Annotated in this window: 52 protein-coding genes, 1 tRNA gene and 1 pseudogene; 43 read left to right on the plus strand and 11 right to left on the minus strand. The window is 70.7% G+C overall.

Features of this window, described 5'->3' with window-relative positions:
* Positions 1-99: 99 nt before the first annotated feature.
* Together D5S19_RS23380 and D5S19_RS23385 are read right to left on the minus strand one after the other, a co-directional pair.
* Positions 100-173, minus strand: a tRNA-Pro gene (locus D5S19_RS23380).
* A 150-nt stretch (positions 174-323) separates the two neighbouring features.
* Positions 324-1229, minus strand: a complete 906-nt coding sequence (locus D5S19_RS23385; protein WP_120025549.1) for a PaaX family transcriptional regulator — start codon at positions 1227-1229, stop codon at positions 324-326.
* Between the two features lie 142 nt (positions 1230-1371).
* Here D5S19_RS23385 and D5S19_RS23390 point away from each other — a divergent pair, with 142 nt between their 5' ends.
* Positions 1372-3009 (plus strand): ABC-F family ATP-binding cassette domain-containing protein, encoded by a 1638-nt coding sequence (locus tag D5S19_RS23390; protein WP_120025550.1) that lies wholly within the window; start codon positions 1372-1374, stop codon positions 3007-3009.
* Positions 3010-3957: 948 nt separating this feature from the next.
* Here D5S19_RS23390 and bldD read toward each other — a convergent pair.
* Entirely contained in the window at positions 3958-4446 is a 489-nt protein-coding gene (gene bldD / locus D5S19_RS23395; RefSeq protein ID WP_003096372.1) for a transcriptional regulator BldD, read from the minus strand.
* A gap of 260 nt (positions 4447-4706) precedes the next feature.
* On the opposite strand from bldD, the gene pyrR reads away from it, so the two are divergent.
* The 17 genes and pseudogenes from pyrR to D5S19_RS23475 all read left to right on the plus strand — a co-directional run bounded on the left by pyrR (position 4707) and on the right by D5S19_RS23475 (position 22544).
* The gene (pyrR, locus tag D5S19_RS23400) at positions 4707-5303 is read left to right on the plus strand and encodes a bifunctional pyr operon transcriptional regulator/uracil phosphoribosyltransferase PyrR (protein ID WP_120025551.1); all 597 of its coding nucleotides are present in this window, start codon (positions 4707-4709) and stop codon (positions 5301-5303) included.
* Positions 5300-6247 carry an aspartate carbamoyltransferase catalytic subunit gene (locus tag D5S19_RS23405; RefSeq protein WP_120025552.1) on the plus strand — a complete coding sequence of 316 codons (948 nt, stop codon included), beginning with the start codon at positions 5300-5302 and terminating at the stop codon, positions 6245-6247. The genes pyrR and D5S19_RS23405 overlap by 4 nt, the downstream gene beginning before the upstream one ends.
* Complete coding sequence (locus tag D5S19_RS23410; protein ID WP_120025553.1) at positions 6244-7563, plus strand: dihydroorotase; 1320 nt, start codon at positions 6244-6246, stop codon at positions 7561-7563. The genes D5S19_RS23405 and D5S19_RS23410 overlap by 4 nt, the downstream gene beginning before the upstream one ends.
* A complete protein-coding gene (locus D5S19_RS23415) occupies positions 7563-8066 on the plus strand; it encodes a PH-like domain-containing protein (RefSeq protein WP_120025554.1) in 504 nt (167 codons plus the stop codon). Before D5S19_RS23410 ends, D5S19_RS23415 begins: the two co-directional genes overlap by 1 nt.
* Positions 8063-9193: pseudogene (gene carA / locus D5S19_RS23420) on the plus strand (glutamine-hydrolyzing carbamoyl-phosphate synthase small subunit); the annotation flags it as partial. The gene D5S19_RS23415 and the pseudogene carA, both read left to right, overlap by 4 nt.
* An 80-nt stretch (positions 9194-9273) precedes the next feature.
* On the plus strand, positions 9274-10452 hold the full coding sequence (locus D5S19_RS23425) for an AAA family ATPase (protein ID WP_120025555.1): 1179 nt from the start codon (positions 9274-9276) through the stop codon (positions 10450-10452).
* Positions 10449-11060 (plus strand): DUF4276 family protein, encoded by a 612-nt coding sequence (locus tag D5S19_RS23430; RefSeq protein WP_233574111.1) that lies wholly within the window; start codon positions 10449-10451, stop codon positions 11058-11060. Before D5S19_RS23425 ends, D5S19_RS23430 begins: the two co-directional genes overlap by 4 nt.
* A complete protein-coding gene (carB, locus tag D5S19_RS23435) occupies positions 11060-14389 on the plus strand; it encodes a carbamoyl-phosphate synthase large subunit (RefSeq protein ID WP_120025556.1) in 3330 nt (1109 codons plus the stop codon). The genes D5S19_RS23430 and carB overlap by 1 nt, the downstream gene beginning before the upstream one ends.
* Positions 14386-15228, plus strand: a complete 843-nt coding sequence (pyrF, locus tag D5S19_RS23440) for an orotidine-5'-phosphate decarboxylase (protein WP_120025557.1) — start codon at positions 14386-14388, stop codon at positions 15226-15228. The genes carB and pyrF overlap by 4 nt, the downstream gene beginning before the upstream one ends.
* A 107-nt stretch (positions 15229-15335) precedes the next feature.
* Positions 15336-15653: an integration host factor, actinobacterial type gene (mihF, locus tag D5S19_RS23445; RefSeq protein WP_003096398.1), complete on the plus strand. Its 318-nt coding sequence runs from the start codon at positions 15336-15338 to the stop codon at positions 15651-15653.
* Positions 15650-16312: a guanylate kinase gene (gmk, locus tag D5S19_RS23450; protein ID WP_120025558.1), complete on the plus strand. Its 663-nt coding sequence runs from the start codon at positions 15650-15652 to the stop codon at positions 16310-16312. The genes mihF and gmk overlap by 4 nt, the downstream gene beginning before the upstream one ends.
* Before the next feature lie 5 nt (positions 16313-16317).
* On the plus strand, positions 16318-16587 hold the full coding sequence (gene rpoZ / locus D5S19_RS23455) for a DNA-directed RNA polymerase subunit omega (protein ID WP_098509382.1): 270 nt from the start codon (positions 16318-16320) through the stop codon (positions 16585-16587).
* Positions 16580-17806 carry a bifunctional phosphopantothenoylcysteine decarboxylase/phosphopantothenate--cysteine ligase CoaBC gene (gene coaBC, locus D5S19_RS23460; protein WP_199730657.1) on the plus strand — a complete coding sequence of 409 codons (1227 nt, stop codon included), beginning with the start codon at positions 16580-16582 and terminating at the stop codon, positions 17804-17806. Before rpoZ ends, coaBC begins: the two co-directional genes overlap by 8 nt.
* Positions 17807-17900: 94 nt before the next feature.
* Positions 17901-19103, plus strand: coding sequence for a methionine adenosyltransferase (metK, locus tag D5S19_RS23465; RefSeq protein WP_199730658.1), 1203 nt, complete (start codon positions 17901-17903; stop codon positions 19101-19103).
* Positions 19104-19218: 115 nt separating this feature from the next.
* Positions 19219-21312 (plus strand): primosomal protein N', encoded by a 2094-nt coding sequence (locus tag D5S19_RS23470; RefSeq protein WP_120025560.1) that lies wholly within the window; start codon positions 19219-19221, stop codon positions 21310-21312.
* 21 nt (positions 21313-21333) lie between these two features.
* Positions 21334-21516 carry a hypothetical protein gene (locus tag D5S19_RS31810; RefSeq protein ID WP_147397498.1) on the plus strand — a complete coding sequence of 61 codons (183 nt, stop codon included), beginning with the start codon at positions 21334-21336 and terminating at the stop codon, positions 21514-21516.
* Positions 21517-22001: 485 nt separating this feature from the next.
* Positions 22002-22544 (plus strand): GNAT family N-acetyltransferase, encoded by a 543-nt coding sequence (locus D5S19_RS23475; protein WP_120025561.1) that lies wholly within the window; start codon positions 22002-22004, stop codon positions 22542-22544.
* A 1-nt stretch (position 22545) separates the two neighbouring features.
* Here D5S19_RS23475 and D5S19_RS23480 read toward each other — a convergent pair whose 3' ends face one another.
* Complete coding sequence (locus D5S19_RS23480) at positions 22546-23688, minus strand: hypothetical protein (protein WP_120025562.1); 1143 nt, start codon at positions 23686-23688, stop codon at positions 22546-22548.
* A complete protein-coding gene (locus D5S19_RS23485; RefSeq protein WP_120025563.1) occupies positions 23670-24737 on the minus strand; it encodes a helix-turn-helix domain-containing protein in 1068 nt (355 codons plus the stop codon). Before D5S19_RS23485 ends, D5S19_RS23480 begins: the two co-directional genes overlap by 19 nt.
* A 251-nt stretch (positions 24738-24988) precedes the next feature.
* Here D5S19_RS23485 and D5S19_RS23490 point away from each other — a divergent pair, with 251 nt between their 5' ends.
* The 4 genes from D5S19_RS23490 (at position 24989) to D5S19_RS23505 (ending at position 26945) form a co-directional block, all read left to right on the plus strand.
* On the plus strand, positions 24989-25627 hold the full coding sequence (locus D5S19_RS23490; RefSeq protein ID WP_120025564.1) for a nucleotidyl cyclase domain-containing protein: 639 nt from the start codon (positions 24989-24991) through the stop codon (positions 25625-25627).
* A gap of 19 nt (positions 25628-25646) precedes the next feature.
* Entirely contained in the window at positions 25647-26309 is a 663-nt protein-coding gene (locus D5S19_RS23495; protein ID WP_098509388.1) for a Crp/Fnr family transcriptional regulator, read from the plus strand.
* Positions 26310-26391: 82 nt separating this feature from the next.
* Complete coding sequence (locus tag D5S19_RS23500; protein ID WP_233574112.1) at positions 26392-26739, plus strand: hypothetical protein; 348 nt, start codon at positions 26392-26394, stop codon at positions 26737-26739.
* A complete protein-coding gene (locus tag D5S19_RS23505) occupies positions 26736-26945 on the plus strand; it encodes a hypothetical protein (protein WP_120025565.1) in 210 nt (69 codons plus the stop codon). Before D5S19_RS23500 ends, D5S19_RS23505 begins: the two co-directional genes overlap by 4 nt.
* Positions 26946-27060: 115 nt before the next feature.
* Here D5S19_RS23505 and D5S19_RS23510 read toward each other — a convergent pair whose 3' ends face one another.
* Positions 27061-27516, minus strand: coding sequence for a GatB/YqeY domain-containing protein (locus tag D5S19_RS23510; RefSeq protein WP_120025566.1), 456 nt, complete (start codon positions 27514-27516; stop codon positions 27061-27063).
* Positions 27517-27674: 158 nt separating this feature from the next.
* On the opposite strand from D5S19_RS23510, the gene fmt reads away from it, so the two are divergent.
* The 3 genes from fmt to D5S19_RS23525 are packed head-to-tail and all read left to right on the plus strand — an operon-like array spanning position 27675 to position 30525.
* On the plus strand, positions 27675-28601 hold the full coding sequence (fmt, locus tag D5S19_RS23515; protein ID WP_120025567.1) for a methionyl-tRNA formyltransferase: 927 nt from the start codon (positions 27675-27677) through the stop codon (positions 28599-28601).
* Positions 28598-30022: an RsmB/NOP family class I SAM-dependent RNA methyltransferase gene (locus D5S19_RS23520; protein WP_120025568.1), complete on the plus strand. Its 1425-nt coding sequence runs from the start codon at positions 28598-28600 to the stop codon at positions 30020-30022. The genes fmt and D5S19_RS23520 overlap by 4 nt, the downstream gene beginning before the upstream one ends.
* Positions 30019-30525, plus strand: a complete 507-nt coding sequence (locus D5S19_RS23525; RefSeq protein WP_120025569.1) for a flavoprotein — start codon at positions 30019-30021, stop codon at positions 30523-30525. The genes D5S19_RS23520 and D5S19_RS23525 overlap by 4 nt, the downstream gene beginning before the upstream one ends.
* A gap of 16 nt (positions 30526-30541) precedes the next feature.
* Here the strand turns inward: D5S19_RS23525 and phoA are convergent, their stop codons facing one another.
* A complete protein-coding gene (gene phoA, locus D5S19_RS23530; RefSeq protein ID WP_120025570.1) occupies positions 30542-31927 on the minus strand; it encodes an alkaline phosphatase in 1386 nt (461 codons plus the stop codon).
* 165 nt (positions 31928-32092) lie between these two features.
* On the opposite strand from phoA, the gene rpe reads away from it, so the two are divergent.
* The 5 genes from rpe (at position 32093) to D5S19_RS23555 (ending at position 35781) form a co-directional block, all read left to right on the plus strand.
* Positions 32093-32776, plus strand: a complete 684-nt coding sequence (rpe, locus tag D5S19_RS23535) for a ribulose-phosphate 3-epimerase (protein ID WP_120025571.1) — start codon at positions 32093-32095, stop codon at positions 32774-32776.
* Positions 32777-32848: 72 nt separating this feature from the next.
* Entirely contained in the window at positions 32849-33454 is a 606-nt protein-coding gene (locus D5S19_RS23540) for a riboflavin synthase (protein WP_120025572.1), read from the plus strand.
* 31 nt (positions 33455-33485) lie between these two features.
* Positions 33486-34820, plus strand: coding sequence for a bifunctional 3,4-dihydroxy-2-butanone-4-phosphate synthase/GTP cyclohydrolase II (locus tag D5S19_RS23545; protein WP_120025573.1), 1335 nt, complete (start codon positions 33486-33488; stop codon positions 34818-34820).
* Positions 34817-35323, plus strand: a complete 507-nt coding sequence (gene ribH, locus D5S19_RS23550; protein WP_120025574.1) for a 6,7-dimethyl-8-ribityllumazine synthase — start codon at positions 34817-34819, stop codon at positions 35321-35323. Before D5S19_RS23545 ends, ribH begins: the two co-directional genes overlap by 4 nt.
* A gap of 23 nt (positions 35324-35346) precedes the next feature.
* Entirely contained in the window at positions 35347-35781 is a 435-nt protein-coding gene (locus D5S19_RS23555) for a PH domain-containing protein (protein WP_120025646.1), read from the plus strand.
* Positions 35782-35793: 12 nt separating this feature from the next.
* On the opposite strand, the gene D5S19_RS23560 is transcribed toward D5S19_RS23555, so the two are convergent.
* Together D5S19_RS23560 and D5S19_RS23565 are read right to left on the minus strand one after the other, a co-directional pair.
* Positions 35794-36573: an exodeoxyribonuclease III gene (locus D5S19_RS23560; protein ID WP_120025647.1), complete on the minus strand. Its 780-nt coding sequence runs from the start codon at positions 36571-36573 to the stop codon at positions 35794-35796.
* 64 nt (positions 36574-36637) lie between these two features.
* Positions 36638-37354 (minus strand): S1 family peptidase, encoded by a 717-nt coding sequence (locus tag D5S19_RS23565; protein WP_120025575.1) that lies wholly within the window; start codon positions 37352-37354, stop codon positions 36638-36640.
* A 252-nt stretch (positions 37355-37606) separates the two neighbouring features.
* On the opposite strand from D5S19_RS23565, the gene uvrC reads away from it, so the two are divergent.
* From uvrC to whiA, 4 genes are read left to right on the plus strand one after another with little or no spacing between them, the layout of a single operon-like run.
* Complete coding sequence (gene uvrC / locus D5S19_RS23570; protein ID WP_120025576.1) at positions 37607-39595, plus strand: excinuclease ABC subunit UvrC; 1989 nt, start codon at positions 37607-37609, stop codon at positions 39593-39595.
* A gap of 50 nt (positions 39596-39645) precedes the next feature.
* Entirely contained in the window at positions 39646-40503 is an 858-nt protein-coding gene (gene rapZ, locus D5S19_RS23575; protein ID WP_120025577.1) for an RNase adapter RapZ, read from the plus strand.
* 1 nt (position 40504) lies between these two features.
* Positions 40505-41458, plus strand: coding sequence for a gluconeogenesis factor YvcK family protein (locus D5S19_RS23580; protein WP_120025648.1), 954 nt, complete (start codon positions 40505-40507; stop codon positions 41456-41458).
* A 36-nt stretch (positions 41459-41494) separates the two neighbouring features.
* Positions 41495-42484, plus strand: a complete 990-nt coding sequence (gene whiA, locus D5S19_RS23585) for a DNA-binding protein WhiA (RefSeq protein ID WP_120025578.1) — start codon at positions 41495-41497, stop codon at positions 42482-42484.
* Between the two features lie 167 nt (positions 42485-42651).
* Here whiA and D5S19_RS23590 read toward each other — a convergent pair whose 3' ends face one another.
* Entirely contained in the window at positions 42652-43089 is a 438-nt protein-coding gene (locus D5S19_RS23590; RefSeq protein ID WP_120025579.1) for a PPOX class F420-dependent oxidoreductase, read from the minus strand.
* A gap of 77 nt (positions 43090-43166) precedes the next feature.
* On the opposite strand from D5S19_RS23590, the gene D5S19_RS23595 reads away from it, so the two are divergent.
* From D5S19_RS23595 to D5S19_RS23635, 9 genes are all read left to right on the plus strand, one after another.
* Positions 43167-44630 carry a hypothetical protein gene (locus tag D5S19_RS23595; protein ID WP_098509401.1) on the plus strand — a complete coding sequence of 488 codons (1464 nt, stop codon included), beginning with the start codon at positions 43167-43169 and terminating at the stop codon, positions 44628-44630.
* Positions 44630-45433, plus strand: a complete 804-nt coding sequence (locus tag D5S19_RS23600) for a hypothetical protein (RefSeq protein WP_120025580.1) — start codon at positions 44630-44632, stop codon at positions 45431-45433. The genes D5S19_RS23595 and D5S19_RS23600 overlap by 1 nt, the downstream gene beginning before the upstream one ends.
* Before the next feature lie 17 nt (positions 45434-45450).
* Positions 45451-49896, plus strand: a complete 4446-nt coding sequence (locus D5S19_RS23605) for a coiled-coil domain-containing protein (protein WP_120025581.1) — start codon at positions 45451-45453, stop codon at positions 49894-49896.
* A 146-nt stretch (positions 49897-50042) separates the two neighbouring features.
* Complete coding sequence (locus tag D5S19_RS23610) at positions 50043-51218, plus strand: winged helix DNA-binding domain-containing protein (protein WP_120025582.1); 1176 nt, start codon at positions 50043-50045, stop codon at positions 51216-51218.
* Positions 51219-52161: 943 nt separating this feature from the next.
* Positions 52162-53163 (plus strand): type I glyceraldehyde-3-phosphate dehydrogenase, encoded by a 1002-nt coding sequence (gene gap, locus D5S19_RS23615; protein ID WP_098509405.1) that lies wholly within the window; start codon positions 52162-52164, stop codon positions 53161-53163.
* A 4-nt stretch (positions 53164-53167) separates the two neighbouring features.
* Complete coding sequence (locus D5S19_RS23620; protein WP_120025583.1) at positions 53168-54382, plus strand: phosphoglycerate kinase; 1215 nt, start codon at positions 53168-53170, stop codon at positions 54380-54382.
* Entirely contained in the window at positions 54382-55167 is a 786-nt protein-coding gene (tpiA, locus tag D5S19_RS23625) for a triose-phosphate isomerase (RefSeq protein WP_120025584.1), read from the plus strand. Before D5S19_RS23620 ends, tpiA begins: the two co-directional genes overlap by 1 nt.
* 134 nt (positions 55168-55301) lie before the next feature.
* The gene (gene secG / locus D5S19_RS23630) at positions 55302-55532 is read left to right on the plus strand and encodes a preprotein translocase subunit SecG (protein WP_098509408.1); all 231 of its coding nucleotides are present in this window, start codon (positions 55302-55304) and stop codon (positions 55530-55532) included.
* A gap of 74 nt (positions 55533-55606) precedes the next feature.
* Positions 55607-55951, plus strand: a complete 345-nt coding sequence (locus D5S19_RS23635; protein WP_120025585.1) for an RNA polymerase-binding protein RbpA — start codon at positions 55607-55609, stop codon at positions 55949-55951.
* Positions 55952-56199: 248 nt separating this feature from the next.
* On the opposite strand, the gene D5S19_RS23640 is transcribed toward D5S19_RS23635, so the two are convergent.
* Entirely contained in the window at positions 56200-57459 is a 1260-nt protein-coding gene (locus tag D5S19_RS23640) for a sensor histidine kinase (RefSeq protein ID WP_199730659.1), read from the minus strand.
* Between the last annotated feature and the right edge of the window lie 212 nt (positions 57460-57671).

Consider the following 57671-nt stretch of genomic DNA (forward strand, 5'->3'; position numbering starts at 1 on the left):
GCCCCGGGGCATGTGGGCAAAATGTGGGCAGCCCCGGGGCTGAGTCATGCCCAGACATGAAGAAAGCCACGTCCACCTGCGTGAACGTGGCCGATCCGGTCGGGCTGACAGGATTTGAACCTGCGACCCCTTGACCCCCAGTCAAGTGCGCTACCAAACTGCGCCACAGCCCGGACTCAACACCCCGCCGGAACCCCGTCGCCGGACTCCCGTGAAGTGCGTACTGAGTACTCTAGCGGGTCCCTCCACCTCGCTCGCAGGGAGGTCGTCCTACCGCCCCCACCTGCGCGAACGTGCCACAACAGCGCAGGTGGGGGTCAGGCTCAGACCCCGCGTTCCTCGGTCTCGATCAGGTCGTCCCAGTACGCCTGTGCGCCGGGGCGCCACTCGACGTGCTTGCGGTGGAACAGTTCGGCGGCCTTCGTGCCGCTCCAGCCGGCGGGGAGCAGGGCGCCGGGGAGTTGCGGGTCGAGGAACGGGAAGCGGCGCCATTCGTGCACCAGCTCGGTTTGGGCGCGCAGCACGGGGCGGCCGCCGGACGGGCTCAGGCCGGTGAACCGGTCGATGAAGTCCTCGTACCGGTCGGTCAGCTCCGACAGGTCCCACGAACGCGCGACCATGCCCTCCTCGCCGCCGATTTCGCCGTAGGCGGCGGTGAACGACATCGCCTGGGCATCGAGGCCGAGTTCGGCGACGATCTGCTGGGCCTCGCGTTCGCGGCGGGGGTCCGGGCTGACCCAGACGCCTGCCACGGGGGAGCCGAAGCCGGCCCAGGTGAGGCGGGTGCGCAGGCGGTGCCGCAGATCCCGTTTCGCCTCGGGGACCGAGACGATCAGCATCAGCCAGCGGCCTTGCCAGCCGAGCGCGTCGCGGCCGAAGGCGTAGATCCGGTCGGCGCCCTCAGTGAGGAGCCTGCGGCCGGGTGGGGTCAGGGACCAGCGCACGCGGCGGCCGACCCGTTCGGACACCAGCCAGCCCTCGGCCGACGATCGGGCCAGGGCCTGCCGGGCGGACTTCTCTTCGACCTCCAGCAGGCCCAGCGCCTCCACCAGGATCGAAGTCCACACCGGACGGTCGCGGGGCAGCACGTACTCACCGAGCACGGTCATCAGCAACGACCGGGCGCTGGCGTGGCTCACCTCCCGGCGCCTGCTCACCTTCGGGCGGGGCGCCGCGCCGCGCGGCTTCCTCCGCTCACCGAGAGTGACCGGAGGGGCGGGATCCGCCATTGCTCTTCACCGACCTCACTGCTGTATACGACTGCTTTCTGCCCCGACAACCCGCCCAGAGTACCCACTGGGAGTGACCATCACGCCACTCGACACACACGCTGCGGCCGCTCGCGGCGGTGCCCGTAGACTCGGCCGCGACATGAGCGCCACACTCGTCGCGAAGGACCTGGCCGCGGGCCACGGTGATCGCGTTCTCTTCGCCGGACTCGATCTGGTCGTCGCCCCGGGTGACGTGATCGGGCTGGTCGGGGTCAACGGAGCGGGCAAGTCCACGCTGCTGCGCACGCTGGCGGGGTTGGCCCGGCCGGAGTCGGGGGAGATCCGCCTGAACCCGCCGGCCGCCACGGTCGGCCACCTCCCGCAGGAACCGGAACGGCGCGCGGGCGAAGCGGTGCGCGAGTTCCTCGCTCGCCGGACCGGGGTGGCAGAGGCGCAGGCCGCGCTCGACGCCGCCACCGAAGCGCTCACGGCGGGGGCGGAAGGCGCCGACGACGCGTACGGCACCGCGCTCGACCGCTGGCTCTCGCTGGGCGGCGCCGACCTCGACGACCGGGCCGCCGAGGTGGCCGCGGACCTCGGCCTGACCGTCGATCTCGACCAGCCGATGACGTCGCTGTCCGGTGGGCAGGCTGCCCGCGCCGGGCTGGCGTCGCTGCTGCTGAGCCGGTACGACGTGTTCCTGCTCGACGAGCCCACGAACGATCTCGACCTGGACGGGCTGGCCCGGCTGGAGCGGTTCGTCACCGGGCTGCGCGCCGGGACCGTGCTGGTGAGTCACGACCGGGAGTTCCTTGCCCGCACGGTGGATCGCGTGGTGGAGCTGGACTTGGCCCAGCGTCAGGTGCGGGCGTACGGCGGCGGGTACGAGTCCTATTTGGAGGAACGAGCGGTCGCGCGGCGGCATGCGCGGGAGGAGTACGAGGAGTATGCGAACACCCGCGCCGCGCTGGAATCCCGGGCGAGCACGCAGCGGGCGTGGATGGAGAAGGGCGTGAAGAACGCCCGGCGCAAGGCCCCCGACAACGACAAGGTGGGCCGCAAGTTCCGCAGTGAGGCCACCGAGAAACAGGCGTCGAAGGCCCGGCAGACCGACCGGATGATCGAGCGGCTGGAGGTGGTCGAGGAGCCGCGGAAGGAATGGGAGCTGCGGATGGAGATCGCCGCGGCCCCGCGTGCCGGTGCGGTCGTCGCCACGCTGCGCGGAGCGGTCGTGCGCCGTGGCGGGTTCACGCTCGGTCCGGTGGATCTCCAGGTGGACTGGGCGGACAAGGTCGCGATCACCGGGGCGAACGGCGCGGGCAAGACCACGCTGCTGGCCGCGTTGCTCGGCCGGGTGCCGCTCGACGAGGGCAATGCCGCGCTCGGTCCCGGCGTCGTGGTCGGCGAGGTCGACCAGGCTCGACGGTTGTTCCTGGGGGAGGTGCCGCTGGCCGAGGCATTCGCGCGTGAGGTCCCTGCTTTCGCGGACGCGGAAGTGCGCACCCTGCTGGCGAAATTCGGCCTCAAGGCGGCGCACGTGCTGCGCCCGGCCGGCACGCTCTCGCCCGGCGAGCGCACCCGGGCCGCGCTGGCCCTGCTGCAGGCCCGCGGGGTCAACCTGCTGGTGCTGGACGAGCCCACCAACCACCTCGACCTGCCCGCGATCGAACAGCTCGAGTCCGCTTTGGACGATTACCCGGGCACCCTGCTGCTGGTCACCCACGACCGCCGGATGCTGGACGCCGTCTCGGTCACCCGCCGCCTCGCCGTCGACCGCGGCCACGTCACCGAGCACTAACCCCGGCGGCAAGGCTGTGAAGGGACCCTTTACAGCCCTAGGGTCCAGGGTGTCGGCAAAGTCGGTGTGGAGGTCCGTGAAGGACCTCCTTCACGGACTCTGAGTCTGTGAAGGGTCCCTTCACGGACCCGAAACCGGTCCGGCGCACGCCACGAGGTGGTCGCACACACACCTCCGCATCGCCCGCTGCCGGGCCCCCGACCAACTTTGCCGGGGCCCTGGCCTCAGAGTCCGTGAAGGGACCCTTCACCGCCTTCGGGGTAGGCGCCGGTCGGCTCGCGCCGCTCGGAAGCGGTGCCGCACTGGTGAGGTTTGTTCTGTGGGCTGTAGGTGTGCCGTAGGCGGCATCTGCGTCTGCCCGGTCACCAAAGCGCTTGCGGCGATGATCGTTCGTTCTCCTGGCCGCTGAGGGCGAGTTCGGGAGCGATCGTGTGAACCCGCTCGCTGCCGGCAGGTTCGGAAGGCCGCGTTCTCCTGGTTTCCGCCGGACGCGGCCTTCGTCGCGTCCGGGGGTCGCCGTCGTACCCGGCGGTGAGCAAAAGCCCCTTGCCATCACCTGATCGAGTGAAAATCGATTCCGAACGCTGGTGATCATGGTGGAGCGCCTGGTCGGCGAGTTGATCACCGTGCGCAGCGGTAACCCGGCAAAAGGGACGTTCATCGGGTGTTGATCACGGTGTGGAGCCGGATGACCGGCATCTTTCACCCGTCTCGACGGACCTGGCGAGCGTGCGAACGGATCCGTTCGCACGGGCGGAGGGGCTGAGCCCGGCGCAAACTCGGTTGCCGTGAGCGGGCCGGTGAACGGCCGGGCTCACCACCCGGCGCGGTGCCACCGCACCCTGCCGACGAGCACTGACCCCTGGGCGGTCCGTCGCGTGGTGGGCGTTCCCGGCTTCCCCCTGCCGGGGACGCCCACCACGTCGCGCGCGATCCGCCTGCGGGGGATCAGTCCTCTTTGGACGGCCGGGCTTCCGGTGGCAGGACGCCCCAGTCGATGAGCTGCTCGGTGAGCTCGCCCGGGGTCATGTCGTAGATGATCGCCAGGGAGCGCAGGTCCTCGGTGCGGATGGAGAGCACCTTGCCGTTGTAGTCCCCGCGCTGGCTCTGGATGGTGGCCGCGTACCGGGCGAGCGGGCCGACCTTCTCCGCGGGCAGCTGTTGCAGCCGCTCGAGGTTGATCACGATCTTGGTGGCGGGCTCGGCACCCGAGGGCACCCGGCCCTCCGGCAGCAGTTCGACCACCGGGACCCCGTAGAAGTCGGCCAGCTCGGCCAGTTTCTGCACGGTGACGGCGCGATCCCCGCGCTCGTACGAGCCGACGACGACGGCCTTCCAGCGGCCGCCGGACTTCTGCTCGACCCCGTGCAGGGACAGGCCCTGCTGCTGGCGGATCCCGCGGAGCTTGGCCCCGAGCGCCTTGGCGTAATCGCCCATCTGGTGGTTCTCCGTTTCCTCACCCCACACCGGCCGGAACGACCGGGACGGGGACTCCTCGAGTCGAATACTCAGAGTAATGGTTACGCATAGTTGTCACCAGGTCAAGCGGAACGTCCGTCCGCGCAGGTGACGGGCCTGTTCGGACCACTCGGAAGGATGATTGACCGGCCCTGCTACTGTCGGTGCGGTTTCCGGCGCCGGCCGGAAGCCGACGTCCTTTAAGGACCCGTCCGGAGAGGCGGGGAAGGAGGTCCGCCTTGTCGTCACGTCCGCGTGGCGCGGCGGAGCCGGCGGGGCAGCGGGAGCTGCTCTCGGCCGGTGATGTCGCGCGCACGATAGCCCGGATGGCCCACCAGGTCATCGAGAAGACCGCCCTCGGGGCCGGTCCGCCCGAGCAGCACCCGGTGCTGCTCGGCATTCCCACCCGCGGCACCCCGCTGGCCGCCCGCCTGGCCGCCCGCATCGGCGAGTTCGCCGGTGCCGAGCCGCCGCACGGCGCCCTCGACATCACCCTGTACCGCGACGATCTGCGCCGCCGTCCGCCGCGCGCCCTTGAGCAGACGCAGCTGCCCGCGGGCGGCATCGACGACCGGGTGGTGATCCTCGTCGACGACGTCCTGTTCTCCGGCCGCACGATCGGCGCCGCTCTCGACGCGTTGCGCGATCACGGCCGCCCGCGTGCGGTGCAGCTGGCGGTGCTGGTCGACCGCGGGCACCGCGAGCTGCCGATCCGTGCCGACTACGTCGGGAAGAACGTGCCCACCGCGCGAGCCGAAGGCGTCTCCGTGCTGCTGTCCGAAACGGACGGCCGGGACGCGGTGCTGCTTCGCGCGCCGGAAGGAGAAACCCGGTGAAGCATCTGCTCGCCACCGACGGGCTGGACGCGGCCACCGCCACGGCCGTGCTCGACACCGCCGACGAGCTGAAGCACACGCTGCTCGGGCGTGAGGTGAAGAAGCTGCCGACGCTGCGCGGCCGCACCGTGATCACGTTGTTCTACGAGAACTCCACGCGCACCCGGGTGTCCTTCGAGATCGCGGGGAAGTGGATGAGCGCGGACGTGATCAACGTGTCCGCGTCCAGCTCCTCGGTGAACAAGGGCGAGTCGCTGCGGGACACCGCGCTCACCCTCGCCGCCGCGGGGGCCGACTGCATGATCGTCCGGCACCCCGCATCCGGCGCCGCGCACCGGTTGTCCGGCTGGCTCGCCGAGGCCGGTACTTCGGTGGTCAACGCGGGCGACGGCACGCACGAGCATCCGACGCAGGCGCTCCTTGACGCTGCCACGCTTCGAGAGCGTCTCGGCAGCCTGCAGGACCGCCGGATCGCGATCGTCGGCGACGTGCTGCACAGCCGCGTCGCGCGGTCCAACATCCACCTGCTGACCACGCTCGGCGCCGAAGTAGTGCTCGTCGCCCCGCCGACGCTGCTTCCGGTCGGCGTCGACAAGCTGCCCGTCACGGTGTCGCACGACCTCGACGCCGAGCTGCCCGCGGTCGACGCCGTGATGATGCTTCGCGTACAGGCTGAGCGCATGACTGGCGGGGGCCCAGGGCAGAGCTTCTTCCCTTCGGCGCGCGAATACTCGATCTCCTACGGCCTCTCCGAGCGGCGTCAAGCACTGCTCGCGGAGCACGCCGTGGTGCTGCACCCCGGTCCGATGCTGCGCGGGATGGAGATCGCGCACGCGGTCGCCGATTCTCCCGCTTCGGCGGTGACTGAACAGGTCCGCAACGGCGTACACGTGCGCATGGCGGTCCTGTACCACCTCTTGGCCAGTGAAGGAGCCGCTGCATGACCGCCGAACGTCCTCCCTCGGAGGCGGCGAACGCCTTGGTGATCAAGGGCGCCCGTCCGTACGGCGAGGGGGAGCCGGTCGACGTTCTCGTGCGGGACGGGGTGATCGCCGAGATCGGTTCGATTACCGTTCCCGAAGGCGCGGAGGTGATCGAGGCCGCGGGGCAGGTGCTGCTGCCGGGGTTCGTCGACCTCCACACTCACCTGCGCGAGCCGGGCCGGGAAGACACCGAGACCGTCGAAAGCGGTTCCGCCGCGGCCGCGCTCGGCGGCTACACCGCGGTGTTCGCCATGGCCAACACCGACCCGGTGGCGGACAACGCGCTGGTGACCGATCACGTGTGGCGGCGCGGGCAGGAAGCCGGGCTGGTCGACGTACACCCGGTCGGCGCGGTCACTGTCGGGCTCAAGGGCGAGAAGCTCGCCGAGCTGGGCACGATGGCGAAGGGCGTCGCGGGCGTACGGGTGTTCTCGGACGACGGCGTGTGCGTCGCCGACCCCCTGCTGATGCGGCGCGCGCTGGAGTACTCCACGGCGCTCGACGCGGTGATCGCGCAGCACGCCGAGGAGCCGCGGCTCACTGTCGGCGCGCAGGCGCACGAAGGTGAACAGGCGTCCCGTCTCGGCTACCCGGGTTGGCCCGCGTCGGCGGAAGAGTCGATCGTCGCGCGCGACTGCCTGCTTGCGCTGCACGCGAACGCGCGGCTGCATGTCTGCCACGTCTCCACCTCGGGCACGGTCGATGTGCTTCGCTGGGCGAAGGAGCGCGGTACCAAGGTGTCCGCCGAAGTGACGCCGCACCACCTGTTGCTCACCGACGATCGTCTCGAAACCTACGACCCGGTCAACAAAGTCAACCCGCCACTGCGCACCGGCAGCGACGCGGAGCGGCTTCGCGCGGCGTTGGCCGAGGGCGTCGTCGATTGCGTCGCCACGGATCACGCGCCGCACGCCCCGCAGGACAAGGACACCGAGTGGAACGCGGCGCGGCCCGGCATGCTCGGCCTGCAGACCGCGCTGTCGGTGGTCGTGGAGACCATGGTGAAGCCCGGCCTGCTCGACTGGCGCGGCGTGGCCCGGGTGATGAGCGAGCGTCCCGCCGAGATCGGCAACCTGCCCGATCACGGCCGCCCGCTCGCCACCGGGGAGCCCGCCAACCTGACGCTGGTCGACCCGGCGGGGGAGTGGACCGTGCGCGGCGCCGAGCTGGCCAGCATCGCGGCCAACACTCCGTACGAGGGCATGCGGCTGCCCGGCGTGGTGACAGCGACCCTGCTGCGCGGGCGGATCACTGCGCGGGAAGGGAAGATCCGCTGATGGAGCGCTTCTGGCTCGTGCTGGCGATCGTGGTTTTCTTCCTGCTCTGCCTGTACGGCATGTGGCTGGGCTGGCGGCGCAAGTCCCGGTCGCAGAGCGCCTGGGTGCCCCCGTTCCCGGAGGTTCCCGCGGAGCCGGGCGAGACCGTGCTGGAGTCCGCGGGGCTCTACCTCAGCACTACCATCGCGGGCAATTGGCAGGACCGGGTGGTGACCCGCGGCGCCGGGCTGCGCACCGGCGCGGTGTGGCGGCTGCACCCCGAAGGCGTCGCCGTGGAACGCGGCGGCGCACCCGACTTCTGGATCCCGCGCGCTGCGATCACCGGCGCGCGCCGCGATTCCCGGATCGCGGGCAAGGTGATGGGCACCGACGCGCTGCTCGTGCTCACCTGGCGGCTCGGCGAGCTGGAGCTGGACACCGGGTTCCGCGGCGACGATCTCGACGACTATCCACAATGGATTGACAAGCTTTCCCCCCACGACATCAAGGGAGGTGCCCAGTGAGCACCGCGAACGGCACCCGCGGCCCGGCCGCGCTGGTTCTGGAAGACGGCCGGATCTTCCGTGGCGCGGCCTACGGCGCCCGCGGGCGGACGCTCGGCGAGGCGGTGTTCTGCACCGGGATGACCGGCTATCAGGAGACCCTCACCGATCCGTCCTACCACCGGCAGATCGTGGTGCAGACCGCACCGCAGATCGGCAACACCGGCTGGAACGACGAGGACGACGAGTCGGCCCGGATCTGGGTCTCGGGGTACGTGGTCCGCGATCCCGCGCGCACGCCGTCGAACTGGCGCGCCACCCGCGGCCTGGACGACGAGCTGGTCCGCCAGGGCGTGGTCGGGATCTCCGAAGTGGACACTCGCACGCTGACCCGCCACCTGCGCGAGCGCGGGGCCATGCGGGCCGGAGTGTTCTCCGGCGAGGCGCTGGACACCGACGAGAACATGGTCGAGCAGGTGCTGGCGAGCCCGCAGATGAAGGGCGCCGACCTGGCCGGCGAGGTCTCCACCGATCGGCCGTACGTGGTCGAAGCCCGCGGCGAACGACGGTTCCGGGTGGCCGCTCTCGACCTCGGCATCAAGGCGAACACCCCGCGGCTGATGAGCCGGCGCGGCATCGAGGTGCACGTGCTGCCCAGCCGTACCACCGCGGAGGAACTGCTCGCCCTGGCCCCGGACGGCGTCTTCCTGTCCAACGGCCCCGGCGACCCGGCCACCACCGAACACGCCACCGCGCTGACGAAAACCGTGCTGGAACAACAAATCCCGCTGTTCGGCATCTGCTTCGGCAACCAGATCCTCGGCCGTGCCCTGGGCCTGACCACGTACAAGATGCGCTATGGCCACCGCGGCATCAACATCCCGGTGATCGACGTGGCCACCGGCCGCGTGGCGATCACCGCGCAGAACCACGGCTTCGCCCTCGAAGGCGAGCCGGGGCAACGCTTCGATTCGCCGTACGGCGCCGCGCAGATCAGCCACTACTGCCCGAACGACGACACGGTCGAGGGTGTGCGCGCCTTCGACGTGCCGGCGTTCTCGGTGCAGTACCACCCCGAGGCGGCGGCCGGTCCGCACGACGCTGCTCCGCTGTTCGACGAGTTCGTGAATCTCATGGAGTCCCGCGCGCGCCACACTGGCGGAGCCCCGCGGGCGGGGGACGACTGGGCGCGGGTATCCCGCAAGACACCGGAGAAGAAGGCCGGGTCATGACGGTCGGTTCCGGGCTGGTGACGGGGATCGAGCGTGTCCGGATCCGGAACTACCGGGTACTCCGGGATCTGGAACTCGGCGACCTCACCCCGGTGACCGTGCTGGTCGGGCCGAACGGCAGCGGCAAGTCCACGGTCTTCGACGTGCTGAGGTTCGTCGCCGAATCGCTCGATGACGGACTCGAAGCGGCCTGGTGGCGCCGCGAAGGGCTGGACGAGATCCGCAGTCGTGAGTCGGCGGGGCCGGTGGAGATCGAGGTGTGGTGCCGCCAGGACGGCGCGCTCTTCGTCTACGAACTGCACTTGGCCGAGGAGGACGAGGTACCAGTCGCGGTGGTCGAACGGCTCTCGTGGTCTCCGGGCGACCCGGAAGAGCTGGTCGGCATCCTTGATCTCCACTCGGGGCGAGGTCGGCTTCGCGGTTCCGTGGACGAGGACTGGCGTACCCAGGACCTGGCCACCGCCACGGATCTCGGTGTGCGCGCGTTCGGTGCGCTCGCCGGGAACCGGTACCTCACCACGTTCCGGCACTTCATGCGCCGAGTCCGCGTCATCGACCTGGATGTGGCCGCCATCCGGTCGGGTACCCGGGGCACTCGCCGGAGCACCAGCCTCGACCCGGACGGCGGCAATCTCGCTTCGCGCGTCGAGGCACTGAAAGAGCACTCGCCGGGGGAGTGGGCGGAGGTGCTCGGGTCCCTGCGCCGTTACGTCCCGGGGCTGGAGGACGTGTCGACGCTTCGGCTCGGCGACGGCAGCGAAGTCGTGCTGCTGAAGGAGGAGGGCCTGGAACAGCCGATTTTGCCGGAGAACATCTCCGACGGCACACTGCTGCTGCTGGGCTACCTGGTCGCGCTGCGCAGCCCTCTGACGGTGGCCCTGCTGGAGGAGCCGGAGAACCAGGTACATCCGCGCCTGCACTACCTCCTGGCCGAGGACGTTCGCGGCGCGGCCGCGGAGCAGGTCATCGTCGCGACGCACGCTCCTGGGTTCGTGGACGCCTCACGCCCGGACGAGGTCTGGGCGTTCGCCCGCGCCGGGGACGGGCACGCGCAGGTGAAACGGATATCGGACGACGAGCGGATCGTGCACATGGTGGACGCCGGTGGCGCGCTGGGCGACTTGTGGACCGAGGGGTACTTCCGGTTCGGCGACCCACTCGCGGGGCACCGGTGACCGTGCTCGCGCCTTCCCGCCTGGAGATCCTCGTCGAAGAGCCGTCGGCTGAAGCGGCGCTGGCCGACCTGCTGCCGAAGATCGTCCCCGGATTCGAGTACGAAGTCGTTTCCTTCCACGGTAAGGAAAATCTGCTCCGCCGGCTGCCGATCCGGCTCGGTGACTACGCGCGCTACTGGGCGATGACCGGGCTTCGTGTCGTCATCCTGCTCGATCGGGACGACGACGATTGCGTCGAGCTCAAAGCCCGGATCGTGGAGATGGCCGCCGCGGCCGGGCTGCCCGCCCACGCCACGCTCGTCCGCATCGTGATCGAAGAACTCGAGGCGTGGTTCCTCGGCGATGTGCCGGCACTGCACGCGGCCTACCCGCGGGTTCCGGCCAGCCTGGGCGGCCAGGCCAAGTTCCGGGATCCGGAGTCGGTTCCCGGCGGCGCCTGGGAAGGTCTCGAGCACCTGCTGCGAAAACACGGTTATCACGCGAAGGGGCTCGCGAAAGTCCGCGCAGCGCGCGACATTGCCCCGCACATGGACGTAGAGAACAACCGCTCCGCAAGCTTCCAGGCCTTCCGTGATGGTCTGCGGCGCCTGGTGAAAGAAGGAAACTGATGCCCAAACGGACGGATATCCGGCACGTGCTGGTGATCGGCTCCGGGCCGATCGTGATCGGCCAGGCCGCCGAGTTCGACTACTCGGGGACGCAGGCCTGCCGGGTGCTGCGTGGCGAAGGGCTGCGGGTGAGCCTGGTGAACTCCAACCCGGCCACCATCATGACCGACCCGGAGTTCGCCGACGCCACCTACATCGAGCCGGTCACGCCCGACTTCGTGGAGAAGGTGATCGCCGCCGAGAAGGACGCAGGGCGGCCGGTCGATTGTCTCCTGGCCACGCTCGGCGGGCAGACCGCGTTGAACTGCGCGGTGGCCCTGCACGAGCGGGGGGTGCTGGAGCGCTACGGGGTGGAGCTGATCGGCGCGGACATCGACGCCATCCAGCGTGGCGAGGACCGCCAGAAGTTCAAGGACATCGTGCGCACGATCGGTGGCGAGGTGCCGCGCAGCCGGGTGTGCCACGACATGGCGGAGGTCCGCGAGACGGTCGCGGAGCTGGGGCTGCCGGTGGTGATCCGGCCTTCGTTCACTATGGGCGGACTGGGTTCGGGGATGGCGCACACGGCGGCGGACCTGGAGCGGCTGGCCTCCACGGGGCTGGCCGAGTCGCCGGTGACCGAGGTGCTCATCGAGGAGAGCGTGCTCGGCTGGAAGGAATACGAGCTTGAGCTGATGCGCGACAAGCACGACAACGTCGTGGTCGTGTGCTCGATCGAGAACGTGGACGCGATGGGCGTGCACACCGGCGACAGCGTCACCGTGGCGCCGACGATGACCCTGACCGACCGCGAGTACCAGCAGATGCGCGACGTCGGCATCGCGGTGCTGCGCGAGGTCGGCGTGGACACCGGCGGCTGCAACATCCAGTTCGCGTTCAACCCGGACGACGGCCGGATGGTCGTGATCGAGATGAACCCGCGGGTGTCGCGCAGCAGTGCGCTGGCCTCGAAGGCGACCGGGTTCCCGATCGCCAAGATCGCCGCGAAGCTGGCCATCGGCTACACCCTCGACGAGATCCGCAACGACATCACCGGCGAGACCCCGGCGGCGTTCGAGCCCACTTTGGACTACGTCGTGGTGAAGGTGCCGCGGTTCGCCTTCGAGAAGTTCCCGGGCGCGGACCCGACGCTGACCACCACGATGAAGTCGGTCGGCGAGGCGATGTCCTTCGGCCGCAGCTTCCCCGAGGCGCTCGGCAAGGCGATGCGCTCGATCGAGACCAAGGCCACCGGGTTCTGGACGCGGCCCGATCCCGAAGGCGTCACCCTGGAGTCCACTTTGGACGACCTGCGGGTGCCGCATGAGGGGCGCCTGTACGAAGTGGAGCGCGCGCTGCGGCTCGGCGCCACGGTCGAGCAGGTGCACGAGGCGTCCGAGATCGACCCGTGGTTCATCGACCAGATCGCGCTGATCGGCGAGGTCGGCGCGGAGGTCCGCGAAGCACCGGTACTGGACGGCGAACTGCTGCGCCGCGCGAAGCGCACCGGGCTGTCGGACCGGCAGATCGCGGCACTGCGTCCGGAGCTGGCCGGCGAAGACGGCGTACGCACCCTTCGGCACCGGCTCGGCGTACGGCCGGTGTTCAAGACCGTGGACACCTGCGCCGCCGAGTTCGCCGCGAAGACGCCGTACCACTACTCGGCTTACGAGACCGACCCCGCGGCCACTTCGGAGGTCGCGGCGCAGGGCGACAAGCCGAAGGTGCTCATCCTCGGCTCCGGCCCGAACCGGATCGGGCAGGGCATCGAGTTCGACTACTCCTGCGTACACGCGGCGATCGCGTTGCGGGAGGCCGGATTCGAAGCCGTGATGGTCAACTGCAACCCGGAAACGGTGTCCACCGACTACGACACCTCCGACCGGCTGTACTTCGAGCCGCTGTCCTTCGAGGACGTACTCGAAGTGGTGCACGCGGAGCAGCAGTCGGGCACCGTCGCGGGCGTCATCGTGCAGCTGGGCGGGCAGACGCCGCTCGGGCTCGCGGAGCGGCTCGCAGACGCCGGGGTGCCAGTGGTGGGTACGCCGCCGGAGGCGATCAACCTGGCCGAGGACCGCGGCGCCTTCGGCGAAGTGCTGCGTAACGCCGGGCTGCCCGCGCCGAAGTACGGCACCGCGACGTCGTTCGAAGGTGCGAAGCGGATCGCGGACGAGATCGGCTACCCGGTGCTTGTACGGCCGTCATACGTGCTCGGCGGGCGTGGCATGGAGATCGTCTACGACGAGGAGACGCTGGCCGGCTACATCCACCGTGCCACCGAGGTCACGCCCGAGCACCCGGTGCTCGTGGATCGCTTCCTCGACGACGCGATCGAAATCGACGTTGACGCGCTCTTCGACGGTGACGACCTGTACCTGGGCGGCGTGATGGAGCACATCGAAGAAGCCGGGATCCATTCCGGCGACTCGTCGTGCGCACTGCCGCCGATCACGCTGGGCGCGCAGGACCTTGAAGCCGTACGTCGTTCCACAGAAGCCATCGCGCGCGGTGTCGGCGTACGCGGGCTGCTGAACGTGCAGTACGCGCTGAAGGACGACGTGCTGTACGTGCTGGAGGCCAACCCGCGTGCGTCGCGCACGGTGCCCTTCGTCTCGAAGGCCACAGCGGTGCCACTGGCGAAGGCTGCGGCCCTGGTCATGACCGGCTCCTCGATCAAGGATCTGCGCGCTTCGGGCGTGCTGCCCGCCGAAGGCGACGGCGGGCGGATGCCGGCCGATTCGCCGGTCGCGGTCAAGGAGGCCGTGCTGCCGTTCCACCGCTTCCGCACGCCGGAGGGACACGGCGTGGATTCGTTGCTGGGCCCGGAAATGAAGTCCACCGGCGAGGTGATGGGCGTGGACGTGTCCTTCGGGCAGGCGTTCGCGAAGTCGCAGCACGGCGCGTACGGCTCGCTGCCGACCTCCGGCCGGGTGTTCGTTTCGGTGGCCAACCGCGACAAGCGGTCGATGGTGTTCCCGGTGAAGCGGCTGGCCGATCTCGGGTTCGAGATCCTGGCCACGACCGGCACCGCGGAAGTGTTGCGGCGCAACGGGGTTCCCTGCTCCAGCGTGCGCAAGCACTACGAAGGGTCGACCGAGGCCGAGCCGAACATCGTGGACGTGATCCTCGAAGGTGGCGTGGACATGGTCATCAACACGCCCTACGGGAACAGCGGCCCCCGCGTCGACGGCTACGAGATCCGCACCGCCGCGGTGTCGCGGGACATCCCGTGCATCACGACAGTGCAGGGCGCTGCCGCGGCTGTACACGGCATCGAAGCGCTGATTCGCGGAGATATCGGCGTACGCAGCCTGCAAGACCTGCAGGCCGCCCTGAAGGCGACGTCATGACGATACGGTTCGGGGCACGGCTGGCGACTGCGGTCGCCGCCCGTGGCCCGCTGTGCGCCGGGATCGACCCACATCCGGGCCTGATCGAGTCGTGGGGCCTTCCGCTGGATGCCGGCGGGCTGGAACGGTTCGCCCTCGGCGCCGCCGAGGCGCTGGGCGCGGTCGTTTCGATCGTGAAGCCGCAGTCGGCGTTCTTCGAAGCGTTCGGCCCGGCCGGTGTGGCAGTGCTGGAGCGCGTCATCGACACCGTGCACGACGCCGGCGCGCTGGTGCTGCTCGACGTGAAACGTGGCGACATCGGCTCCACTATGGCCGCGTACACCGCCGCGTACGTGGCCGAAAAGGCAGTTTTTTCGGCCGATGCGGCCACAGTTTCGCCGTATTTGGGTTTCGGGTCGCTCGACTCGGCCGTGGCGGCAGCGCGCGAAGCGGGCAATGGGCTGTTCGTGCTTGCGCGGACGTCGAATCCCGAAGCGCATGCGTTGCAGAGCGCGCGGTTGCCGGACGGCCGCACGGTGGCTCAGAGCGTCGTGGACGCGGCCGCGGAGCACAACGCAGGGGTGGAGCCTTATGGCGACGTCGGCGTGGTCGTAGGGGCCACCGTGGCGCCCGGAGAAGTGGATCTGGCGCGGCTCAACGGTCCGGTGCTGGCGCCCGGGTTCGGCGCGCAAGGGGCGACAGTGGCCGATCTGCACGCGGTGTTCGGCCCTGACCTGCCCGGACTGCTGCCCGCCTCGTCCCGCGAGTTGCTGCGCCACGGACCGGACGCAGAGGCGTTACGCCGTGCGGCGCAACGCGTTGCCGACCAGCTGGCCGGAATGCGGGAAAACGGCCTTTAGCAGGCCCCGAAATCCCGTTGTAGCGGCCACCCCCGCATTGTGGCCCCTGCTCAGGGGTGGGTACCGTCGCGTCACCCACCCAGATGTGAGAACTACCGGAGGAAAACGTGGCACTTCCCCAGCTGACAGAGGAACAGCGTGCTGCGGCGCTGGAGAAGGCCGCCGCCGCCCGCCGCATCCGTGCTGAGCTGAAGGAGCGGCTGAAGCGGGGCGGTACCACTCTGGTCGACGTGCTGAAGCAGGCCGAGGAGAACGAGGTGCTCGGCAAGATGAAGGTGTCGGCCCTGCTCGAGGCGCTCCCCGGCGTCGGCAAGGTCCGCGCCCAGCAGACCATGGAACGACTGGAGATCGCCCCCAGCCGCAGGCTCCGCGGGCTCGGCGACCGGCAGCGCAAGGCTCTGCTGGCCGAGTTCAGCGGCGAGTGAGCGGCGCCGGTCGGGACCACCCGGTGACTCGGGGGACCGGCCACGACGGTGAGCCGGGGGCGGGAGCACTCTCCCGCCCCCGGCTCACCGTCGTCTCGGGGCCTTCCGGGGTCGGGAAGTCGAGTGTGGTGGGGCGGCTGCGGCTGCTCGATCCGGACATCTACTTCAGCGTCTCGGTCACCACCCGGTCCCCGCGTCCGGGCGAGGTGGAGGGCAGTCACTACCACTTCGTGGACGGCGCGGAGTTCGACCGGATGGTCGAGCAGGGCCGGCTGCTGGAATGGGCCGAGTTCGCCGGCAACCGGTACGGCACCCCACGCGAGCCGGTGGAGCGGGCGCTCGCCGAAGGCCGCCCGGCGGTGCTGGAGATCGAGCTGCAGGGCGCGCGGCAGGTGCGCGCGGCGATGCCGGAGGCGCGGCTGGTGATGCTGATGCCGCCGTCCTGGGACGAACTGGTCGGCCGGCTCACCGGGCGCGGCACCGAGGACGAGGCCGCGGTACGCCGCCGGCTGGCCGAGGCGGAGCGTGAACTCGCCGCCGCCGGCGAGTTCGACGTGCGGCTGGTGAACGCCGACGTGGGGACGGCCGCGCAGCGGTTGCTAGACTTGATGACCGGTGGCGAACTCTCCGCCACCGCCATCCCGGACGATACGGAGTAGCACGAGTGGCTGTGCAACAGGCGACGCTGGAAGAGCTCGAAGGCATCACCAACCCGCCGATCGACGACCTGCTCGAGAAGGTCTCCTCGAAGTACGCGCTGGTGATCTACTCGGCCAAGCGGGCCCGGCAGATCAACGACTACTACGCGCAGCTCGGCGAGGGCCTGCTGGAGTACGTCGGCCCGCTGGTGGAGCCCGGTCCCCGGGAGAAGCCGCTGTCGATCGCGCTGCGCGAGATCCACGGCGGGCTGCTGGAGCACACCGAGGGTGAGTGACGCCCGGCCCGGGATTGTCCTGGGCGTGGGCGGCGGGATCGCCGCCTACAAGGCGTGCGAGGTCCTGCGGGGCCTCACCGAATCCGGGCACGACGTCCGCGTGGTGCCCACCGCCGCCGCGCTGAACTTCGTCGGCGCGGCGACCTTCGAGGCGCTGTCCGGGCATCCGGTGCATACCGGGGTGTTCACCGACGTGCCTCAGGTGCAGCACGTCCGCGTCGGTCAGGAAGCCGACCTGGTGCTCGTCGTCCCGGCGACCGCGGACCTGCTGGCCAAAGCCGCGCATGGGCTGGCCGACGACCTGCTCACCACCACCCTGCTCACCGCCCGCTGCCCGGTCGCGTTCTTCCCGGCCATGCACACCGAGATGTGGGAGCACCCGGCCACCCGGGACAACGTCGCCCTGCTGCGCTCGCGGGGGAGCGTCGTCACCGAACCGGCGGCGGGCCGGCTGACCGGGGTGGACACGGGCAAGGGCCGGCTGGCCGACCCGGCCGAGATCGTCGACCTGGCCCGGTTGCTGCTCGAAGCGCCGCGGGCGCTGCCGCGGGACCTCACGGGCCTGCGTGTGGTGATCTCCGCCGGCGGCACCCGAGAGCCGCTGGACCCGGTCCGTTACCTGGGGAATCGCTCGTCCGGCAAGCAGGGCTTCGCGCTCGCCCGGGTCGCCGCGCAGCGCGGGGCCGCGGTCACGCTGGTCGCCGGGCACACCGACGCGCTGCCGCCGCCCGCGGGCGTGACCCTGCGGCGGGTGTCCACCGCACTGGAGATGCAGGCCGCGGTCCGCGCAGCGGCCGCCGAGGCCGACGTGGTGGTGATGGCCGCCGCGGTCGCGGATTTCCGGCCCGCCTCCCGGGCGGACCACAAGATCAAGAAGTCCGACGACGCCCCGGATCCGGTCGTCACGCTGGATCGCAACCCGGACATCCTGGCCGAGCTGGTGCGCGAGCGCCGGGCCGGGCAGACGGTGGTCGGCTTCGCCGCGGAGACCGGCGACGAGCACGGCAGCGTGCTCGACCACGCGCGGGCGAAGCTGCGCCGCAAGGGCGCCGACCTGCTGGTGGTCAACGCGGTCGGCGACGGCAAGGCGTTCGGCACCGAGGACAACTCGGGCTGGCTGCTGGCCGCCGATGGCACCGAGGCGCCCATTCCGCTCGGGACGAAGGCCCGGCTGGCGGCCACATTGTGGGACGCGGTGGTGGTTTTGCGCTCGGGTTGACCGGGAGACGAGTTCCGCTCGGTAAGGTGTCAGGCAAACGGGGGACCGGAGAGCGCTCTTCGGTACCGAGTCGAACCGAGGGAGTGACGAAGTCGTGACTGCGTCCACGAAAAGACTGTTCACGTCGGAATCGGTCACTGAGGGTCACCCCGACAAGATCTGTGACGCGATCAGCGACTCGATCCTGGACGGGCTGCTCACGAAGGATCCGCGCAGCCGGGTCGCCGTGGAGACCCTGATCACCACCGGCCAGGTGCACGTGGCCGGCGAGGTGACGACCGAGGCGTACGCGGACATCCCGACCATCGTGCGGGACGTGATCCTGCGTATCGGCTACGACTCGTCGGCGAAGGGCTTCGACGGCAACTCGTGCGGCGTGAACGTGGCGATCGGCGCGCAGTCCCCGGACATCGCCCAGGGCGTCGACACCGCCTACGAGTCCCGCGTGGAGAGCGACGAGGACGAGATCAACCGGCAGGGCGCGGGCGACCAGGGCCTGATGTTCGGCTACGCCTGCTCGGACACCCCGGAGCTGATGCCGCTGCCGATCGCGCTGGCGCACCGGCTGTCGCGGCGGCTGAGCGCGGTCCGCAAGGACGGCGTGCTGCCCTACCTGCGCCCGGACGGCAAGACCCAGGTGACCATCGAGTACGCCGGGGAGCAGCCGGTGCGGCTGGACACCGTGGTGGTCTCCACCCAGCACGCGGACGGCATCGACCTCGAGCAGATGCTCGGCGTGGACGTCCGGCAGCACGTGGTGGAGCCGGAGCTGGCGGGCCTGGAGCTGGACACCACGGACTCGCGGTTGCTGGTGAACCCGACCGGCCGGTTCGTGATCGGCGGTCCGATGGGCGACGCCGGGCTGACCGGGCGGAAGATCATCGTGGACACCTACGGCGGCATGGCCCGGCACGGCGGGGGCGCGTTCTCCGGCAAGGACCCGTCCAAGGTGGACCGCTCCGCGGCGTACGCGATGCGCTGGGTGGCGAAGAACGTGGTCGCCGCGGGCCTGGCCGGGCGAGTCGAGGTGCAGGTCGCGTACGCGATCGGCAAGGCCGCTCCGGTGGGCCTGTTCGTGGAGACCTTCGGCACCGAGACCGTGGACCCGAGCAAGATCCAGTCCGCCATCAGCGAGGTCTTCGACCTGCGTCCGGCCGCGATCATCCGTGATCTGGACCTGCTTCGCCCGATCTACGCGCCGACCGCGGCGTACGGCCACTTCGGCCGTCCGGACCTGAACCTGCCCTGGGAGAGCACCGCTCGCGCGGACGCGCTTCGTTCGCTCGCCGGCGCCTGATCCCCCCGCTTTTGCTTGGCTGTGAAGGGACCCTTCACGGACTCAGAGTCCGTGAAGGGTCCCTTCACAGCGTTCGGCGGTGGAGGTGTCGGGGTGGTCTGGTAAAGATCTCCGGGTGAGCAGCTCCGAATCCGCCCCGTTGTGGGACCTGCCGGAGCCTTCGCGCGCCGTGCCGGGGCCGAAGGCCCGACCGGCGAAGAAGAAGCCTGCCCGGTCCAGGAAAGGCCAGCAGCAGCCCGCGCCGGAGCTGCCGGTCGCGCGGGTCGTCGTCGATCTGCCGCTCGCGCATCTGGACCGGCCGTTCGACTACCAGGTGCCGGAGAAGCTGCACGAGACCGCGGTGCCCGGCTGCCGGGTGCGGGTGCGGTTCGCCGGTCAGCTCGTGGACGGCTACCTCCTCGAACGCACCGACACCACCGAGTACGAGCGGAAGCTGGCGTACCTGGAGCGGGTCACGTCGAGTGAGGCGGTGCTGCCGCCTTCGCTGCATGCGCTGTGCCGTTCGGTGGCCGACCGGTACGGCGGCACGCTGTCGGACGTGCTGCGCCTGGCATTGCCGCCCCGGCACGCGAAGGCCGAGGCCGAACCGCCCGCCGAGGCCGCGCCGATGCCCTCGCCGCCGGACGGGGCGGGCTGGGCGCGGTACGAGCGTGGCGGGGCGTTCCTGGACGCCGTGACCAAGGGCGGCCCGGCCAACGCCGTGTGGCAGGCATTGCCGGGCGAGGACTGGCCTCGCCGGCTCGCCGAAGCTGCTGCCGCGGCGGTGGCGCAGGGCCGGGGCGCCGTGCTGGTCGTACCGGATCACCGGGACCTCGCGCGGGTTCACGAAGCGTGCACGGATCTGTTGGGGGACAACGGAGTCGTCGCGTTGATCGCCGGGCTGGGGCCGGCCGAACGATACCGGCGCTGGCTCGCCGTGCTGCGGGGCTCGGTGCGTGTGGTGGTGGGTACGCGCGCGGCGATGTTCGCCCCGGTCGCCGATCCCGGTCTGTTCGTGGTCTGGGACGACGGCGACGATCTGCACCTCGACCCGCACGCGCCTTACCCGCATGTGCGAGACGTGCTGATGGACCGGGCGCACGCCACCGGATCCGCTTTGCTGGTCGGGGGATTCGCACGGACCGCCGAGGCACAGCTGCTCGTCGAGTCGGGCTGGGCGCAGCCGGTGTCGGCCGGCCGAACCGAGCTGCGGGCCGCGGCGCCGCGGGTCACACCGGTGGGGGAGGACTTCGACGTCGCCCGGGACGAGGCCGCGCGGGTCGCCCGGCTGCCCGCGGTCGCCTTCGAGGCGGCCAGACAGGCGTTCGCCGCCGGGCTGCCGACGTTGGTGCAGGTTCCGCGGCGAGGGTACGTACCCGGGTTGGCGTGCGGACAGTGTCGGACGCCCGCGCACTGCCGCCGATGCGCCGGCCCGCTCGGGTTGCCGGGCGGCTCGGCGGAGGGGGCGCCGAGGCCGCCCGCGTGCCGGTGGTGCGGCGTGCCGGAGACGGCGTTTCGTTGCCCTGCTTGCGGTTCGGTCCGGCTGCGGGCTGTGGTGGTGGGGGCGAAGCGGACCGCGGAGGAGATGGGCCGCGCGTTCCCCGGGGTGCCGGTGCGGACTTCCGGGGCGGCCGAGGTGCTGGCGACCGTGCCCGGCCGTCCGGCGCTGGTCGTCTGCACCCCGGGGGCGGAGCCGGTCGCGGAAGGTGGGTACGGGGCCGCGTTGCTGCTCGACGGATGGGCGTTGCTGGGCAGGCAGGATTTGCGCGCGGCGGAGGAGACACTGCGTCGGTGGATGGCCGCTGCCGCGCTGGTCCGCCCCGCCCCGTCCGGCGGCCGGGTCGTGGTCGGCGCCGAGGCGGGTCTGCCGGTGGTGCAGGCGCTCGTGCGGTGGGATCCGGCCTGGCACGCCGGGCAGGAGCTGGAGCAGCGCCGCGAACTGGGCTTCCCCCCGGCGATGCGGATGGCGAGTGTGGAGGGCAGTCCGTCCGCGGTGGGCGCGGTGCTGGATGATCTGTCGTTGCCCGGGACCGGTGAGGTTCTCGGTCCGGTTCCGCTCGGCGAGGAGGACGAGGACGGCAACACTGCCCGGGAGCGTGCTTTGATCCGGGTCGCGCGTCCGGAGGGGCGTGCGTTGGCCAAGGCGGTGCACGAGGCTGCTGCTCGGCGGGATGCGCGGAAGGCTGCCGAGCCGATCCGGATTCAGGTGGATCCGCTGGATTTGATCTGATGGCGTGGTGTTCTCCGGTGAGTGCGTGTTTCGGTGGCGGCTGGGGAAGTCGGTTTGTGGCTGGATTGCTGGATGATTGGCCGTTGTCCGGCACCGGTGTTCGGCGCGGGGGATGAGAGCGGCACAGTTGTCCGGGGGCGTGCGCTGATCCGGGTCGTGTTCGGAACGCTGTCGATCCGGATTTGGCTGGATCTGCTGGGTTGATCTGACGTCGCGGAATCCTCCGGCGAGTGCGTGTTCCGGTGGCGGCTGGGGGAATCGGTTTGTGGCTGGGTTGCTGGATAATTGGCCGTTGTCCGGCATCGGTGTTCGGTCCGGAGGTGCGGGCGGCACTGTTGTCCGGGGGCGTGCGCTGATCCGGATCGCGCTCGGAAGGCTGTCGATCCGGATTTGGCTGGACCCGCTGGATGTGAACCGGCTTCAGGGAGTCCCTCGAATCCGGCCGGGGGCATGACCCGATTTCCTGCCGCGGCACCGGCGCGTCCCAGCGAAGATGCCCCGGCGATCGAACGGCGGCGGACCGCTCTCGGCGCGCACCCTCGGGCGACCGCGCGATCCCGGGTGACGAGTGTCCGAAGTAGCCACCCCGCGGGGGGTTTGCGTGACAAGAGCTGGAAAAGAGTCACCCGGACGGGTCAGGCCCGTCCCCCGGTAGGGGGCCGTCGACGCGGGTCCTACGCTGATGTCCGATGCCGAAGACCGATCTGCGTGCCCGCGGGAGCCGACCCGGCAAGCGGGCGTCCGCCACTGCGATTCGCCCCACCGGGTGGGCGGATGTTCCGGCGCTGGCCGTCGTCCTCGGCGTAGCGGAGGAGTACTTCACCGGCCGGGTCGCGCGGCAGGAGGAGGGGCTGGGGATCCTGCTCACGGCGTGGTCGGCGGATCTGCCGGTCGGGAATCTGTACGTCTGGCTGGAAGCCGCCGAAGAGGCGCCGATCCGGATGTTCCTGCCGGGCGTCCCGCTGCTGATGCACGCGGAAGTCCTTCCCACGCACCGTAATCGCGGGATCGGGCGGGCGCTCATCCAGGCCGCCGAGGACCGGCTGGCGGGCCTCGGGCACGCGCGCTGCGCGCTGGCCGTGCGCACGGACAACGGCGAAGCTGCGCGGCTCTACCACCGGCTCGGCTACCGGGACTGGGGACACGGCACAGTCGACTGCCGCGCGGAGAACCTCCTCCCGGACGGGAGCGTCGAGATCGAGACCTGCCACGTGATGGTCAAGCCGCTCTGACTCAGCTTCGCCGCACCAGCCGGTCGATGCCCAGGGTGTGGAACGCTTCGTCGGCGTCGCGGCCCGCGTGCCGCTCGCGCAGCTCGGCGACATGGGCCTGCCACGTGGCCCGATCCGTGTGCCACGCCTGCAGGAAACCGGTGCACAACACGGCCGTGACCTTCTCCTCGTTGCGGCGCAGTGCGCTACGCAGCGATTCGATCATGCCGGGCCGTTTGGCGAGGTCGAGCCGCGCTGCCGCATGTACCTGCCGCAGCGCGGTACGGATGAATTCCCGGCGGCTCTCCAGGAATCCCGCCCAGTACTCGTCTGTCGCGTCCGCCGGGCGCAGGCCCCGGTCGAGCAGGCCGTACAGCCCTTCGGCGAGCGTGTCGCCCAGCTCCTCGGACTCGGCCCGGCCGGGCTCGTACGGGTCGTACACCGACTGGTGCGCGCTGCCGATCAGCGCGGTCGGCCGGAGCCCGGCGTCGTCGAGCAGGAAGAACCAGTCCTCGTTGTAGACATCCGGGAAGAACGAGCTGAAACAGCGGCGCCCCACGACCAGCGCCCCGCCGCCGACGAAGGTGTCCTGCTGCCCGCCGGACTCGCGGTAGGCGTGGTAGACGACGGAGTTGTCCGGCATACCGGCATTCGCGAGGCCGACGGCGGCGTAGCGGTCCAGCAGGCCGGCCGCCTCGCGCAGGTCGGCGGGCCGCGGCAGGCGGATGTCGTCGTCGAGGAACGCCACCCTCGCCCAGCCGGACAGGTCGGCGACGAGCAGGCCCAGGTTGCGCTTGAAGCTCGTGTCGGGATGGTGGAGCAGGTCCTGCGCGGCGAGCAGCCGGGTGGTGGCGAACTCCGGCACCACGCCCGCCGGTACGTGCCCGGTGTCGATCGCGAATGCCCGTACCCCGGCCTCCGTCGCGGCCCGGACGGCCTTCGCCGCGTCGCTGTTGTGACTGCACAGCAGGAGCAGGGTCGCGTCGGTCTCCCGCGCGGCGGCGCAGGCGTGTACGAGGTCCGAGCGGCCGTTGGGTACGACTATGGCGTCCAGATCGGCTTGGGGGACGGTTCCGGCTTCGACTTCGGCCAGCAGGCGTCGGCGGGTGCCGCGGCGCTCCCACGGGCTGCCGGCCGTGGTCACGGTCAGTTCGTCTCCGGCCATTCGTGCAGTCGGTGGGCCGCCAGCGTCCAGTCGGGGGTGAGCCCCTGGTTGTTGAAGATCGGCACCCGGCTGAGGATGCTGAAGGACGGTACCCCCGCGAATCGCCGGTCCAGGTGCTCCTGGTTGCGGTCGCGGAAACGCGGATCGGTCAGCGCTCGCACGGCGCCCAGCGTACCCCGGCCGTACATGCCATTGCACACTGTCACAGTGCGTTTGCGGTTGAGCGGGTTCGGCCCGCGGTAGAACAGCGCGATGTCCTCGACCACGGCGCCATCCGGGGACACCTGTGTGTTGAAGTGCTCGATCGCGCCGTCCGGCCGGGTCACCACGAAGCCGCCGAAGCCGTCGTCGTCCCCGTCGCCGCGGCCGACCTGGCGTACCGGCGCGTCGATCAGCGCGAGCAGTTCCTTGGTCTGCGGGTTCCAGTCCACTCCGCCGAGCAGCACGAGGTGTGCGGTGTACTCCTTGGGACGCAGGGGAACCCGCTGGTTCGCGGTGCGGAACGAGACGTTGTTGGTGGGGTTGCAGGCGCGGATGTGGCCGTACAGCTCGATCAGCGCGTCGGGATCGGCGTAGCTGAACAGCTGGGCGTAGTCGGGGCTGGACGGATCGGCGTACTCGATCCGCCGGTTCTCGGGCAGCTGCGACACCACGAGTACGACGTCCTCTTTCGCCGGGAACCGCCAGAGGTTGCCCGGGGCGAACTCCGCGCCGGGGGCGCCGGGCTCGTCAGTACTCCCGCGCAGCCCGGCCAGCTCCGTACGCAGCTGCTCGCGGCGGCGGCGTTCCTCCTCGGTCAGCTCCGCGACGGGCAGTAGCCGGTCCTCGGGTCCCTCGATCGACCGCCGGGTGGCGAAGAAGGTGGCGTACGCGTCGAGCCGGAAGGTGGGCGGGCTGACCGGGGTGGCGGTGTTCTCCCACGACGACAGCAGCCCGTTGCTCACCCCGAACACGTCGGCGAGCCGACGCTGCGTGATCACGACGCCCGGCCAGCTCTCCTTCCGCAGCGCGCGGAGGCGGCCGGCGAGGGCGGGACTCGGCTGGGACACTGTTCAGGCCCTTCAGTGAAGTTCACTAAACTGTGAGTGACAGTGATTGTACAGGGTCTTTCAGGCTCGGCCGGGGTGTGTGCCGCGTGCCGACAGGGTGATTTCAGGAGTTGTTTAGTTCAGGTGGCCCAGGGGAAGTCTTAGGCGGGACTTAAGCCGGTGGCTCTGTTCAGCGTGGACCGGAGCCTTTATAGTTCGTCTTGTGAAAGTCTACTAGATTTCAGTATCCACCTGAACAGAGGGGGTGGGCCGTGGACACCGCAGTGCTGCACGTACCGCTGCACCGGGCGATCCTGGTGGTTGACATCGAGGGCTCGACCACCCGGACCAACCCGGCCCGGGCACAGCTGCGCGCGATCCTGTTCGACCTGCTCGACGAGGCATTCCGGGCGGGCGGGATCACCGAGGGGTTCCGGGACCCCTTCGTCGACCGCGGCGACGGGGCGCTCTGCCTGGTCCGGCCGGTCGACGAGGCACCGAAGACGGTGCTGCTCGCGGGGGTGGTGCCCGCGCTGGCCGAGCTGCTGGCGCGGCACAACGCGGACCAGCCGGAGGTGGCCTTCCGGCTCCGGGTGGCGATGCACGCCGGCGAGGTCCACTACGACGGGCACGGGCCGTACGGCGAGGATGTCGACCTCGCCTGCCGGCTGCTCGACGCGCCCGAGCTGCGCAAGCGATTGCGCAACACCGCGGGGCCGCTCGCGCTGGCCGTCTCGGAGGCCATCCACTGGTCGGTCGTGCGGCACGGTTACGCCGGGATCGACCGCACCGCGTTCACGCACGCCTTCCACGTGCGGGTGGGCGGCAAGCGGATGCGGGGCTGGCTGCGGACCGCGGAAGGGACCGGGGCCACCGGGCCGGGCCGGCGCCGGGCGGGGCTGACCGCCTGACGAGCCCGGAAGGGGACCCGTGGAGACGACCGGATTCTGGCCTGCGCTCGGCGCTGCCGAGCAGGGCAAGGTGGCCGAGCTGGCGATCCGTCGCGCGTACCGCCGGGGAGACGTGGTCTGCCGGGAGGGCGACCGGTCCGCGATCGTGCTGCTGTTGCTGTCCGGGCATGTCCGGATCAGCAACACGACCTCCGACGGCCGCGAGGTTCTGATCGCCGTACGCGGTGCGGGGGACGTGGTCGGGGAACTCGGGGCGATCGACGGCGGGCCGCGTTCGGCGACCGTGGCCGCGCTGGACGAGCTGGATGCGCTCGTCGTGCCGGCTGCGCGATTCGCCGCGCTGTGCCGCCGTGAACCGGCGATCTCCTGGGCGTTGCTGCTGGTTCTGGCCGACCGGATGCGGGACATCGGGCGGCAGCGGCTCGACGTCGGCGGTGGCACGATCACCCGGCGCGTCGCCGCGCAGCTGATGCAGCTGGCCGTTCAGCACGGGGTACGCCGGGGTGAGGATCTCGTCGTCGCGATCCCCGGTACGCAGGCGGAACTCGCTGCCACGGCGGCGGTTTCGCGTGAATCCTGGGCGCGGGTGACCCGGGAGCTGCGTGGCCGCGGGGTGCTCAGCACGGCGCGTGGCCGGATCGTGATCCACCGGCTCGCCGAATTGGGCAGACTCGCCCGCTGAGTTTCGGTGAACGTGTCTGCTGACACAGATTTCATTGCCGCACAGGGGAATCCTGAGAGTACACACTCTGAGGGAGGCAGCCATGGACCCGTTTCTTCCCGCCCCGCAGCCGATTCGCTGGCGACGCGGGGTCTACGCGGCGGCGCTGGTGATCCTGTGCACGGTCGCGGACCTGTGGGCGCTGCTCGTGCTGGTGCGGCTCGCCCCACCGGACGGCCTTGTCGGGCAAGCGATTCTGGTGCTCGGCGTCGGCTCGGTGATCTCGCTCGGGCTCGGCTGGCGCTGGGCCTTGCGGCTCGGTTCGGAACGCAGGCGCGCACTGGAGATCCGCCGCGAGGTCGAGGCCTGGCGCGTGGCTGACCGTGAGTACGCGGCCGATCGTGAGTACCCCGCCGTTGAGCGCGTGTTCGCCCAGCGGGGCCGTCGATGAGCACCCTGGCCGCCGCCGGCACCGGCTCGTCGGCGGGCATCCTCGTGCTGGTCATCGTGGCGTTCGTCGTGCTGATCCGGATCGCCTTGCGGCTGGTCGGATTCGTCACGAAGCTGGCCGCGGCGACGGCCTCGCTCGCCGTCGTCGCGATGGCGGTCGGGGGACTCGGCGGGCTCGCCACCCTGACCGTGGCCGCACTGCGGTAACCGCGGCGAAAGGTAAGCAGCGCAACGATTTCCGGAGTACCCGGGAACCCGGTCCCGCACGCGGCGGGAACCGGGTCTTTTCGTTTCGGGTCGTTTCCGTGCCGTTCCGGGGGCCTCAGCCGGCCAGCTGTCTGCGCACCTCGGCCGCCACACGCGCGCCTTCCGCACGGCCCGCGACCTTCGGCTGCACCGCCTTCATCACCGCACCCATCCCGGCCATGCCGGACGCCCCGGTCTCCGTCACCGCGGCCGTCACGAGCGACTGCAGCTCTTCGTCGCTCAGCTGCGCCGGCAGGTACGCGGTCAGGACCTCCGCTTCGGCGCGCTCGTGTTCGGCCGACTCCGCGCGACCGGCCTTCTCGAACGCTTCGGCGGCTTCGCGGCGCTTCTTCACTTCGCGAGTGATGATCTTCACCACGTCGTCGTCGGACAGCGTACGGGCAGTCTTGCCGGCGGTCTCCTCGTAGCCGATCGCGGCGAGGGTCAGGCGGAGCGTCGCCGAACGCAGCTGGTCACGGGCCTTGATCGCGGTCGTCAGGTCGGCGTGCAGGGTCTCCTTGAGCGTGGTCATGCCCCGATCCTGGCACCCGCTCGTCCCGGCCGCGCCGCGCCTGGCCGGTCCCGCGGCCGACCGCCACCCTCACCCGCGCGGTCCGCGCCGTGCTCCCTAGACTCATGCCCGATGTCCGACCAGCATGAATTCCCCCTTTTCCCGCCGGAGGTGCGGTGATGCGGCTTGTCTTCGCCGGCACCCCCGATCCCGCGGTGCCCGCCCTGCGCGCTCTGCTCGACTCGTCCCGGCACGAGGTCGTCGCGGTCGTCACGCGCCCGGACGCCCAGGCCGGGCGTGGCCGCAAGGTGCTGCGCTCGCCCGTCGGCGCGCTCGCCGACGAGCACGGTATCGAAGTGCTCACCCCGGCCAAGGCGGGTGACCCGGCCTTTCTCGCGCGGCTGCGCGAGCTGGCCCCGGACGTGTGCCCGGTGGTGGCCTACGGGGCGCTGCTGCCCCAGTCCGCGCTCGACATTCCCGCGCACGGCTGGGTGAACCTGCACTTCTCGCTGCTGCCCGCGTGGCGCGGTGCGGCGCCGGTGCAGTCCGCGATCCGCGCGGGTGACGAGATCACCGGCGCGTCCACCTTCCGGATCGTGAAGGAACTCGACGCCGGTCCCGTGTTCGGCGTCGTCACCGAGGCGATCGGCCCGGCGGACACGGCGGGCGCGCTGCTGGAGCGGCTCTCGCACTCCGGTGCGGACCTGCTGCGGTCCACCGTGGACGGGATCGAGGACGGGACGCTGCAGGCGGTCGCCCAGCCCGGCGAAGGCGTCAGCTACGCGCCGAAGGTGTCCGTGGAGGACGCGCGGGTATCCTTCGCCGATCCGGCGGCTGCGGTCGACCGGCAGATCCGGGCGGTGACGCCGGATCCCGGCGCGTGGGCGGAATTCCGCGGCGAACGGGTCAAACTGGGACCGGTCACCGTGCTCGACGAGCCCGGCCCGCCGCCCGGTGAGCTGGTCGTGGAGCGCAAGCGCGTCCTGGCCGGCACGGCGACGAAACCGGTGCGGCTGGGCGAAGTCCAGGCGGCGGGCAAGAAACGGATGGCGGCCACCGACTGGGCGCGCGGAACGCGGATCGAAGAAGGAGAGCGCCTGCGGTGAACGAACGTGGACAGCGGAGGCCGGACCGGCCGCAGCGGAGCCGTCCGGCGCCGCGCAAATCGGGACCGCGTCGTCCGCCGGAGATCGACCCGGCCCGGCAGGTCGCGTTCGACGTACTGCGCGCAGTACGGGAGAAGGACGCGTACGCCAACCTGGTGCTGCCGCAGCTGCTGCGCGAACGCCGTTTGAACGGCCGTGACGCGGCGTTGGCGACGGAGCTGACGTACGGCGCTTCGCGGGCGCAGGGGCTGCTCGACGCGGTGATCGCGGCCTGCGCCGACCGTCGGATCGAGAAGACCGACCCGGTGGTGCTCGACGCGCTGCGGCTGGGCGTGTACCAGCTGCTGCGTACCCGGATCCCGGAGCATGCCGCCGTGGGGTCCACTGTGGACCTCGTACGGGCGGAAGCCGGTTCGTGGGCAACGGGATTCACCAACGCGATCCTGCGCACCGTGTCCGAAAAGGACGAGGCGCAGTGGCTCGACGAGCTGGCGCCGGACGAGTCCACCGACCCGATCGGCGCGTACGCGCTGCGCACCGCGCACCCCCGCTGGGTCGCGCGTTCGTTCGCGGAAGCGCTGGGGGACAAGGGCGCGGAGCTGAAGGCCGCGCTCGAAGCCGACGACGAACGGCCCGAGGTACACCTGGTCGCCCGGCCCGGCGAGATCAGCGCCGACGAGCTGGCCGCGATCACCGGGGGCGACCTGGCGCCGTACTCGCCGTACGGCGTGCGGCTGCCCGCGGGCGCGGGCGACCCGGCAGACGCCGAGCCGATCCGGGAACGGCTGGCCGCGGTCCAGGACGAAGGCAGCCAACTGTGCGCTATCGCGGCCACGAAGGCACCCCTTGAAGGTTCCGATGAGCGGTGGCTCGACCTGTGCGCGGGCCCTGGTGGCAAGGCCGCGCTGATGGGTGCGCTCGCGAAGATCAGCGGCGCGCACGTCGACGCCTTGGAGAAGGCACCGCACCGCGCGCGGCTGGTCGAGAACGCCACCGTGGGCCTGCCGGTCACCGTCCACATCGGCGACGGCCGGGAGTCCGAACTCGAACCCGGTTACGACCGGATTCTCGTCGATGCTCCGTGCAGCGGCCTCGGCGCGCTGCGGCGTCGTCCCGAAGCGCGCTGGCGACGCAAGCCATCGGACGTCGCGGACCTGACGAAGCTGCAGGGCGAACTGCTCGTGGCCGCACTGGATCTGCTCCGGCCGGGCGGCGTCGTCACGTACGTCGTGTGCTCGCCGCACCTGGCCGAGACAGAGGGCGTGGTGGGGGAGACGGCCCGCCGCACGAAGTCCGAGGTGCTCGACGCGCGGGCGTTCTTCCCCGACGTGCCACAGCTCGGCGAAGGGCCGTACGTGCAGCTGTGGCCGCATCGGCACGGTACGGACGCGATGTTCTGCGCAGTCCTGCGCAAGCCGTGACGGATCTGGGGCTGGTCGCCAGCTCGTGCGGTGGGCTCGATACCCGCTTCACCGCCGAGCTGGCCCGTCCCGCGTCCGCGCGCGGCTGGCGGCTGGCGATCACCCTCACGCCCACCGCCGGGCGCTGGCTGGAGACCACGGGCGGTCTCGAAGACCTCGCCGCGACCACGGATCTGCCGGTCCGCATGGTGGGCCGGCTGCCCGGTGAGCCGCGTCCGCATCCGGACCCGCGGGTGTTCCTGTTCGCGCCCGCGTCCGCGAATTCGATCGCGAAACTCGCGCTCGGCATCGCCGACAACCAGGCGCTGACGCTGCTCGGCGACGTGCTGGGCGCGCCGGGGATCACGATCGCCGTGGCCTACCAGGTCCAGGACACCCGCGTGCGTCATCCGGCCTGGCAACGGCATCTGGACACGCTGGCCGCGGCCGGTGTGCGGCTGCTGCGGCTCGATCCGCGCCGTTCGTGGTCGGTGGCGCTGGACCTGCTGCCCGCACCGGAGTGAGGGCAGCAGGACGGCTTCAGCGCAGCCGCAGCGCGCGCTTCACGGTGCCGAAGAGGTCGGTCTGGTCGGTCAGCCCGACCACGTTGGCCGCCTGCGGGCCGTAGGCCGCGATGCGGACCTGGGTGCCGGTGTGCTCCATCGAGGAACCGGGCATCGCGGTGCCGTAGCTGAGGGTCATGTTCGCGCCCTCGTTGGTGACCAGCGTCGCGGTCTGGCCCGGGGTCGCCGTGCCGTTCGGGATGATCTGGCTGGTGTGGCCGTGATCAGCGGTCACCACGACGAGCGTGTCCTTGTGGCTGCGCGCGTACGCGAGGCCCGCTGCGACGGCCGCGTCGAAGTCGATGGTCTCACCGATCTGGCCGCACGGGTCGGCCGCGTGGTCCTGCTTGTCGATGCTGGCGCCCTCGACCTGGAGCAGGAAGCCCTTGCTGCTCTGGCGGTCCTCCAGCAGTTCCAGCGCCTTGCGAGTCTGGTCGGCCAGCTTCGGCTGCTTCGCCGGCAGCGCCGGGTTCGGCGTACAGCGCGTGGGCGCGGTGCCGCCCTGCTTCGCCACCGGGCCGGTCCAGTTCACCGGCAGGTTGCCCTGGGCGAACAGGCCGAGCAGCGGCTTGCCTGCGCGCGCGTTCGCGAGCCCGTCCGAGTCCGTCACGACGTCGTAGCCGGCGGCCTTCGCCTGGTCCAGGACCGGCTTGCCGCGGAACGGCCCGGCCTTCGCCTGCTGCGCGAAGTACTTCGCGCCACCGCCGAGCAGCACGTCCGGGCGGGTCTGTACGAGCTGTTCCGAGATGGAGCCGGCGCCGCCGTTCTCCTTCGCGTTCACGGCGCACTTCGCGCTGGTCTCGTCCGGCCCCTTGCAGTCGCGGCTCACGACGTGCGCGCCCTGCACCGCCGGGGTCGCGTCCTGTACCTCGGAGGTCGTCACGTCACCAGTGCGCAGGCCGGCCTGCTTCGCCTGCTCCAGCAGCGTCGGCACCGGGTTGCCATATGCGTCCACGGAGATCGCGCCGTTGTAGGTCTTGGTACCGGTCGCCCAGCCGGTGCCCGAAGCGGCGGAGTCGGTCACGTAGTCCGGCTTCGCCGGGTTGCCCTTCTCGACCGCGTACGTGGTGTAGTCGCCGGTCAGCGGCAGCTGATCCATGTCCAGCCGGCCGGCCGCGCCGCGCTCGTAGTTGCGCGCTGCGGTGATCTCCGACTGGCCCATGCCGTCGCCGATGAAGAGGATCACGTTACGCGCGGGGCCGCCTTCGATCGCCTGGCGCACTTCCTGGGTGCGGTCGCCCGCAGCGGCCCCTATGTCGGCCGTGTCCGGGGTTGCCAGTGCTACCGGAGCGGCGACGACCAGCGCGGCGCCCAGGACGCCCGCGGTCACCCACTTGCGGCGGCCGGTGAAGACCGTTCTCATGGCTCTCCTCAGTGCTCTTCGTCCGGAAGGTCCGGTGGGCACTCATTAGTTCCGGCGCATCTGTTGTGCGTGGATCCTCCGGATGAGCAGCAAGAGACCGAAAAGCGAACTTCTGCCCGCTCGGCCGGTGAACTGCCGTTAGCCGGGCACTCCTACACTCGGGCCGTGGCCCAACCCCTCATCGCACCCAGCATCCTGTCCGCGGACTTCGCCCGGCTCGGCGAGGAGATCGCGGCCGTGGCCACCCCCGGCCCGACCCGGGCCGACTGGGTGCACGTGGACGTGATGGACGCGCACTTCGTGCCCAACCTGACGCTCGGCCTGCCGGTGGTGCGGTCCCTGCTGAAGTCCACCGACGTGCCGGTCGACTGTCATCTGATGATCGACGACCCGGATCGCTGGGCGATCGGCTACGCCGAAGCCGGCGCGTACAACGTGACTGTGCACGTCGAAGCCGCGAAGGACCCGGTGAAGCTGGCGAAGGACCTGCGCGCCGCGGGCGCGAAGGCGGGCCTGTCGATCAAGCCGGGTACGCCGCTCGAAGCGCACCTGGACACCCTCAAGCACTACGACACGCTGCTGGTGATGTCGGTCGAACCAGGCTTCGGCGGGCAGTCGTTCATCGCCGACGTACTGGAGAAGGTGCGCACCGCGCGCCGTCTCGTGGACACGGGGCACCTCAAGCTGATCGTCGAGATCGACGGCGGGATCAACGCCGACACCATCGAGCAGGCCGCCGAAGCCGGCGTCGACTGCTTCGTGGCCGGCTCCGCCGTGTACGGCGCGGACGACCCGGGCCGCGCTGTCGCCGCCCTGCGCGAGCAGGCCGCGCGACACCGCGTGGGCTGAGCGCGACCCCAGGGCCGGGCGGGTGTTGGATGGAGGGACCACCGGGACGGTGGGCCGGTGAGGGAGGCAGCAGTGTTCACGGGAATTGTCGAAGAGGTCGGCGAGGTCACCGCGGTCGAGCCGCTGGACGGCGCGGCCCGGCTGACCGTACGCGGCCCGCTGGTCACCTCGGACGCCGCGCACGGCGACTCGATCGCGGTCAGCGGGGTGTGCCTGACCGTCGTCACGGCCTCCGGCGGCAAGTTCACCGTGGATGTGGTGAACGAGACACTGCGTCGTTCCAGCCTCTCGAAGGTGGCCGTGGGCGACACGGTCAACCTCGAACGCGCGACGCCGGCCGGCGGACGGCTCGGCGGGCACATCATGCAGGGACACGTGGACGGCACCGGCGTGTTCCTCTCCCGGGACGAGCAGGGCGTGACCACGTTCGAGCTGCCCGCGGCCCTTTCCCGGTACGTCGTGGAGAAGGGCTCGATCGCCGTGGACGGGGTGTCGCTCACCGTGGCGAGTGTGTCCGCGGACCGGTTCTCGGTGGCGCTCATCCCGACCACGCTGGAGGTCACCACGCTCGGCCGCCGCGAGAGCGGGGACCCGGTGAACCTGGAGGTCGACGTCGTCGCCAAATACGTGGAGAAGCTCACTACCCCATACGTGGGCCCGAGCGCGCACAATGAGTGACGTCGACCCCCGAAGCAGGTGAGGAGCACCCGTGAGCGAGACGAAGGCAGCGGCCGAACCGAAGGCGGGCTGGAACCCGTGCGGGGCGGCAGGGGGGGTCGACGTGGACACCATCGAAGCGGCGATCGCGGACATCGCGGCCGGGCGCCCGGTCGTCGTCGTCGATGACGAGGACCGCGAGAACGAGGGCGATCTGATCTTCGCCGCCGAGATGGCGACGCCGGAGATGCTGGCGTTCATGGTCCGCTACACCTCGGGGTACGTGTGCGTCGCGCTCACCGAGCAGGAGGCGGACCGGCTCGACCTGCCGCCGATGTACCACACGAACCAGGACCAGCGGGGGACCGCGTACAGCGTCACGGTCGACGCCGCGGACGGCATCACCACGGGCATCTCGGCCGCGGACCGCGCGCGCACCACGCGCCTGCTCGCCGATCCCGAGGCGACCGCGAAGGACTTCCGCCGCCCCGGGCACGTGGTACCGCTGCGCGCGAAGGAGGGCGGCGTGCTGCGCCGCCCCGGGCACACCGAGGCTTCCGTGGACCTCGCCCGGCTGGCCGGGCTGCACCCGGCCGGGGTGCTCTGCGAGATCGTGTCGCAGAAGGACGAGGGCGACATGGCCCGCCGCGACGAGCTGGAGGTGTTCGCGGCCGACCACGACCTCAAGATGATCACGATCGCCGATCTGATCGCCTACCGGCGGCGCACCGAGAAGCAGGTGGAGCGGGTCGCGGAGGCGCGGATCCCGCTGGCGGCGGGCACGTTCCGCGCGGTCGGCTACGACAGCCTGCTCGACGGTATCGAGCACGTCGCGTTCGTGTACGGCGAAGTCGGCGACGGCGAGGACATCCTCGTACGCGTGCACTCGGAATGCCTGACCGGCGACGTGTTCGGCTCGCTTCGCTGCGACTGCGGCCCGCAGTTGGAGGCGGCGCTGCAGGCAGTGGCGGAGGAGGGGCGCGGTGTCGTGCTGTACATCCGCGGGCACGAGGGCCGTGGCATCGGCCTGCTGCACAAGCTGCAGGCGTACCAGCTTCAGGACGACGGCGCGGACACCGTGGACGCGAACCTCGCCCTCGGCGTGCCCGCGGACGCGCGCGACTACGGCACCGGCGCGCAGATCCTCTGCGATCTGGGCGTGCGTTCGATGCGGCTGCTGACGAACAACCCGGCGAAGCGGGTCGGCCTGGAGGGCTACGGGCTGCGGGTCAGCGGACGCGTGCCGCTGCCGATCTCGCCCAACCCGGAGAACCTGCGGTACCTGCGCACCAAGCGGGACCGGATGGGGCACGACCTCGCACAGCTGGAGCACTACGACCAGGTCGGCGCGACGAGGCCGGGAGCCGAAGAGGGGAACGAGCGATGAGCGGCGAGGGGCGGCCGGAGACCGCGCTCGACCTGAGCGACTGCAAGGCGTTGCGGCTGGCCGTGGTGACCACCCGCTGGCACGCGAAGATCGCCGACGCGTTGCTGGAGCGTGCGCTCGCCGCGGCGAAGGAAGCGCAGCTGGAAGAAGAGCCCACGGTGGTCCGCGTCGCGGGCGCGGTGGAGCTGCCCGTCACGGCGCAGGCGCTGGCCCGCAACCACGACGCGGTCGTCGCCCTGGGCGTGGTGATCCGCGGGGGCACGCCCCACTTCGAGTACGTTTGCGACGCGGTGACGGCCGGGCTCACGCGGGTTGCGCTCGACGAAGGCACTCCGGTCGGCAACGGTGTGCTCACCTGCGACACCGAACAGCAGGCGCTGGACCGCTCGGGTCTGCCCGGCTCGGTGGAGGACAAGGGATACGAGGCGACCGTGGCCGCCCTCGACACCGCGCACGTGCTGCGCGGGCTGAGGCAGCCGTGGACCGAGCGAGGATTCGTGTGAGCACAACGGTGACCGAAACCGAGATGAGCACCCTGGTGGTCCGCCCGCGTCGTGCGCTGATCATGTGCAGCACTCTGGCGTTCCTGTTGCTCACCGCGTTCGTCGTGGTGGCCGTGCTGCTGCGCAGTTCGCACACCGGCGTGGTGTTCGAGGCGTCCGATCAGGTGGCGATGATCGGCATCGGCGTACTGCTGTCGTTCGGCACCATGCTCTTCGCGATGGCTCGCGTTCGCGCGGACGCCACGGGCATCGAGGTACGCAACGTACTGGCGAAGCGGCGCTTCGCGTGGGACGAGGTGCTGTCGGTCAGTTTCCCCGACGGCGCCTCGTGGGCGCGCCTGGAGCTGCCCGAGGACGAGTACTTCTCGGTGATGGCCATCCAGGCGGTGGACCGTGAACGTGCGGTGCTCGCGGTGCGCGCGTTGCGCCGTCTGCACCGCGCGGCGACAGGTTCCTGACGCGTCGGTCGCTCAGAACGACAGGTCCACGACGATCGGTGCGTGATCGGAAGGGCCCTTCCCCTTGCGGGCTTCCCGATCCACGTACGCGTCGCGTACGGCGCCGGTGAAAATGCTATTCGCGTACACCAGATCGATGCGCATTCCCCGGTTGTTGGGGAAGTTCCCCGCGCGGTAGTCCCAGTAGGTGAACGGGTGGTCGTACTTGAGCGGCCGAGGGAAGACGTCCGACAGCCCCGCTTCGCGTAACGCGGCCAGCGCCGCGCGTTCCGGCTCGGTCACGTGCGTCGAGCCGGCGAACGCTTCGATGTCCCACACGTCGGCGTCATCCGGTGCGACGTTGAAATCGCCCAGTACGGCGAACGGCCGTTCCGTCGACAGCTCAGTACCGACGAGACCGTGCAACGCCGACAGCCACTCCAGCTTGTAGGCGTAGTGCGGATTTTCCGGCTCACGACCGTTCGGCACGTACACCGACCACACCCGTACGCCGCCACACGTCGCGCCCACCGCGCGGGCTTGGGACTCACCGTCGAACTGCGGTTCGCCGGGTAACCCGCGTACGACGTCTTCGAGCCCCACCTTCGACACGATCGCCACGCCGTTCCACCGACCGAGCCCGTACGCGGCAACCTCGTACCCCAGCGCGCGCACCGGTTCGACAGGAAACGCTTCGGTGGTGTTTTTCAGCTCCTGCAGACACAGCACGTCTGGCGCGGTGTGCTCCAGCCAGTCGAGCACCCGGGGCAGCCGGGGCACGATCGAGTTCACATTCCACGTTGCGACGCGCATGCGGCCGAGCATCCCACACGCTGTGCTCCACTGGAGCTGGCGCGGGGACGCCCGGCCGCGGTGATCACACGCCCGCGGTGCTCTTGATCCACGAGCGGCTGTTCGCGACGCTCGCGTAGTTGTTGGTGCCGTGGGTGTTCGTGCCGCTCTGGTTCTGCACAGTCGACGCCACGCCGACCTGTACGCCACCAGACAGCTCGGGACCGCCCGAGTCACCCTTCCATGCCGCGCCGTCCACGCCACGGCTCTGAATCGCGCGGCCGCCGTACGCGTCCGTCGACCGGCCGCTGACCTTGACGTTCGCGACCTTCAGCTCGGACGCTGGCGGGCCGGTCGGGGTGGTGCGGCCCCAGCCGTAGAGCTGGTCGGTGCTGCCGTTGGCCGGGTCGGCGTCGCCGAGCTTGATCGGTGTCGCGTCCGTCGGCTGCGCGAGGTGCAGCAACGCGATGTCGCCGCTGGGCGCGGACTCCTTGCGGTCCACGGCGATCTTCGTGCCGCCCAAGAGCGCGTTCGAGCCGACGCGCACGAACATGCCGCTGCCGTCCTCGTCGAGGCAGTGCAGAGCCGTCAGCACCCAGTCCGCGGCGACGACCGTGCCCGAGCAGTTGAAGCCCTGGAAGTCGCGGTCGGGAGTGTTGACGTAGACCTGTGCGCCCCAGCTGACCGAAGGCGCGGTGCTGCCACCGATGATGTTGGTCTGCGCGACGCTCGCGGTGCCGCCGGCCAGCGTGCAGGCCACGGCGGCCGCGGTGACCGCGCCGAAAACCCGGATCTTTCTCAAAGCGGGATCCTTTCCCAGGGGGGACCGAATGGGAGGAATGCCGAATCTGCGTTCGGCTGAACGGACGGTAGGCAGCGCCTCACCCGGCCGGGAACCGACGAACGTCGCTTTTGCCCGCGATATCCGACTTCCGTCGGGTCGCGCAGTCCGTGAAGGGACCCTTCACGGACGCTGAGGCTGTGAAGGGTCCCTTCACAGCCTTGGGTGGGAGGCGGGCGGCAAACTGTCGGGGCCGGAACATAGGGTGGTGAGGTGGCTGATCCGACCACCTACCGACCGAAACCGGGGAGCATCCCGGACGCTCCCGGCGTGTACAAGTTCCGTGACGCCGGGAAGCGGGTCGTCTACGTCGGCAAGGCGAAGAGCCTGCGCAGCCGGTTGAACTCGTACTTCGCCGACCTGTCCGGGCTGCACCCGCGTACCCGGCAGATGGTCACCACCGCGGCGAGCGTCGAGTGGACCGTGGTCACCACCGAAGTCGAAGCGCTCCAGCTCGAGTACAACTGGATCAAGGAGTTCGACCCGCGGTTCAACGTCCGCTACCGCGACGACAAGAGCTACCCGGTGCTCGCGGTGACCCTCGGCGAGGAGTTCCCGCGGCTGCACGTCTACCGCGGCGCGCGCAAGAAGGGCGTGCGCTACTTCGGCCCGTACTCGCATGCCTGGGCCATCCGCGAGACGCTCGACCTGCTGCTGCGGGTGTTCCCGGCGCGCACCTGCTCGGCCGGGGTGTTCCGCAGGCACGGCCAGATCGGCCGGCCCTGCCTGCTCGGCTACATCGAGAAGTGCTCGGCGCCGTGCGTGGGCCGGGTGTCCGCGGCCGAGCACCGCGCGATCGTCGAGGACTTCTGCGACTTCCTCGCCGGCCGTACCGAGGCGATGATGAAGCGGCTGGAGCGCGAGATGGCCGAGGCGTCCCAGGATCTGGAGTTCGAGCGCGCCGCGCGGCTGCGGGACGATCTGGGCGCGCTGCGCCGGGCGATGGAGAAGCAGGCCGTGGTGTTCGGCGACGGTACGGACGCCGATGTGGTCGCCTTCGCGCACGACGACCTGGAGGCCGCCGTACAGGTCTTCCACGTCCGCGGCGGCCGCGTACGCGGGCAGCGCGGGTGGGTGATCGACAAGGCCGAGGAGATGGACGTGCCGGCGCTGGTCGACCACTTCCTCACCCAGTTCTACGGCGAGGAGTCCGACCGCGCGGGCCGGGACGAGCCGGACGCCGGTCCGGTGGTGCCGCGCGAGGTGCTGGTGCCGGAGCTGCCCGCGGACGCCGAGGCCGTCGCCGAATGGCTGAGTGGCCTGCGCGGATCGCGGGTCCGGCTGCGGGTGGCGCAGCGTGGGGACAAGAAGGCGCTCGCGGAGACCGTGCAGCGCAACGCCGCGGAGGCGTTCACCCAGCACAAGCTGCGCCGCGCGGGCGATCTCACCGCGCGTTCGGCGGCGTTGCAGGAGCTGCAGGACTTCCTCGCGCTGGACAGCGCGCCGCTGCGCATCGAGTGCATCGACATCAGCCACATCCAGGGCAGCGACGTGGTGGCCTCGCTGGTGGTGTTCGAGGACGGCCTGCCGCGCAAGTCCGAGTACCGCAAGTTCGCGCTGCGCGAGGCCGCGGCCGAGGGTGACGTCGCGTCCATCGCCGAGGTCGTGCGGCGGCGTTTTCACCGCTACCTCAAGGAAACCGCGGCGGAGCCGGAGTCCGGAGACGAGGCGGGCGAGGCGGCCGAGCCGGTGCGCGCCGGGATCGATCCGGAGACCGGGCGGCCGCGCAAGTTCGCCTACCCGCCCAACCTGCTCGTGGTGGACGGCGCGGGTCCGCAGGCCACCGCGGCCGCGGACGTGCTGGCGGAGCTGGGCATCACCGACATCGCCGTGGCCGGGCTGGCCAAGCGGCTGGAAGAGGTGTGGCTGCCGGGTGATCCTGACCCGGTGATCCTGCCGCGCACCTCCGACGCGCTGTACCTGTTGCAGCGGCTGCGCGACGAGGCGCACCGGTTCGCCATCCGCTACCACCGCGAGAAGCGCGCGAAGCGCATGCAGACGTCCGAATTGGACAGTGTGCCCGGACTGGGGCAGGCTCGGCGCACCGCGCTGATCAAGCATTTCGGCTCGGTGAAGAAGGTCAAGCAGGCCCGGGTGGAGGAGATCGAGGCGGTGCCCGGCTTCGGCAGGCGCACCGCGGAAGCCGTCGTGGCGGCCCTGACCGGGGAGTCCGGGGCCGCCGCGGGGGAGCAGGGGCCGTGAATGGGGAAGGAACCATCGTGAGTGCGCAAGAGGGCAACCGGAATTCCGGGATGGAGGTCGCCGTCGTCTCCGGCCTGTCCGGGGCGGGGCGGTCGACCGCGGCGAAGTGCCTGGAGGATCTGGGCTGGTTCGTCGTGGACAACCTGCCGCCGGAGCTGATCGCCACCATGGTCGAGCTGGGCGCGCAAGCGCGCGGCGCGATCACCAAGGTGGCCGTGGTGATGGACGTGCGGTCGCGGGCCTTCACCGACGATCTCGCCTCGGTGATCAAGGATCTGGACGCGCGCGGCTACAAGCCGCGGGTGCTGTTCCTGGAGGCCACGGACGCGGTGCTGGTGCGCCGGTTCGAGGCGGTCCGGCGCAGCCACCCGATGCAGGGTGACGGGCGGCTCGCGGACGGCATCACCGCGGAGCGCCGGCTGCTCTCCCCGCTGCGCGAGGAGGCGGACCTGGTGCTCGACACGTCCGCGCTGTCGGTGCACGACCTGCGGGCGAAGATCGAGGACGCGTTCGGCTCCGAGGCGAGCACGCAGACCCGCGTCACGGTATTGTCCTTCGGCTACAAGTACGGCCTGCCGATGGACTCCGACCTGGTGATGGACGTGCGGTTCCTGCCCAATCCGTTCTGGATCCCGGAGCTGCGCGAGCACACCGGGCTGGACACCGAGGTGCGCAACTACGTGCTCACCCAGGAGGGCGCCGAGGAGTTCCTGGACCGCTACCACCAGCTGCTGCGGCTGATCGGCGCCGGCTACAAGCGCGAGGGCAAGCGGTACCTGACGCTGGCGGTCGGGTGCACCGGCGGGAAGCACCGCAGCGTGGCGATCTCCGAGGAGCTCGCCCAGCGACTGTCCAAGGAGGACGGAATGGCCGTGAAGGTGGTGCACCGCGACCTTGGCCGTGAGTGAGGTGCGCGCGGTGGCACTCGGCGGAGGCCACGGGCTGCACGCGACGCTGACCGCGCTGCGCCGGGTGACCCGCGAGGTCACCGCGGTGGTCACGGTCGCCGACGACGGGGGTTCGTCCGGGCGGCTGCGCCGCGAACTGGGCCTGGTACCGCCGGGTGACCTGCGGCAGGCGTTCGCCGCGTTCGCCGCCGAGGACGGCGGGCGGCTGTGGGCGGAGGTGTTCCAGCACCGCTTCGGCGGGGACGGCGCGCTCGCCGGGCACGCGGTGGGCAATCTGCTGCTGGCCGGGCTGTTCGAGGTGCTCGGCGATCCGGTGGCCGCGCTCGACGAGGCGGCCCGGCTGATCGGCATCTCCGGCCGGGTGCTGCCGATGTCGCCGGAACCGCTGGAGATCGAGGCCGAGGTGACCGGTCTGGACAGCCGGGATCCGGCGGCGGTCCGGCGGATCCGCGGCCAGGTCGCGGTGGCCAGCACCCCGGGCCAGGTGCGGCGGATCAGCCTGCACCCGCCCGCCGGCGCGGACCGTCCGCCGGCCGGCTGCCCGCAGGCGATCGACGCGGTGCTCGGCGCGGACGTGGTGTTCCTCGGCCCCGGGTCGTGGTTCACCAGCGTGCTGCCGCATCTGCTGGTGCCGGATCTGCACGACGCGCTCGTGCGCACCTCGGCGGCGAAGGTCGTGGTGCTCAATCTGATCCCCCAGCCGGGGGAAACCGCCGGCTTCTCCGCGGAGCGGCATCTCGACGTACTCTTCGAGCACGCGCCCGCGCTGCGGGTGGACGCGGTGATCGCGGACCGCGATTCGGTGCCCGACCCGGCCGGACTGCATCGCGCGGCCGGGCGGCTGGGGGCGCGGGCACTGCTGGGGGCGGTGGCCGACCCGATCGTGGCGGGACGGCATGATCCAGATGCGCTCGCCGGGTGCGTGCGGCAGGCGATCGGGGAGCATCGTGGCTGACGGCGGGCGCGCAGCGGAAGGCAGGAGGGGCAGCAGATGGCGATGACCGCCGCGGTGAAGGACGAACTGAGCCGGCTGGAGATCACGAAGATGGGGCCACGCCGGGCGGAGGTCGCTTCGATGCTGCGCTTCGCCGGTGGGCTGCACATCGTGGCCGGCCGGGTGGTGGTGGAGGCGGAGCTGGACACCGGGTCGGTGGCCCGGCGGCTGCGCAAGGAGATCCACGAGCTGTACGGGCACCATTCGGACGTGCACGTGATCACCGCGAGCGGCGGGCTGCGCAAGGGGACGCGGTACGTCGTGCGTGTGGTGAAGGACGGCGAGGGGCTGGCCCGGCAGACGGGCCTGATCGACCAGCGTGGCCGCCCGGTGCGCGGGCTGCCCGCGGCGGTGGTGTCCGGCGGGGTGGCCGACGCGGAGGCGGCCTGGCGGGGCGCGTTCCTCGCGCACGGCTCGCTCACCGAGCCGGGCCGGTCCTCCTCGCTGGAGGTGACCTGTCCGGGCCCGGAGGCGGCGCTGGCGCTGGTCGGCGCGGCCCGGCGGATGGGCATCCAGGCGAAGTCCCGGGAGGTCCGCGGCGCGGACCGGGTGGTGGTCCGCGACGGCGACGCGATCGGCGCCCTGCTGACCCGCCTCGGCGCGCACACGAGCGTGCTGCAGTGGGAGGAACGGCGGATGCGCCGCGAGGTCCGCGCCACCGCCAACCGCCTGGCCAACTTCGACGACGCCAACCTCCGCCGCTCCGCGCGGGCCGCGGTGGCCGCCGCCGCCCGGGTCGAACGGGCGCTGGAGATCCTCGGCGACACCGCCCCGGATCACCTGCTGGCCGCGGGGCGGCTCCGGCTGTCCAACCGCCAGGCGTCCCTGGAGGAACTGGGCCAGCTGTCCGATCCGCAGATGACGAAGGACGCGGTCGCCGGCCGGATCCGCCGCCTGCTCGCGATGGCGGACAAGCGGGCGAAGGAGCTGAACATCCCGGACACGGAATCCGCGGTGACCCCGGAGATGCTCGACGAAGAGGGCTGATCCGGGCGTGGTGGCCGGAACTCAGGGCCGGTCCGGTAGTGGATGACTGCGCCGTGGTCGCCGACGACGAGATCGGGTGACCCCCAGTGGCCTGGTCGCTCGGTGGCGAGCCGATCACCCCGCTTTCCGCGGTCAGCCGCCCCTCCGTGGGCGGCTGACCCGGCGCCCTACCCGGCGATGCCCGTCCGGGCGATCACCTTCGTGATCTTCGCCCGGACGAGGGATTCCTCCGGCACCGCGTTGCGCTTGCCGAAGGCCTCCGCGTTCTCCTCGCCCATGTAGCGTGCGCCGAGCCGGGTCGCCCAAGTCAGGACATCGTCGAGATTGTGGTGCAGCTGCGCCTCGGCGGTGAACTGCACGTAGGAGTACGGAGGCCGCTGGTCGTCGACGGCGAGGCACAGGCGCGGGTCACGGCGCAGTACCTTGCCCTTGAGGGTGTCCGTGCCGGTGGTGAAGATCAGCTCGTCGCCGTCGGGCGTCTCGTTGAGCAGGAACCAGATCGGGGTGACGATCGGCGCGCCGTTCGCGCGTACCAGGCCCAGCATGCCGGTCCGGGTACCGCTGCTCGCGAACGCCCACCACTGCTCGCGGCTCATTTCACGCATGTGGTCGACCTTAGAGGCTCACCCGAGCGTGCGCGCAGCGTGGCCGACTAGCCTGGCCTGCTGTGCGAGAAGACGAGATGACCGCCGCGGGCCTGGCCGACGAGGGGCTGACCCGCCGGTTGAAGGCGCTCGCCTGCACCGCGCCGCTGCACGACCTGGACACGCGCAAGCCCAAGCTCGACTGGGCGGACGCGACGATCTACCAGATGGCCGAGATCGCGCTGCACACGATCGACCAGGTCACCATCGCGATGGACTTCGACACCGGCGCCGGGCACGACGAGGTGATCGATCGGCTGCTGCCGTTCATCGCTGTGCAGGCTCCCTCGCGGATGCCCGAGGAGCACGTACGGGTGGCCAAGTGGGTGCTGGACAACCTGATCAACGTGGGCACCACCGACCGCGGCTTCCGGCGGGTCTACGGGTCGCTGGGTCCCGGCGGCTACCAGCGCCGGCAGTTCGACTTCAAGCTGCTGGTCGAGCTGGCCGCCCCGGACGGCGAGGTGTATCTGCGGGCCACCGACGAGGCGATCAACGTGCTCGTCGGCGCCCTGGACACGGATGTCGAGTCGGCGCAGATCGCGGCCGAGGTGAAGCTGGAGAACCTGATCAACCGTGGCCGTCTGGCGGACGCGAAGCTGGCGGCCGAGCAGGCGCGCTACCGCACCGTGCAGTACGGGGAGACGTTGCGTGCCAAGCTCGATGCCACCCGTCGCGACGTACGCGCGGTCGATTGGGAGCGTGAGGTGCCGGACCTGATCGAGTCGGCGCTCGGCCACATCGAGTCCCGGTTCCGTGCGGAGAACGCCATCCTGAAGAACATCACCACCGCCCGCGACGAGTCCGAGGATCCGGATCACAAGCGCCGCGCGGCCGAGCTGGTCGACATCGTCGCGGACTGCATCCGCCGGCACACCCGTCTGCAGTCGCGGCTCGCCGACGCCGGGGCGGTGTTCCGCGCCGAACAGGACCGTCAGCAGTTTTCCGGGCCACCACAACGCGCGACGCTCGACTTGTTCGGCCAACTGCTGATGCCCACGTTGGATCTGCCACTCGCCGATGCGGTCGCGCCTGCGGAGCACTTCTTCCATGCCGTCGCCGGGATCGTCCCGCCTGTGGTGCCGTCGCTGTCGTCGCTGGTCTCGTTGTTGCTGCGGCCGGCGCCGGAGCGGGATCAGCTGATCGGTGAGGTTCCCGAGCCGGAGCTGGTGCCCGCGGAGGTGAACGACCGCTTCGGTGACGACGTGTGGCGGCAGGCCGACGAGCTGCTGGACCTGCCGGACGTGCCGCGCCGCCTGTCCGGTCTGCTGGAGGACGCACGGCGCAGCGGGCAACCCGGGTTGCCGTCTCTGGTCGCGCTGCGTGCGTTGCACGCCTACAGTCCCGAGGTCGGTGCCGCGCGCCGGCAGGGGGAGCGCCACGTGCTGCTCGCGGTCGACGACGGCGCTGTGCTGGACGATCCGGACTTCGGTGGCGCCGATCTGCTGCTGTACACCGCTCAAGTCGACCGTGCGGACGACGAAACCGAGGAGGTCGCCTGATGGCCGTGATGCACACGAGCGTCGACGCCGAAGCCGCCGCGCGACTCGTTGCGTTCGGCATGCGTCCGAAGCAGCTGCCTGCCCGCGACGTCGTGTACGGCGAGCTGGTGCGCCGTTATGGCGAGGACAACGCGTTCAAAGCGCTGACGCACGCTGTGGCGGCCGGGCTGGGGCTCATGGTGCTCGAAGTGACGCATCAGGCCGGGTGTGTGCTGGCGGCCACCGACGAGTCCGTCTTCGAGATCAAGATGGACAGCTATGCGCGGCAGTCGAAGATCCGTGAACGGCGTGAGACCGAGAAGGTGCTGCACGGCCTGATTCATCTGGCCGCCGCGGCGCTCGGGTATCCACGTCCGGACGACTTGGCCAATGACACCTACATCGGCCGGGTCAGCGTGGAGCAGGTCGACGCGATGGTGCGCGAAGCCGCGCGCGTGCTCGACGAGCGTGCGCACGATGCCGAAGCGAACAACGACCCTTTGGCGGACGCGCCAGAGCTGGAGCAGGCATGGCGTGCGTACGCCCGTCGCCCGGCCGCTGCGGCCACAAAGGACGGCCGGATGGCCGCGGACACCACCCGTGGCATGGTGGCGCGCGCATTGCGCTTCCTTGCCGATCAAGGGTTCCTGGTACAGGTGAGTGACGAGCAGGGCGGCACTTACCGCACCACACCGCGGTATCAGGTCCAGGTGCGCGAGCTGGCCGCCGACGCGGCGTTCGACGATCTGCTCGCGCTCGACGTCGTGACGGTCGCGGGCGCCGGGGGCACATTGCGCGCGACCGCTTCGGACATATTGCAGTAAGAGGGGGACTGAAGAGGATGTACGAGCTTTCGCGGGTCCGCCTGCACTCTGTCGGGCCTGCGGGCGCCCGCTATCAGGACGTGGTGCTGGACTTCAGCGGGGTCGGCGCCACGATCACCGCGCCGCAGCAGGACGCGCTGTTTTCCGCCGGCGTGCACACCGGCGGTGCGGTACGCCGTCCGTCGCCGGCGAGCGTGCTGTTCCTGGAGAACGGTGGCGGCAAGTCGGTGCTGATCAAGCTGATCTTCTCGGTGATGCTGCCCGGCCGCCGCCAGGTGGTGGGCACCACGAGCACGAAGGTGCTGGAGAAGTTCGTGGCGGCCAAGGACGTCGCGCACGTGGTGCTGGAGTGGCTGCACGTGGAGACCGGGGCACGGGTGATCACCGGCAAGGTCTCCGAATGGCGCGGGCACGTCACCTCGGCGGACGCGGAGAACCTCGTCGACTCCTGGTACTGCTTCCGCCCGACCGCCAAGCTGGGCCTGGAAACGCTGCCGCTGACCGAGGAGGGCCGGCTGCTCACGGTGTCCGGGTTCCACGACCGGATCGCCGGTGCCGCGATGGCCGAGCCGGAACTGGAGCTGTTCTGGACGCGCCGTCAGCACGAATGGACCGGACGGCTCGACCAGCTCGGGCTCGACACCGAGCTGTTCCGCTACCAGCGTGCGATGAACGCCGGCGAAGGCGAGGCAGCGGACGCTTTCGCGTTCTCGACCGACGAAGCGTTCGTCGAGTTCCTGCTGCGCGCAGTGGTGTCCGAAGACGAGCCGAAAGACCTCGCCGAGGTCGTGTCGACATACAAGAACAACCTTGCGCAGCGCGGCGATCTGATCGCGGAGAAGGAGTTCGTCGAGGGCGCGCTGGAGCTGCTCGGACCGCTGTCCGAAGAGGAGGGAGTGGCGGCCGCTTCCCGCCGGATCGCCGAGTCGGCGCGGGCGGACCTGGCCGAGCTGTCCGGTCGGATCCACGCACGGGACGAGGTGGAGAACGCGCGCCTGTCCGGTTTGGCGGAGCACGTCGAGGAGGTGAAGACCGCGGAGAAGCTCGCCGAGGGCGATCACCGGCGGCTCACCGCGGGTGTCACCGAGCTGCGTCGTCTCGTCGGGGTGCTGCGGCTGGAGGAAGCGCAGATCGAGCGTGAGCGCGTGGACGGCGAGCTGGCCGAGGCGAAGACGCAGGCGGAGGCGTGGCGCGAGACCGCGACGGTGCTGAACCGGCTGAACTCCGCGCGCAAGGCGAAGGATCTCCGTCAGCTCGTCGGCAACCGTGAGGAGAAGGCGAAGCCGGCGCTCGCCGCACGGGATGCCGCGGCGACTGCGCTCGCGCGCGGTCTGTTCGGGTTGGCGCGCGACGCGCAGCGGCAGGGCGACAGGGCGGAGGCGCACGCGGACGCGTTGCGTGCCGAAGCGGAGAAGGCGCAGGCTGAGCGGGACGAAGCGGCGAACCTGTCCGCCGGGCGGCGCGCGGAAGCGCGTGGCCTGTCCGCGCGGATTGCGGAGCTGCGTGAGGAAATCTCCACCTCTGTACGCATCGGGCTGCTGGCTGCGGGTGCGGATGTCGCCGAGGCGTCGCGGTCCGCGCGTACGGAGGCGGAGACCGCGGCTGCCGAATCTGTGCGGCGGGAACAGGAACTCGACCGGGTCGGCGAGGATCTGCAGGCGGCGCAACGGTCGGTGAACGAGGCGCATCAGCTCGCCGGGTCCACTCAGGACCGTCTGGCCCGCGCGGCCGAGGACCTGGAACGGGCGCACCGCCGTACGGATGCGCTCGCCGCCGAACCACGGCTGATGGAGCTGCTCGGCGCGGACGACGTGCACCTGGAGAGCGACCTTCCGGTGCTGCTGCAGCGGTTGCGCGACGCGAGCGCGGCGGTGGAGAAGGAGCAGACCGCGCTGCGGATGGAGGAGTCCACGGACGAGCGGGCGCTGGCCGCGCTCGGTTCGGGCGGGCTGCTGCCGCCGCCGGAGGACGTGCAGGCCGCGCTGGATGCGCTGGAACAGGCGGGGATCACCGCGTGGTCCGGCTGGCGGTATCTGTCCAAACTGGACTCGGTGCGGCGGGATGAGGTGCTGGCGCGGATGCCGCAGCTGGTCGCCGGGGTGCTGCTGAACGACAGTGCGCAGATCCCGCGAGCGCGTGAAGTGCTGTCGGCGGGGCGGTTGCTGCCCAGCGCGGTGATCGCTGTCGGCACCACGGAGGCGTTCCAGTCCGCGGGTCTGCCCGCGGCGGCAGGTGTCGAGTTCCTCGTACCGCCGAACCCGGCGATGTACGACGAAGAAGCCGCGGATACCGAGCGCGAAGCCGTTGCACAGCGACACGCCGAGCGGCAACGTCGGCTTGAGCAGCTGTCCGAAGCGTTGTCCGCAGACGGCGCACTGACGTGGAAGCTCACCACGTGGCGTGAGGACTACCCGGCGGGCGCGATCGCGACGCTCGCGGAGCAGGCCGAGAGCGCCCGCGCGGCGCGCGAGACTGCGCAGACGGCGCTCGTGCAGGCCGAAGCGGAGTTCACGCGGCTGAGCGACAAGGCGGCTTCGTTGCGGGAGAAGGTGCCCGCGTTGCGCGCAATCTCCGCCGAAGCCGAGGAGAAGGCGCGCAAGCTCGGAGAGCTGGCGACGCGAGCCGCGCGCGTTGCGGAGTGGACCGAAGAGGTCGAGCGGGCCACTGAAGTCGCGGAGCGCGCTGAGACGACTGCTTCGGAGGCAGCGACGCGCGCGGCGCGGTTGCGCGAACAGGCGGGGGAGGAGCAGCGTACGGCGGATGGTCACCGTCGCACTGCCACGACGGCCCGTGCCGAGCTGGCCGAAGTACCCGGCGCTGCCGAGTTGTCCGAAGACGCTGACGTGCCGGCCGAACCCGTCGATGCGCTGCGACGCACCTTCGCCGCTGCGTCGGAGGCGTACGCGAAGGTAGAGGTCGGCAGTGACCTGCGCGCGGAACTGGAGCAGGCGGAGTCCGCCGATGCGGCTGCGTCGTCCGCCTTGGAGGCGTTGGATGAGCAGGTGCGACAGCGCGCCGCGGAGCTGCTGGAGACGCCGGACGGCTCGGACGCATCAGCGCGTGCGGCGGCGCTGGCTCGCGCCCGGCGTGTGGTCGACGCTCTGGAGGATGAACGCACCGAGGTGATCGGCCAGGTTTCCACGCGCCGGGCCGAGCTGGATGCGTTGCCGTTGAACGCGAACGCCGCGGGTTCCGCGGAGCGGCCGCGCGACATCGAGCACGGCCTGGAGCTGATCGACGCCGCTTCGCTGGAGGTGTCCGCCGCCGCCCGGCAGTGGGAGGAGCTTCAGGAACGTCGCGCGGCAGCCGAAGCGACGCTCGACTCGGCGAAGGCTTCAGCATCCGGCTTCGGTCTGCTCGCCGAGTCGTTGGCACACCTGCGGCCCGACGAGCCCGTCGCGGCGTACGAAGGCGACGTGGAAGCAGCCCGTGCGAAGCACACCCGGCTCAACGCCGTGCTGAACGAAGCACAAGCCGCTGCCGACGCGGGGGACAAGCGCGTACGGTCGGCTGCCGACCAGCTTGCGCAGTACGCGACCGAAAAGCGGTTTGAAAAGCTGAGTACGCCGGTACGGCAGCAGGTCGTCTCTGTGAAGCGGGATCAGCTGCCCGCGCACGCCGCCGAGTGGGCAGAGGCACTGCGCCCGCGGCTGCGTACGCTCACCGACGACCTCGCGCAGATCGACCGGCACCGTAGCGGCATCATCACTCGACTGCAGGGCATGGTCGAAGGCGCGTTGCGTACGCTGCGTTCGGCGCAACGCGTGTCCCGGCTGCCGGACGGCCTCGGTGACTGGTCCGGTCAGGAGTTCCTGCGCATCCGCTTCACCGAACTCGAAGACCACGCTCTGGCCGAGAAGCTGGGCGAGGTCGTCGACGAAGCGGCTGCGGGCAAGACCGCCGACGGCCGTGACGTGAAGCGCGACGGGCTGTCGCTCGTGCTTCGCGGCGTGATGGTGGCCGCTCCCAAGGGATTCCGCGTCGACATGCTCAAGCCGGACTCGGTGCTGCGTACGGAACGACAGCGCGTGTCCGAGATCCGGGACGTGTTCTCGGGCGGCCAGCAGCTGACCGCGGCGATCATCCTGTACTGCACTCTGGCCGCGCTTCGCGCGAACAACCGCGGCAAGGCCCGCAACCGGCATTCGGGGGTGCTGTTCCTGGACAACCCGATCGGCCGCGCGTCCGCGGGTTACCTCCTGGAGCTGCAGCGCGCTGTCGCCGAAGCGCTCGGCGTACAGCTGATCTACACCACCGGCCTGTTCGACGCTGGCGCTCTCGCCGAGTTCCCGTTGATCGTCCGCCTGCGCAACGACGCCGACCTTCGCGCTGGGAAGAAGTACCTGTCGGTCGACGCGACCATCCGCACGTCCCTCGACGACCTCGGCGACCCGGACGGCGTCGCGCGCCTCTCCGCGACCCGCATGTTCAGCCGCACCGAGCCGGCGCCGGAAATGCTGTGAAGGGTCCCTTCACGGACGCTGAGTCCGTGAAGGGACCCTTCACAGCCCTTCGCCCGGGCACCCCGGGGAGGCATAACGGCGGAGGATTCGGGCTCGGTGGTTCGGGCGGGCGGTTTTTGTCGGACCCTGCTGGTAAGAACCGAGGGGTGACGATCTCCCTCGCTCAGCGCCGGGCTCGGCTCGGTGCGCGCCACTTTCTCGCGGCGCCGGCGGCCACCGTCGAGGAGGCCGCCGGCGGTGTCGTCGCGCTGCATGCCACTGACCCGGCGTCGGTGTACCTGTCCGCGTGGGCGCGGGTACGCGGGTTGTCGGTGGCCGATGTCGAGCGTGCGCTGTACGAGGACCGCACTCTGCTGCGGCTGCTCGGGATGCGGCGGACGATGTTCGTGACGTCGGTCGACACCGGTGCCTGTGTGCAGGCGGGGTGCGCCACAGACATCGCGGCCCGGCAGCGGCGGCTCCTCGAACAGCATCTCGGCACCCAGGGGCATCCGGAGAACGTCGCGGATCCGCCGCGCTGGCTGGCCGAGGTCGAGGACAGCGTCGAGAAAGCCTTGCGTGCCAGGGGGATCGCCACTGCGCAGCAGCTGGTGGAGGATGAACCGCGCCTGCGTCAGCAGCTGCACATGGCGAAGGGCAAACCGTATGCGTCGATCGGGAACGTCACCAGCCGGGTGCTGTTCCAGCTGGCCGTGGACGGCCGGATCGTGCGAGGCCGCCCGCGGGGGACGTGGCTGAGCACCCAATACCACTGGTCACCCTCGGCCGACTGGCTGCCCGAGGGCTGGCCGGACGTGCCGCCGGACGACGCGCGGGTCGAGTTGGCCCGCCGCTGGCTGCACGCGTTCGGCCCGGCGCCGGTCGCCGACCTGCGCTGGTGGACGGGCTGGACCGCGGCGCAGACGAAGCGTGCGCTGTCCGCGGTGTCCCCAGCCGAGGTGGACCTGGACGGAACCCCCGCCGTCGCCCTCGCCGACGACCTGGCCCCGGTCGCCGAACCCGACCCGTGGGTGGCCCTGCTGCCCGCACTGGACCCGACCGCGATGGGCTGGTCCGTCCGCGACTGGTACCTGGGCCCGCACCGCCCGGTCCTGTTCGACCGCAGCGGCAACATCGGCCCCACGATCTGGAGCGACGGCCGGGTCGTCGGCGCCTGGGCCCAGCGCCCCTCGGGGGAGATCGTGACCAGGCTGCTGGAGGACGTCGGCACGGAGAAGACCACCACCGTGGCGACGGAAGCGGCCCGGCTGGCGGACTGGCTGGGCGAGGCGCGGGTGGTGCCGAAATTCCGCACCCCGCTGGAGAAGGAACTGGCGGGATGACCGGGTGACTTCGACTGCGCTCGCCGGGCACGCCACGAACAGCCCGCTTCCTGACTCCGGCAGCGGAAGGGCTGTGAAGGGTCCCTTCACGGACGCTGAGTCCGTGAAGGGACCCTTCACAGCCTTGGCCTTGCCGGGAGACGGACCGGCGACCGGGTGAAGTGCGATCGGTGCAGCCCGGGCGTGCTGAGTGGAGGGAGTGCTGCGAGGGGCTGAGGCGGCGTGGTGGGTGGGCGCCATTCCACACGCTTCTGGTGCTGAGCCGTCCTGCCGCATTGCCATGGGTGACTGGCGTCGAGTCGTTCCGTCGCCGTTTCGCGGGTGACTGGCGCCGAGCCGTCCTGCCGCCGTTCAGCGGGCGATTTGGCGCTGAGCCGTCCTGCCGCCGTTTCGCGGGTGACTGGCGTCGAGTCGTTCTGTCGTCGTTTCGCGGGCGATTTGGCGCTGAGCCCCGTCCCGCCCCAGCTCCGCGCACGACTGGCGCCGAACCATCCCACCGCAGCTCCACGCACGATCCGCACCGAACCGCCGCACCGAGCCGTCCCACCACCGCGCCGCCGCCCGCACCGGAGACGACAACGACCCCCGCCCGCCCCAGGCAAGGTCCCCCCGGACGGGTCAACCGACGCGGGCAAGGCGCGGCCCCGGTGCGGAAAAGCCGGGTGAATCCGGGCACCAAGACCGATCAAGCCGGTGGTCCGCCCCGCGCTCCCGATTTTCGGGTGAACGCGGCTGAGCTGGGTTCTTAATCGATTCTTGACGTGTCCGCGCAGTGGTGGAAGTCTCGTCGGGGCAGTCCGGGGCGACGAGGCCCGCGCGCTAGGGTTGCGCCGAAACCCGCGGTGTTCCGGGGCCGGTGCCCCGCGACTTCGCCGTGCTTCACGAACAGCAGTGATCGCGGCTGTGAGACCAGCAGTGATCAAGACCCAAAGGAGTGGCAGCAGTGACCGTTCGCGTAGGTGTCAACGGCTTCGGCCGGATCGGCCGCAACTTCTTCCGCGCCGTGCAGGCGAGCGGTCACGACATCGAGGTCGTCGCGTTCAACGACCTCGGCGACGTCGCCACCATGGCCCACCTGCTCAAGTACGACTCCATCCTCGGCCGCTTCCCGGGCGAGGTCAGCGTCAGCGACGAGGGCATCGTCGTGGACGGCAAGACCATCAAGGCCCTCGCCGAGCGCGACCCGGCCAACCTGCCGTGGGGCGAGCTGGGCGTGGACGTGGTCGTCGAGTCGACCGGTTTCTTCACCAACGCCGACGCGGCCAAGGCGCACATCGCCGGCGGCGCCAAGAAGGTCGTCATCTCCGCGCCCGCCAAGGGCGAGGATCTCACCGTGGTGCTCGGCGTCAACGACGACAAGTACGACGGCTCGCAGGTGATCATCTCCAACGCCTCCTGCACCACCAACTGCCTCGGCCCGCTGGCCAAGGTCCTCAACGACGCCTTCGGCATCGAGCAGGGCCTGATGACCACGATCCACGCCTACACCCAGGACCAGAACCTGCAGGACGGCCCGCACAAGGACCTGCGCCGTGCCCGCGCCGCCGCGCTGAACGTGGTGCCCGCCTCCACCGGCGCGGCGAAGGCGATCGGCCTGGTGCTACCGGAGCTGCTGGGCAAGCTGGACGGCTACGCGCTGCGCGTCCCGGTGCCGACCGGCTCGGCCACCGACCTCACGGTGACCCTGAAGAAGGCCGCCACCCTGGAGGAGATCAACGCCGCCTACCAGGCCGCCGCCGAGGGCCCGCTGGCCGGGATCCTGCGCTACAGCACCGACCCGATCGTGTCCGCCGACATCGTCACCGACCCGGCGTCCTGCATCTACGACGCGCCGCTGACCAAGGTGATCGGCAACCAGGTCAAGGTGGTCGGCTGGTACGACAACGAGTGGGGCTACTCCAACCGCCTCGCGGACCTGATCAAGCTCATCGGCTCGAAGCTCTGACCCGATGACCGTCAAGAACCTCGACGATCTGCTGAGCGAGGGCGTCCGGGACCGCTACGTGCTGGTGCGCAGCGACCTGAACGTCCCGCTCGAGGGAGACCGGATCACCGACGACGGCCGGGTGCGGGCCGCGCTGCCGACGATCGAGAAGCTCGCCGAGGCGGGCGCGAAGGTCGTCGTCACGGCGCACCTCGGCCGCCCGAAGGGCGAGCCGGACCCGGCCTTCACCCTCGCTCCGGTCGCGAAGCGGCTCTCCGAGCTGCTCGGCGCCGAGGTCGCCCTCGCGGGCGACCTGGTCGGCGATTCGGCCAAGGCGCGCACCGGCGCGCTGGCCGTGGGCGGTGTCGTGCTGCTGGAGAACGTGCGGTTCGACGCGCGGGAGACCAGCAAGGACGCGGCCGACCGTGCCGAGCTTGCCGCCGAACTGGCCGCGCTCGTGCCGGGCGGGGCCTTCGTGTCCGACGGCTTCGGTGTGGTGCACCGCAAGCAGGCCTCGGTCTACGAGATCGCGTCGGTGCTGCCGGCGTACGCGGGCGGGCTCGTGCTGGCCGAGCTGGACGTGCTCAAGAAGCTGACTGACGACCTCAAGCGGCCGTACGCGCTCGTGCTCGGCGGGGCGAAGGTGTCCGACAAGCTCGGGGTCATCGCGAACCTGCTGACCAAGGTCGACCGGCTGCTGATCGGCGGCGGCATGGCCTACACCTTCCTCAAGGCCCAGGGCCACGAGGTCGGCAAGTCGCTGCTGCAGGCCGACCAGCTCGACCAGGTCCGCGGCTTCCTCGCCGAGGCGGACGAACGCGGGGTCGAACTGGTGCTGCCGGTCGACGTGCTTGCCGCCACCGAGTTCGCCGCGGACGCGCCGTACGAGGTCGTCGACGCGACCGCGATCCCGGCCGATCGGCAGGGCCTCGACATCGGCCCGCGCTCCCGCGAGCTGTTCGCGGGCAAGCTGGCCGACGCGGCGACCGTCTTCTGGAACGGCCCGATGGGCGTGTTCGAGTTCGAGGCATTCGCCGGCGGCACCCGCGCGGTGGCCGAGGCACTCGTGGCCGCCGACGCGTTCACCGTGGTCGGCGGCGGTGACTCGGCGGCCGCGGTGCGGCAGCTGGGCCTGCCCGAGGACGGCTTCTCGCACATCTCCACCGGCGGCGGCGCCTCGCTGGAGTACCTGGAAGGCAAGGAACTGCCCGGCGTCGTGGCCTTGGAGGGGAAGAACTAGTGGCACGCAAGCCCTTGGTGGCCGGCAACTGGAAGATGAACCTCAACCACCTCGAGGCCATCGCGCTGGTGCAGAAGATCGCCTTCGCGCTGCCGGAGAAGTACTACGCGAAGGTGGACGTGGCGGTGCTGCCGCCGTTCACCGACATCCGCAGCGTGCAGACGCTCGTGGACGGCGACAAGCTGTCCATGAGCTACGGCGCGCAGGATGTCTCGCCGCACGATTCCGGTGCCTACACCGGTGACGTGTCCGGGCCGATGCTGGCGAAGCTGGGCTGCAGCTTCGTCACCGTCGGTCACTCGGAGCGGCGGGCGATCCACGGTGAGACCGACGAGCTGGTCAACAAGAAGGTCCGGGCCGCGCTCAAGCACGGCATCACGCCGATCCTGTGCGTGGGCGAGGAGCTGGCGGTCCGCGAGGCGGGCGAGCATCTCGCGCACACCACCGCGCAGCTGATCGAGGGCCTCAAGGGGCTCAAGGCCGAGCAGGTCGCGACCGTGGTCGTGGCCTACGAACCGGTCTGGGCGATCGGCACCGGCAAGGTGGCCACCCCGGCGGATGCCGAGGAATGCTGCAAGGCGCTGCGGGCGGCACTGGCCGAGAAGTACGGCGACGAGGTCGCCACCGCGGTCCGGGTGCTCTACGGCGGCTCGGTCAAGTCCGGCAACGTCGCCGAGCTGGTCGCGGCGGAGAACATCGACGGTGCCCTGGTGGGCGGTGCGAGCCTGGACGGTGAGGAGTTCACCAAGCTCTGCGCGCTGGCCGCGGGTGGGCCGCTGCCCTGATCGAGGCCACTACCGGGTAACCTGTGTATCCGGTCCGTCACTAGAGCAGTGGGCGAGTCCGGGGGTACGGTGGCAACCGCCGGGCGGTTTCAGGGCCGTACCCCTTGCATTCTCCGACAAGCACAGAGGATGAGATGAAGCTGTTCCTGCAAATCCTGTTGATCGTCTCCAGCGTGCTGCTGGTGGTGGCCGTGCTGCTGCACCGCGGCCGGGGCGGCGGGTTGTCCTCGCTGTTCGGCGGTGGCATGCAGTCCAGCCTGGCGGGTTCGAGCGTGGCCGAGAAGAACCTCGACCGGATCACGCTGCTGCTCGTCGCGATCTGGGTGATCAGCATCGTGGGGATCGGCCTGCTGCTCAAGGTCTGACCGTCCCGGACAGGGGCCAGTTGATCGGCGTGCCTATAGGGGGGCGCGCCGCCGATTTCAACGTGTGAGGATTCATGGTTGGCGGTAACGCGATTCGCGGCACCCGCGTGGGTGCCGGTCCTTCGGGCGAATCGGAACGGGGTGAGTCGGCGCCGCGGCGCCGGGTGTCCTATTGGTGTGCCAATGGGCACGAAGCCCGTCCGTCGTTCTCGATGGACGCGGAGGTCCCGGAGGAATGGGACTGCCCGCGTTGCGGCCTGCCCGGCGGGCAGAACGAGCAGAGCCCACCCGCCGCTCCGCGCACCGAGCCGTACAAGACGCACCTGGCCTACGTGAAGGAGCGTCGCAGCGATGCCGACGGCGAGGCCATTCTCGCCGAGGCACTGGAGCGGCTCCGCCTGCGTCGCGAGCTGATCTGAGGTTTCACCGCAGTCCGCGGAACCACCGCCCCGGCCCGGGGCGGTGGTTCTTCGCGTTACGGCCCCGGAAGCATGGGGTGCGATGGGGCACTTTCGGTGTCCGGCCGGGCAAAGTCGGCTCCGGCGCGCGGATCTGCCGCCGAGGCCGTTACCCGAGCGCGGCCACGCGGATGGCCTAGCGGACCCGGCTCGTCGCCTACCCGGCGTACAGGGCAAGCGCGGGGTGCCGGGCTGGCTTCACAGCGGGGTCATTGGGCCGCGGTACTCGGCGGCGTGATCGTGGCCAGTTCCAGCGGATACCGCGCACGGACACGGAAACCGCCGTTCTCCGTGCCGGAGGTCTCGAAGCTGCCGCCCAGCAGCCGGGCTCGTTCGGCGAGCCCGGTCAGCCCGTGCCCGCCGGAGGGCAGGCGTTCGCCGCTGCGGCGGGCGCGTTCGTTCTCCACCTCGATGTCCAGCGCCCCGCTGCCCGCCTGGATGCGAATGGTCGCGGTCGCGCCGGGCGCGTGCTTGTGCACATTGGTCAGGCATTCCTGCACGGTGCGGTACGCGGCCGCGGAGACCTGGCTCGGCAGTGTGTCCGGCAGCTGCTCCACGGTCAGCCGCACCGGCACGTCCGCGGTGCGGATCAAGTGGTCCAGCTCGCCGATGCCGGGCCGCGGGTCGTCCTCCTCGGCACCCGAACGCAACACGCTTACCAGGGAACGCAGTTCCTCCAGCGTGCGCCGGGACAGCCCGCGGATCACCCGGGCGGTCTCCAGCGCCGGGCCTTCCTTCGCCTGTGCCTGCAGGGCTCCCGCCTGCATCGCGATCAGCGTGATCTGGTGCGAGACCACGTCGTGCATTTCGCGGGCCAGCCGGGCGCGTTCCTCGGCGCGGATGGCGTCCGCGTACAGCCGGCGCTCCCGGTCGCGGCTCTTCGCCAGCTCGGCCAGCTTCGCGGCGATCTCCTGCCGTGCCCCGAGCAGCAACGCGAGCGCGACCGGCATGCCCGCCACGAGGACGCCGTAGATCCCGTCCAGGATGTGCTCGCGCCAGGTCAGCTTCGTGAACTCGCTGAACGGCCAGCTGACGAACCGGCAGGTGAACACCAGCGCCGCGCCCACCCAGGTCTGCCAGGCCAGCTGCCGCCGGGCGGCCACCATGCCGAGCGTGAACATCGACGCCAGTTGCGCCCAGCCGGCGAAGAACCCGGGCACCGCCATGAGCAGCGCCAGGAACGGGAACCGCCGGCGCAGCAGGACCGCGAGACAGGAGATTCCGGACAGGTAGAACGAATAGGACTGGGCTCGCTGCGGGACGACGAGCCACACGTCGAGCACGACCAGCGCCAGTATCGCGGCTTCGAGGAAGACGGTCGTCATGGCAGGACGGCGCAGCATCGTGAGCGCACGCCGACGCAGCGCGGTGACCAGCCCGAACCGGCCGTACCGTCGTTCCCCGCGGGCGGCTCCCGCTCCGGAGCTGCCCATCGAGATGCCTGGAATCGAGAGTCCCTCTGTACTCATCTCGGCGACCCCGTTCGTCTTGTGGACTTGGTCATGAGAGGCACCGGCCACCCGATCGGGACGCGCGGCGGGGAACAAATGTGCGGATGCTAACGAGGAAGTGTGTGATGGCAGTGAATTTCACCCGCAGTGGTACTCCTTGTCTGTTAATCTCGCCGCCTAGGCTGTTCGGGTGAGGATGTGCGCGCTGAACTCACTCCGTGTTGATCAAA

The sequence above is a fragment of the Amycolatopsis panacis genome (genome assembly GCF_003600245.1).
Taxonomy (GTDB): Bacteria; Actinomycetota; Actinomycetes; order Mycobacteriales; family Pseudonocardiaceae; genus Amycolatopsis; species Amycolatopsis sulphurea.

What these genes read in the sequence shown, in the direction of transcription:
- D5S19_RS23385 (WP_120025549.1), bottom strand. Translation starts at nt 1,229, where the DNA reads ATGGCGGATCCCGCCCCTCCGGTCACTCTCGGTGAGCGGAGGAAGCCG.
- D5S19_RS23390 (WP_120025550.1), top strand. Translation starts at nt 1,372, where the DNA reads ATGAGCGCCACACTCGTCGCGAAGGACCTGGCCGCGGGCCACGGTGAT.
- bldD (WP_003096372.1), bottom strand. Translation starts at nt 4,446, where the DNA reads ATGGGCGATTACGCCAAGGCGCTCGGGGCCAAGCTCCGCGGGATCCGC.
- D5S19_RS23410 (WP_120025553.1), top strand. Translation starts at nt 6,244, where the DNA reads ATGACCGCCGAACGTCCTCCCTCGGAGGCGGCGAACGCCTTGGTGATC.
- D5S19_RS23415 (WP_120025554.1), top strand. Translation starts at nt 7,563, where the DNA reads ATGGAGCGCTTCTGGCTCGTGCTGGCGATCGTGGTTTTCTTCCTGCTC.
- D5S19_RS23425 (WP_120025555.1), top strand. Translation starts at nt 9,274, where the DNA reads ATGACGGTCGGTTCCGGGCTGGTGACGGGGATCGAGCGTGTCCGGATC.
- carB (WP_120025556.1), top strand. Translation starts at nt 11,060, where the DNA reads ATGCCCAAACGGACGGATATCCGGCACGTGCTGGTGATCGGCTCCGGG.
- pyrF (WP_120025557.1), top strand. Translation starts at nt 14,386, where the DNA reads ATGACGATACGGTTCGGGGCACGGCTGGCGACTGCGGTCGCCGCCCGT.
- D5S19_RS23475 (WP_120025561.1), top strand. Translation starts at nt 22,002, where the DNA reads ATGCCGAAGACCGATCTGCGTGCCCGCGGGAGCCGACCCGGCAAGCGG.
- D5S19_RS23480 (WP_120025562.1), bottom strand. Translation starts at nt 23,688, where the DNA reads ATGGCCGGAGACGAACTGACCGTGACCACGGCCGGCAGCCCGTGGGAG.
- D5S19_RS23500 (WP_233574112.1), top strand. Translation starts at nt 26,392, where the DNA reads ATGGACCCGTTTCTTCCCGCCCCGCAGCCGATTCGCTGGCGACGCGGG.
- D5S19_RS23505 (WP_120025565.1), top strand. Translation starts at nt 26,736, where the DNA reads ATGAGCACCCTGGCCGCCGCCGGCACCGGCTCGTCGGCGGGCATCCTC.
- D5S19_RS23510 (WP_120025566.1), bottom strand. Translation starts at nt 27,516, where the DNA reads ATGACCACGCTCAAGGAGACCCTGCACGCCGACCTGACGACCGCGATC.
- fmt (WP_120025567.1), top strand. Translation starts at nt 27,675, where the DNA reads ATGCGGCTTGTCTTCGCCGGCACCCCCGATCCCGCGGTGCCCGCCCTG.
- phoA (WP_120025570.1), bottom strand. Translation starts at nt 31,927, where the DNA reads ATGAGAACGGTCTTCACCGGCCGCCGCAAGTGGGTGACCGCGGGCGTC.
- ribH (WP_120025574.1), top strand. Translation starts at nt 34,817, where the DNA reads ATGAGCGGCGAGGGGCGGCCGGAGACCGCGCTCGACCTGAGCGACTGC.
- D5S19_RS23555 (WP_120025646.1), top strand. Translation starts at nt 35,347, where the DNA reads ATGAGCACCCTGGTGGTCCGCCCGCGTCGTGCGCTGATCATGTGCAGC.
- D5S19_RS23560 (WP_120025647.1), bottom strand. Translation starts at nt 36,573, where the DNA reads ATGCGCGTCGCAACGTGGAATGTGAACTCGATCGTGCCCCGGCTGCCC.
- rapZ (WP_120025577.1), top strand. Translation starts at nt 39,646, where the DNA reads ATGGAGGTCGCCGTCGTCTCCGGCCTGTCCGGGGCGGGGCGGTCGACC.
- whiA (WP_120025578.1), top strand. Translation starts at nt 41,495, where the DNA reads ATGGCGATGACCGCCGCGGTGAAGGACGAACTGAGCCGGCTGGAGATC.
- D5S19_RS23590 (WP_120025579.1), bottom strand. Translation starts at nt 43,089, where the DNA reads ATGCGTGAAATGAGCCGCGAGCAGTGGTGGGCGTTCGCGAGCAGCGGT.
- D5S19_RS23595 (WP_098509401.1), top strand. Translation starts at nt 43,167, where the DNA reads ATGACCGCCGCGGGCCTGGCCGACGAGGGGCTGACCCGCCGGTTGAAG.
- D5S19_RS23600 (WP_120025580.1), top strand. Translation starts at nt 44,630, where the DNA reads ATGGCCGTGATGCACACGAGCGTCGACGCCGAAGCCGCCGCGCGACTC.
- D5S19_RS23605 (WP_120025581.1), top strand. Translation starts at nt 45,451, where the DNA reads ATGTACGAGCTTTCGCGGGTCCGCCTGCACTCTGTCGGGCCTGCGGGC.
- D5S19_RS23620 (WP_120025583.1), top strand. Translation starts at nt 53,168, where the DNA reads ATGACCGTCAAGAACCTCGACGATCTGCTGAGCGAGGGCGTCCGGGAC.
- secG (WP_098509408.1), top strand. Translation starts at nt 55,302, where the DNA reads ATGAAGCTGTTCCTGCAAATCCTGTTGATCGTCTCCAGCGTGCTGCTG.
- D5S19_RS23635 (WP_120025585.1), top strand. Translation starts at nt 55,607, where the DNA reads ATGGTTGGCGGTAACGCGATTCGCGGCACCCGCGTGGGTGCCGGTCCT.
- D5S19_RS23640 (WP_199730659.1), bottom strand. Translation starts at nt 57,459, where the DNA reads ATGAGTACAGAGGGACTCTCGATTCCAGGCATCTCGATGGGCAGCTCC.